Annotated in this window: 40 protein-coding genes and 5 pseudogenes; 11 read left to right on the plus strand and 34 right to left on the minus strand. The window is 61.3% G+C overall.

All coding sequences use genetic code 11. From position 1 onward, the window contains the following. Position 1: 1 nt before the first annotated feature. The 25 genes and pseudogenes from X735_RS0135255 to X735_RS137840 all read right to left on the minus strand — a co-directional run bounded on the left by X735_RS0135255 (position 2) and on the right by X735_RS137840 (position 28,236). Positions 2-370: an exopolysaccharide production repressor protein gene (locus tag X735_RS0135255; RefSeq protein WP_050592761.1), complete on the minus strand. Its 369-nt coding sequence runs from the start codon at positions 368-370 to the stop codon at positions 2-4. 29 nt (positions 371-399) lie between these two features. Beyond that, positions 400-717 (minus strand): ferredoxin III, nif-specific, encoded by a 318-nt coding sequence (fdxB, locus tag X735_RS137935; protein ID WP_023813972.1) that lies wholly within the window; start codon positions 715-717, stop codon positions 400-402. After that, a complete protein-coding gene (locus X735_RS1000000170060; protein WP_245273308.1) occupies positions 714-1,322 on the minus strand; it encodes a CCE_0567 family metalloprotein in 609 nt (202 codons plus the stop codon). The genes fdxB and X735_RS1000000170060 overlap by 4 nt, the downstream gene beginning before the upstream one ends. Positions 1,323-1,737: 415 nt before the next feature. Next, positions 1,738-2,901 carry a TlpA disulfide reductase family protein gene (locus X735_RS137930; RefSeq protein WP_031213812.1) on the minus strand — a complete coding sequence of 388 codons (1,164 nt, stop codon included), beginning with the start codon at positions 2,899-2,901 and terminating at the stop codon, positions 1,738-1,740. An 896-nt stretch (positions 2,902-3,797) separates the two neighbouring features. Further along, a pseudogene (locus X735_RS01000000166450) lies at positions 3,798-5,345 on the minus strand (IS66 family transposase). Positions 5,346-5,776: 431 nt separating this feature from the next. Beyond that, positions 5,777-6,595, minus strand: a complete 819-nt coding sequence (locus tag X735_RS137925; protein WP_245273309.1) for a universal stress protein — start codon at positions 6,593-6,595, stop codon at positions 5,777-5,779. 197 nt (positions 6,596-6,792) lie between these two features. Beyond that, positions 6,793-7,599 carry a response regulator transcription factor gene (locus tag X735_RS137920; protein WP_023813978.1) on the minus strand — a complete coding sequence of 269 codons (807 nt, stop codon included), beginning with the start codon at positions 7,597-7,599 and terminating at the stop codon, positions 6,793-6,795. Between the two features lie 27 nt (positions 7,600-7,626). After that, positions 7,627-8,106, minus strand: coding sequence for a NifX-associated nitrogen fixation protein (locus X735_RS137915; RefSeq protein WP_023813979.1), 480 nt, complete (start codon positions 8,104-8,106; stop codon positions 7,627-7,629). A gap of 17 nt (positions 8,107-8,123) precedes the next feature. Beyond that, positions 8,124-8,621, minus strand: coding sequence for a nitrogen fixation protein NifX (gene nifX, locus X735_RS137910; RefSeq protein WP_023813980.1), 498 nt, complete (start codon positions 8,619-8,621; stop codon positions 8,124-8,126). Then, a complete protein-coding gene (gene nifN / locus X735_RS137905) occupies positions 8,587-9,969 on the minus strand; it encodes a nitrogenase iron-molybdenum cofactor biosynthesis protein NifN (protein WP_023813981.1) in 1,383 nt (460 codons plus the stop codon). Before nifN ends, nifX begins: the two co-directional genes overlap by 35 nt. A gap of 9 nt (positions 9,970-9,978) precedes the next feature. Further along, positions 9,979-11,469, minus strand: coding sequence for a nitrogenase iron-molybdenum cofactor biosynthesis protein NifE (gene nifE / locus X735_RS137900; protein ID WP_023813982.1), 1,491 nt, complete (start codon positions 11,467-11,469; stop codon positions 9,979-9,981). Between the two features lie 56 nt (positions 11,470-11,525). Further along, complete coding sequence (nifK, locus tag X735_RS137895; protein WP_023813983.1) at positions 11,526-13,067, minus strand: nitrogenase molybdenum-iron protein subunit beta; 1,542 nt, start codon at positions 13,065-13,067, stop codon at positions 11,526-11,528. A 125-nt stretch (positions 13,068-13,192) separates the two neighbouring features. Then, entirely contained in the window at positions 13,193-14,695 is a 1,503-nt protein-coding gene (gene nifD, locus X735_RS137890) for a nitrogenase molybdenum-iron protein alpha chain (RefSeq protein WP_023813984.1), read from the minus strand. Between the two features lie 98 nt (positions 14,696-14,793). Next, a complete protein-coding gene (gene nifH, locus X735_RS137885; protein WP_023706403.1) occupies positions 14,794-15,687 on the minus strand; it encodes a nitrogenase iron protein in 894 nt (297 codons plus the stop codon). 475 nt (positions 15,688-16,162) lie between these two features. After that, positions 16,163-17,419, minus strand: coding sequence for a HipA domain-containing protein (locus tag X735_RS137880; RefSeq protein ID WP_031213815.1), 1,257 nt, complete (start codon positions 17,417-17,419; stop codon positions 16,163-16,165). Further along, positions 17,394-17,720, minus strand: a complete 327-nt coding sequence (locus X735_RS137875; protein WP_023813986.1) for a helix-turn-helix transcriptional regulator — start codon at positions 17,718-17,720, stop codon at positions 17,394-17,396. The genes X735_RS137880 and X735_RS137875 overlap by 26 nt, the downstream gene beginning before the upstream one ends. Positions 17,721-18,308: 588 nt before the next feature. After that, positions 18,309-19,355: a type 2 isopentenyl-diphosphate Delta-isomerase gene (gene fni, locus X735_RS137870; protein WP_031213816.1), complete on the minus strand. Its 1,047-nt coding sequence runs from the start codon at positions 19,353-19,355 to the stop codon at positions 18,309-18,311. An 85-nt stretch (positions 19,356-19,440) separates the two neighbouring features. Then, positions 19,441-20,343, minus strand: coding sequence for a hypothetical protein (locus X735_RS137865; RefSeq protein ID WP_023813988.1), 903 nt, complete (start codon positions 20,341-20,343; stop codon positions 19,441-19,443). Continuing rightward, entirely contained in the window at positions 20,340-21,890 is a 1,551-nt protein-coding gene (locus tag X735_RS137860) for a hypothetical protein (RefSeq protein ID WP_023813989.1), read from the minus strand. Before X735_RS137860 ends, X735_RS137865 begins: the two co-directional genes overlap by 4 nt. A 144-nt stretch (positions 21,891-22,034) precedes the next feature. After that, positions 22,035-23,024 carry a polyprenyl synthetase family protein gene (locus tag X735_RS137855; protein WP_023813990.1) on the minus strand — a complete coding sequence of 330 codons (990 nt, stop codon included), beginning with the start codon at positions 23,022-23,024 and terminating at the stop codon, positions 22,035-22,037. 147 nt (positions 23,025-23,171) lie between these two features. After that, positions 23,172-24,515: a cytochrome P450 gene (locus X735_RS137850; RefSeq protein ID WP_023813991.1), complete on the minus strand. Its 1,344-nt coding sequence runs from the start codon at positions 24,513-24,515 to the stop codon at positions 23,172-23,174. Then, entirely contained in the window at positions 24,515-25,357 is an 843-nt protein-coding gene (locus X735_RS0135275; protein WP_031213817.1) for an SDR family oxidoreductase, read from the minus strand. The genes X735_RS137850 and X735_RS0135275 overlap by 1 nt, the downstream gene beginning before the upstream one ends. 168 nt (positions 25,358-25,525) lie before the next feature. Continuing rightward, positions 25,526-25,669: pseudogene (locus X735_RS1000000170445) on the minus strand (ferredoxin); the annotation flags it as partial. Next, positions 25,653-26,942 carry a cytochrome P450 gene (locus X735_RS137845; protein ID WP_031213818.1) on the minus strand — a complete coding sequence of 430 codons (1,290 nt, stop codon included), beginning with the start codon at positions 26,940-26,942 and terminating at the stop codon, positions 25,653-25,655. The pseudogene X735_RS1000000170445 and the gene X735_RS137845, both read right to left, overlap by 17 nt. A gap of 91 nt (positions 26,943-27,033) precedes the next feature. Continuing rightward, positions 27,034-28,236, minus strand: coding sequence for a cytochrome P450 (locus X735_RS137840; RefSeq protein ID WP_023727159.1), 1,203 nt, complete (start codon positions 28,234-28,236; stop codon positions 27,034-27,036). A 1,636-nt stretch (positions 28,237-29,872) separates the two neighbouring features. Here X735_RS137840 and X735_RS137830 point away from each other — a divergent pair. The 3 genes from X735_RS137830 (at position 29,873) to X735_RS137825 (ending at position 33,091) form a co-directional block, all read left to right on the plus strand. Continuing rightward, positions 29,873-30,406: a peroxiredoxin gene (locus tag X735_RS137830; RefSeq protein ID WP_023766875.1), complete on the plus strand. Its 534-nt coding sequence runs from the start codon at positions 29,873-29,875 to the stop codon at positions 30,404-30,406. A 69-nt stretch (positions 30,407-30,475) separates the two neighbouring features. Next, positions 30,476-31,912, plus strand: coding sequence for an RNA polymerase factor sigma-54 (gene rpoN, locus X735_RS0135280; RefSeq protein ID WP_031213819.1), 1,437 nt, complete (start codon positions 30,476-30,478; stop codon positions 31,910-31,912). A gap of 57 nt (positions 31,913-31,969) precedes the next feature. Then, positions 31,970-33,091 carry an MFS transporter gene (locus tag X735_RS137825; protein WP_031213820.1) on the plus strand — a complete coding sequence of 374 codons (1,122 nt, stop codon included), beginning with the start codon at positions 31,970-31,972 and terminating at the stop codon, positions 33,089-33,091. 141 nt (positions 33,092-33,232) lie between these two features. Here the strand turns inward: X735_RS137825 and X735_RS1000000170065 are convergent. Continuing rightward, a pseudogene (locus X735_RS1000000170065) lies at positions 33,233-33,463 on the minus strand (ABC transporter permease); the annotation flags it as partial. 73 nt (positions 33,464-33,536) lie between these two features. Between X735_RS1000000170065 and X735_RS137820 the strand changes: the two are divergent. Together X735_RS137820 and X735_RS137815 are read left to right on the plus strand one after the other, a co-directional pair. After that, positions 33,537-33,908, plus strand: coding sequence for a type II toxin-antitoxin system RelE/ParE family toxin (locus tag X735_RS137820; RefSeq protein ID WP_023813997.1), 372 nt, complete (start codon positions 33,537-33,539; stop codon positions 33,906-33,908). Further along, entirely contained in the window at positions 33,908-34,303 is a 396-nt protein-coding gene (locus X735_RS137815; RefSeq protein WP_023801991.1) for an XRE family transcriptional regulator, read from the plus strand. The genes X735_RS137820 and X735_RS137815 overlap by 1 nt, the downstream gene beginning before the upstream one ends. Before the next feature lie 346 nt (positions 34,304-34,649). On the opposite strand, the gene X735_RS1000000170070 is transcribed toward X735_RS137815, so the two are convergent. The 3 genes and pseudogenes from X735_RS1000000170070 to X735_RS1000000168250 all read right to left on the minus strand — a co-directional run. Continuing rightward, the gene (locus X735_RS1000000170070; RefSeq protein ID WP_245273310.1) at positions 34,650-34,790 is read right to left on the minus strand and encodes a hypothetical protein; all 141 of its coding nucleotides are present in this window, start codon (positions 34,788-34,790) and stop codon (positions 34,650-34,652) included. A gap of 24 nt (positions 34,791-34,814) precedes the next feature. Next, positions 34,815-35,126, minus strand: coding sequence for a site-specific integrase (locus X735_RS1000000170075; RefSeq protein WP_023814000.1), 312 nt, complete (start codon positions 35,124-35,126; stop codon positions 34,815-34,817). A gap of 234 nt (positions 35,127-35,360) precedes the next feature. Beyond that, positions 35,361-35,570 (minus strand): annotated as a pseudogene (locus tag X735_RS1000000168250) (IS110 family transposase); the annotation flags it as partial. Positions 35,571-36,416: 846 nt separating this feature from the next. Here X735_RS1000000168250 and X735_RS137805 point away from each other — a divergent pair. From X735_RS137805 to X735_RS1000000170080, 4 genes and pseudogenes are all read left to right on the plus strand, one after another. Beyond that, entirely contained in the window at positions 36,417-36,854 is a 438-nt protein-coding gene (locus X735_RS137805; protein ID WP_196815362.1) for a toxin-antitoxin system HicB family antitoxin, read from the plus strand. After that, positions 36,851-36,985, plus strand: a complete 135-nt coding sequence (locus X735_RS1000000170355; protein ID WP_023760395.1) for a hypothetical protein — start codon at positions 36,851-36,853, stop codon at positions 36,983-36,985. Before X735_RS137805 ends, X735_RS1000000170355 begins: the two co-directional genes overlap by 4 nt. Positions 36,986-37,093: 108 nt before the next feature. Beyond that, positions 37,094-38,122 carry a hypothetical protein gene (locus X735_RS137800; RefSeq protein WP_155930620.1) on the plus strand — a complete coding sequence of 343 codons (1,029 nt, stop codon included), beginning with the start codon at positions 37,094-37,096 and terminating at the stop codon, positions 38,120-38,122. A 269-nt stretch (positions 38,123-38,391) separates the two neighbouring features. Beyond that, a pseudogene (locus X735_RS1000000170080) lies at positions 38,392-38,481 on the plus strand (oxidoreductase); the annotation flags it as partial. A gap of 33 nt (positions 38,482-38,514) precedes the next feature. Here X735_RS1000000170080 and X735_RS137795 read toward each other — a convergent pair. The 4 genes from X735_RS137795 to X735_RS1000000169070 form a co-directional block, all read right to left on the minus strand. Continuing rightward, positions 38,515-38,994, minus strand: a complete 480-nt coding sequence (locus tag X735_RS137795) for a hypothetical protein (RefSeq protein ID WP_023814005.1) — start codon at positions 38,992-38,994, stop codon at positions 38,515-38,517. 729 nt (positions 38,995-39,723) lie between these two features. After that, positions 39,724-40,224, minus strand: a complete 501-nt coding sequence (locus X735_RS1000000168265) for a thermonuclease family protein (protein ID WP_023814006.1) — start codon at positions 40,222-40,224, stop codon at positions 39,724-39,726. A 261-nt stretch (positions 40,225-40,485) separates the two neighbouring features. Beyond that, positions 40,486-40,872 carry a hypothetical protein gene (locus X735_RS1000000168270; RefSeq protein ID WP_023814007.1) on the minus strand — a complete coding sequence of 129 codons (387 nt, stop codon included), beginning with the start codon at positions 40,870-40,872 and terminating at the stop codon, positions 40,486-40,488. A gap of 1,760 nt (positions 40,873-42,632) precedes the next feature. Beyond that, positions 42,633-42,776, minus strand: a complete 144-nt coding sequence (locus tag X735_RS1000000169070; protein WP_155930622.1) for a hypothetical protein — start codon at positions 42,774-42,776, stop codon at positions 42,633-42,635. A 239-nt stretch (positions 42,777-43,015) separates the two neighbouring features. On the opposite strand from X735_RS1000000169070, the gene X735_RS137785 reads away from it, so the two are divergent. Further along, the gene (locus tag X735_RS137785; RefSeq protein WP_023814010.1) at positions 43,016-43,951 is read left to right on the plus strand and encodes an XRE family transcriptional regulator; all 936 of its coding nucleotides are present in this window, start codon (positions 43,016-43,018) and stop codon (positions 43,949-43,951) included. 584 nt (positions 43,952-44,535) lie between these two features. Here the strand turns inward: X735_RS137785 and X735_RS1000000170450 are convergent. Continuing rightward, positions 44,536-44,727, minus strand: coding sequence for an NUDIX hydrolase (locus X735_RS1000000170450; protein WP_224660785.1), 192 nt, complete (start codon positions 44,725-44,727; stop codon positions 44,536-44,538). A 56-nt stretch (positions 44,728-44,783) separates the two neighbouring features. Here X735_RS1000000170450 and X735_RS137775 point away from each other — a divergent pair, with 56 nt between their 5' ends. After that, the gene (locus X735_RS137775; RefSeq protein ID WP_031213832.1) at positions 44,784-45,278 is read left to right on the plus strand and encodes a hypothetical protein; all 495 of its coding nucleotides are present in this window, start codon (positions 44,784-44,786) and stop codon (positions 45,276-45,278) included. Positions 45,279-45,544: the final 266 nt, after the last annotated feature.

Raw genomic sequence — 45,544 nt, forward strand, 5'->3', positions numbered from 1 at the left:
ATCAGCCCGGCCCCATGCCGGAGAGCGCGGCGACCAAGCCGTCAGCTACACCACTCCCTGGGACACGATCGCCCATCGAAACGAGCCGAGGCACGTCTGAAGATTCGTTCCTGACCTCATCATCGTCTGACGGCTGGTATCCAACTTCCTTGCAACGGCCGGAATGCGCAGCCCTTTGGCCAGCTCTGCTGGCGCAGCTAGACCGCCAGATCAGAAAGAGCACGCTTGCGAAATAGGCCAACTGAAGGAGCAACGAACAAGCCAGCGTCGTGACGACTACTGTGCGGATGGAATGAGAAGCGAAGTAGACAATCAGAGCGTTGCTGCAGAGGACCAACCCCAGGAGGCGACAAAAGATTTTTAAGGGCAACGCCGTTCTCCTGGTTTTGTCTCCTCAGATCACGCTGCGACCTGATCGGCCGCAACATGGGTCTGGCAGTTCTTCGGGCAGACGCGGGCGCAGGCCCCGCAGCCAATGCAGCGGCCATCATGATCGACGACCATGATCATGCGATTGAGCTCGCCATCGAAATCGTCGTCTTCGCCGTCGCAGGCGCCGAGGATTTCACCCGCGTCATCGACGCCGTAAAGATGCATGACCTCGCGAGAGCAGACTTTGAAACAGCGGCCGCAGCCGATGCAGGTCGTGACGTCTATAGCGGTGAGATATTCCGGCACCCATCCGGAGCCGTCGCGGGTGATAAATGTGTTCGTCATCGTAACTTCTTCATTGCAGCGAGCGCTCTCTTGGCACCATCCAACTCGGCAAAAACCGCCGACGTTTCCTGAGCAACTTCCTCTATCTCAGTCCATTTCCCGGGAGATCCTCTGCAAGGTCGCAATTGCATCTTGGCAACTGCCGCGCGCAGCTGAAGCCTTCGGACTTTCTTCCCCATCACGTCTAGCTTTGACATAAATCCTTCCTCGAACTCGGTTTCTTCACGCCCGTGCCACGTCGAACTAGGCTTCGATGGCTGAAGTCGGATCGTGACCAGTTTCGTACCGGCCTCCGCGATCTTCCTGAACGTCTCGAAGCCGAACCCATGGACGTCTGGACAGAAAGACGAGTTGCCCGACCATGAAAAGCACGGGCCCGAAGTCCTTACGGTTTTCATCTCCATGATTGGCGATGTCACCGGGCGGAAACGCTCCGCGATCGCAAGCCCGACGGCGGTGTAAAACATATCGAGCCTCCACAGCACGTCCGGATCGGGATCGCCGATGATGGGGATCGCACGCCGCTGGTTTCTGGTGATGATGAAGTCGCCCAGCAGTTCGGCGTCCGATTTGCCTTTCCCACGAGCCATAGGAGTCTTGAGCACGGATTAGCCGCACGAGGCATCTGACAAAAGGCATGGCAAGGGCCGCCTCGTCCGCGTTGATAGCCCGGCTGACCAGCATCAGACATTTCGCCTTCTCCTCATTTCAGTCCTCTTCCTCGAAGCACGATGTCTGTTTTCTGGGACGCCCACTTCGGGCACACTTGCGCAGCCGACGCATGGCTCGGCGCCGCTGATTCCACGCAATTGATGTCCCTCGGGCCGGCCTTGAACACGTCCTCGACTGCGAAGTCTTCCACGCGAATTCGCGTCGAACATTGCTTCCGCCGCAATGCGGGAGGCGATGAAGATTCGAGCCTCGATCCTGCTGCAACCGATCGACCAAGTGCTGCATGGACCTCCTTGCTGCGGTTACGCCAGGGAAATGGACGAATTGGCCGTAAGCCATTTCGACCAATTACCCTTTTTTATCTTTCTTCCTCGGCCGACCGCGCTTTGGCACCTTCGGGAAACTGTGAGCCGCAAAGAGAGCGCCGCAACAAGCCTTCGCACCCCTGTACTTGGCGAGGGCCTGCAGCAAATCCGGCAGATGCTGCTCTTTCAATTCGGCCGGGATAGGCTCTGGACCGTCCAGCGACGTCAGCGCCAGTTCGACCAACTCGATGGCGCGATCATTGTTGCCGTTCTCGTGATAGTATCGGGCGACCGCGGGATAGGACCGGAACTTACGACTGTCGCCTTGCGGCGGATTCAGCGCCAGGATGTGTTCGGACAGCTCCTTGCCCATCGCGAAGCGCTCAGCAGGGGGAAGGCGCGAATGGTCATTGGCCGGATGGAAAAGTTGGTCTAGCGTCGAAACCATCCAATCCTCGGCATTTTTGTCGATCGCGTCGCGAACCAATTGGCGCATCACGGGCAAGCCGGTCCACATGTCTTGTATTTTGTGAAGCAACAGATGTGCATGGGCCAGGCGGAAATTGAGGTCGTCCGGCATCGAGGCAATGCCCTCTTCGATCGCCCAGAGCGCCGTCTTCCAATCTTCCAGCTTCACCGCCGCCCAGAACCTGTCATCGATCGGCTTCTTCAGCGTTTGTTCGAGCGCCAGGGGTTCGCTTGTGGCGATCCGCTCCTGATCGGCCGCTTTCGCTTTGTTGCTGGTACGCCAGCTGCCGTTGAACACTTTCGGCAAAACCTCACCGAGTTGGCTCGGATGACCGATAAAGGCGATGCAGCCGTCTCGGTCGACTACGAACGAGGTCGGAATCCCGACGCAAAAGCCGGGTTCCCTCCAAAGCTTCTTCATTTCGCCTGTGTAGTCGAACGCAATCCGATGATTCAGATCCGGGCACTTTTCGGCCAACCACGTGTCCAACTTGGTCCGGGCCTCGACGGCCGTTGGAGCGTCTTCATCAGCCGCGATCCCGACAACATCAAGTCCGCTGTCCTTGTATTTCTCCTCTAGCCGCATCAACTCGAGCATCTCCGCCGCACACAGTTCGCACCAAGTTGCCCAAAATTCGACGATATAGACTTTGCCGGGCTGGAAGTCCGCAAGGGGCTCGCCACGCAACCAGTCCTCCACTTTGATCGAAGGAGCCGGTGACCCCATCCGCAACATCATCTTGCCCTCCAAAGCTGTTGCCAAAGGTTGCGCGACCTCATGCGCAGGCTTGTTCCCCCTTTCAGACGGGGCACGAGGGTTCAACGAAGGGAGAGCATCGCTCGTCTTGCGCATCTGCGTGCAGTCAGCCTTCACTCAGTGTTGCTGAATCTCAATTCGCAAAGGCCGTGCCAACGCGTTCAGCGTGCGGTAAATGCTTGATTCTCGGAAAAACTTCTGGGGTGCCCAAGATACCCGGTTGTATTGGACGCGACATGTTTTCTGCCACTGTCAGGTCTTGGACACGCATCACCCGCTTCGCGTCGGCACAGAAGCGTGGCCACGGGCGTCTCGACATTTAGGGACGAACAGATGGGCATCATGACCGCGTTGGCTACGGCCAGCCACGTCATCATCGTCCGCCTCAAGTCTTGCTTGAGCTTCTTGCAGTCCCGGTCGCGGAATGCCATTGCGATTGCAGGGGCCGCTCCACCCGAGCATCGGCTCTGCCCTACCTCTTCCGCTTTGCGCTTGAATTCCTGGCTCGCAACGCCGGAGTTTCACGACGAAACCGGTCATGTCCGGCTGCGGGTTGTCGCGAATACCGGCATCAGATTGATGATGATGATCGTGGCGAAGAGGGCCGGGATGTGTGCCGGCCTGTGCCGGCCGGTGAACTCTCCCGGATCCTACTTTTGTTGTTCTGTGTCCCTGTGCGCACCCCCTACAGGCACCACCTGGTGCGAATGTGAGCGTTGTCGGAATTGACTTTCCCTCAAGGCCGCTCGGTCGCCACGCGGTGGGCCGGGCAGACTGAAAACGCCGAAGATGCGGCCGCCCTCGCCGCTGACTCGGCTACCATCCCAGGCGATGACACGTGATTGAAGCCACCGTTCGGTAAGCGCCTTGCCGACCGCCTATGGATTTGGGCTTGACGTTTTCCGGAATCGCCAGGGCATGAGTTCCTCGATCTGGCTCTGCGGATGGCCGTTGATGATGGCGTCGAGAGTTTCGGCGAGGTAGGCAACGGGATTGACGTCGTTGAGCCTGCAGGTGGCCACGACGGATGAGAGCAGCGCCCAGTTTTCGGCCCCGACCTCATGGCCAGCAAACAGGGCATTTTTTCTGGTCAAGCATAGTGGTCGGATGGCGTTTTCGACTGGGTTGGTGTCGAGCTCAAGCCGGCCGTCGCCGAGAAAGCGCGTAAGCCCTTGCCAATGGGCAAGACCATAGCGGATGTCTTCGGCCAGCTTTGAGCCCGAGGAGATCATCGACAATTGCTTTTCAAACCACGGCTTCAAGGCGGCGATGATCGGGGTGGAGTACTGCTGTCGCGCGGCGAGCCGAGCTTGTGGCGTCATGCCGCGCACCGTCGCCTCGATAGCGTAGAGCGTAGCGATCTGGCGCACGGCGGCTTCGGCGATCGGGGACTTGGTGTTGCGCGCCAGCTTCACAAAACGTCGGCGCAGGTGGCTCCAGCAATGGACGAGCATCCATGGTCCTTGTGGCCGCTCCAAGCGTGTCAGCCGGTCATACCCCTAATAGGCGTCAACCTGCAGGAACTGTCCGGCGAAGCCTTGAAGGAAGCGTTCGGCATGCTCGCCGCCGCGTCCCGGCGCATAGTGGAACAGCACGATGGGCGGGCCTTGGCCACCATGCCCGCGGTCATCGGAAGCGATTGCCCAGAAGAAGCCCTTCTTGACCTTGCCGCGTCCGGGATCAAGCACCGGCGCCGTTGTCTCGTCCATGAACAGGCGCTCGGCCGCAGCCAGATGCCCGCGCATGTGGTCGGCTATGGGCTTGAGATGGAAGCAGGCCCGGCCTGCCCAGTTGCCGAGTGTCGCCCGATCCAGCTGGATGCCTTGGCGGGCGTAGATCTCGGCCTGCCGGTAGAACGGCAAATGATCACCGAACTTGGCGACGATGACCTGGGCGATCAGCGCCTCGGTCGGCAGGCCGCCGGGCACGATATGCTCGGGCGCATGCGCCTGCACGACGGCGCCCGAGCAGCGCCGGCAAGCGTATTCGGGCGGCGCGTGACCAGCACGCGCAGTTGCGCCGGGATTGCGTCGAGCCGCTCGCTGACATCCTCGCCGATCCTGGCCATCTCGCCGCAGCTCCACTCGCGGCAGATGGGCAGGCAAGTGGCCACGATTGCGCTGGCGCGAACCGGACGAGCCGTGCGAACGCCCCTGGATGACCCGCTGCGCCTTTTCCTGCGCGGCATCGAGCACGCCCTGCGCAATCTCCACGTCTTCGAGTGGCAGGTGGTATTGATCGGGATGCAGCTTCTCGGACTTGGCGCCGAACTTCTCGTGATTGAGCTGGCTGACGACGCTCTCCAGCCGGCGGCGCGCCTCCTCGGATGCAGCTAAGGCAGCCTGGTGCTCGGCCAGGGCCGCTTGCGTCTGGGCCAGGAGCGCCTTCAAACGCTCGTTCTCTTCCTGGAGAACCGTCAGATTCATGCACCAAATCAAGCACATGAGTGCCGATAACGCCATTGGAGACAAGGCACCTGAGTCACTGTGCCACACTCATCCGGCAAGCTGCGGACGCCGTGCCCGCTCGGGGCGAACCAGTCTCCAATCCAGCCCTTCGAACAAGGCCGCGAACATCGCCGGCCTGCCGCGCTGAAACGACTCTCTTTCTCGACCTGACGCCTGCTCGAGTATTGGTGTTTTGAGCGCATTGAGGACGCCTGGGCTTCTGCCCGGCCGTTTGTCTGCGCGTTACGGGTTGTCTCGGCGAGCAGAGCGCGTTCTTCGCGACGGCGCTTGCAAGTTGCTCATGAGCTTCGCGAAACCTGCTCGTTTGCGGCGACCTTTCTCCGACTTCGCATCAGGGTAGGTGACCAGGGAGTAGAGCTTGGAACAGCATCGGTGCTATTCAGAACCCGTCAGCGAGCCAAAAACAGCGGCAATGGCGGCTTGCCAACTATCCATCTTGTCACGCCACCGAAGAGCCGCTCGCGCAGCCGGCGACTGCCATAGGCACCCATGACAATCATGTTGGCAGACGTGTCGATTGCGTGCTGCGCCAGTATCGTGGCCACCGGTTTGCCGGCGCTCGGCGGCAGGTCAACCGACACCCGAGCACCGTGCCGAGTGAGATAGGCAGCGATGTCGGCTCCCGGCTCGGCGCCGCTTCCGGTCCAGGTCGCCTCAGGATCGACGAGGGCAACACGAACTTCCTCAGCACCGGATAGCAGATCCAGCGCTTCCCGAACCGAACGGGACGCCTCGACTCGCGAATCCCAGCCGACCAGGACGCGCCGTGGAGACAGAGTCGCCTCAGCGCCCTTCGGCACGACAAGCACCGGCTTTCCGGTATCGAATAGGCTGCCGTTGATAACTAGGGGCCCGAGGTTAATGTCGTTGAGAAGTGCGGGCCCGACGATTGTCAGGTCGTTGCAGAGCGCCCGCTGTCGCACCGCGTCACCGACGCTGGCCTGATCGCAGTTGGCAATATCGACATCATAGCACCGCCACGTGGCTCTCAGCAGTTTGTGAATTTCCCTGGATCTTTTTTCCAGACTGGCCGTGTCCTGTGAAAATCTCTTTGCGTGTACCGTTGTTCCAGTGCGGCAATGGCGTGTGCGCGTTGTCCAGGCCACCTCGGGGATGCCACCGCCTAGACTAGCGGCTGAGGCGACCATCACGAGCGGCGGAGGCGACATCACCAGTACGGAAAGATACGCGCCGACTTCGGCACACAAGCTGGCAGCTGTCCTGACATCCTGATCGGAGTGGTCAACTCCCGTCACACTGAGTTTCTGCTTCTTTCTAAGTATGTCGTATCTGTAGGCGCGTTTCGAAGCCGCAAGACTTGCCCTCAGCACGACGGAGATGGGGTGGCACTACATCTTCGCTGTTCAGCCGTCCGGCCCCTCGAGCGAGTGGCACCGCACCTGCCTCATTCGCCGTCAGCCTCAGGCTCAACGTCCGCCTCCTCCAGCGAGTAGCCGTCGGACCTGATGGTTCGAATGACGCTGCCGGCCGACGTCCTCTCCAGCTCCTTTCTGATCCGGCTGACATGGACATCGACGGTGCGTTCACCGACATGGATCTTTTCCCCCCAAGCTGCGTTCTTTAACTCGACTCGGCTGAACACCATGCCGGGAGTCTCGAGCAAATGCCGCAGCAGCTTGAACTGGATCGGTCCAAGGTGGATGTCGTGGCCGTTACCATGGACTCGGCGGGCATCGACGTTCATCTCTAGCCTGCCACAGCGGAGCCAGCTGCCGTTTTTTATCCCGTTTGAACCCGGCTGTGGCAGCGCCAGCTTCGTGCGTAGACAGTCAAGCAGCTTGGCCGGCGCGAAGGGCCGCACAAAGCTCTCGTCAATTCCTGCCTTCAAGAGATCGAGGTGCTGGTTCTCGGCGCCGGGCGCGATCAGCGCAATAACCAGCAGGCCTCTGTTCCGGAACTCCGCCTTGAGCTGGGCACAGATGGTGGACCCTGTCGAGCTTGCCGGCTGGCAGTCCAGCACCACGGCCTGCGGCTCCCGTTTACTGGCTAATGCCAGCGCTTCCTCCACGCTTCTGGCCAGTTCAATCCTGAAGCCATCCGCCCCCAGAATGTGGCTGTAGTATAGATACAACTCCGCACCTTGCGAACAGATCAGGACCAGTGGCTTCATCAGCGCTACCCCAAGAACCACATCGGCCTCCACCGCCTCGATTGAGAGGGCTGGCCATCGCATGTCCTCAAGACCTGACATGATCCCCTCGATCGAAAGTCGGTTGCATCACGCCCGCGCCACCTCGGGATGAGCCTCAATGGCTGCGGTGGCATCGCCGGCCAGTTTGGTACCGGCCGCCGCGAGCTTCCAGAACGTCTCGAAACCGAACCGGTGGACGTCGCGCAGGGTCTTTGACAGAAGGACCAACCGCCCGGCTGTGAAGAGCACGCGCCCGAAGCCCTCATGGCTCATCTCCATCATCGGCGATGCCATCAGGCCCGTGCGCTCCTCAATCGCAAGCCCGACGGCGGTGTAGAACTTATCGAGCCTCCACAGCACGTCCGGATCGGGATCGCCGATGATTGGAATTGCACGGCGCTGTTGCCTGGTGATGATGAAGTCGCCCAGCAGCTCGGCGTCCGATTTGCCTTCCCATGACCCGTGGGAATCATTGGCACGGATCAGCCGCACGAGGCATTTGACGAACGGGGTGGCAAGGGCCGCCTCGTCCTCGGTGGCGGCAGGGCTAACCTCGGCATCAGACATTTCGCTCACTCCTCATTTCAGCTTTCGTCCTCGAAGGAGGGTTTCTGTTCAGCGACACCTGCCTGCGCCAGCACCTTGCGCAGCCAAGGGGGAGGACACGTCCTGAGCATCATCTGCGTGCGCAACAGCACCTCTTGGATGGTCTGGGGCTGCGGCACTTTGATCGGATGGATCTTTGCGGAAACAAGTTTGGCTGCCGAAGGTCCGCCGATCGCCAGACAAAACAGGAGATGACAGCCCTTCAGCGCCTCCACCTTCGGGGTGATGCGGTCATCGCCCTCGGTTCGGTGCTTCCCGCTCTCGTCGGAAACGTCGTCAAAGGCCACGGCTTCGACGAGCTTCCACTCCTCGCGCATCACGTCGTAGACAGCAAAGCGCCTGGCCGAGCCGAAATGGGCGTTGATGTTCTTCATGTCCTGCGTGGCGATTGCCACGCGCAATGCGCCGGCTTGGCGTTCCGGCGTCGGTGCGTGAACCTCGTCAGTGACGAGCGAGAGGCGACGGACGGAGCTCATCTGGCATTTCTCGCTTACGGAGTGGATCAAGCGCCTCAGGCGTCGACGCGTGCCGGTTGGCTTCAAAAATGTTGGCAACCTCGAAGATCAGGTCGCGGGTCCCCTGGTAGAGGATTGTGAGCTTGTGCTGGCTGCCGAGCCGGTCGAAGATCGGGAAGCCGACCCGCATGAGCGGAATGCCGAGGCGCTGCGTCGCCTGGCGGCCGTGGGAATGAGTAACGAAAAGATCAGCGCCGGCGCCAAGAGCTTCCAAATCGCCGAGATCCCCGATCTGAACCGACTGCGCCGGTACTTCCTCCAGAATTTTCGACATAGCGGCCGTTGTGACCGCCGCCGCGATTTCGGAGCCCATGTCGATGAAGAAGCTCGCGAGTTGGTAGAGTTGGTCTGGTTCAGCAGCGATCGCAATTTTCTTGCCTCCAAAGTGGAAATGTGCGTCGAGCAACGCGTCCTGCAACTGCGCCCGGCGACGGCGCACGCCAGCCGGCGCCGCCGCGCCCGAAACCGCGGACAGCAGCGAGACGAACCGGTCGGCGTCCTTCAATCCAGTCAGCGACCGGAACAGCACGTAAGGCACGCCGGTCAACCTCTGCAGCAGCTCGGCCGGGCGGCGCATATGCTCCCCGATCGCGACGCATTGCACAGCCATGCCAAGCTCGCGGATATCCTCGACGCTGGTGCCGCCATAGGTGGTCGTGACCCACCGGTCGGGCACCGTACCGTCGAGCGAGCCGGAGACGTCCGGCAGAATCACCGGCTTCAGTCCAAAGCTTTCAACCATCTCACGCAAATGCTCGATATCAGCCACAGTGAGGTTCCAGCCAGGCAGGATCACGATCTTCTTCGACTGCCGCGCCTGCTCGCCGGGCCGCGTAATCCTTTCGATCATCGCGGTGACAGCCTTGGCCCAGCCCTCTTCGATCGCGCCATCGAAATCCGGTGTGTTGGCTAGCACCACCTCCGTACCCGCGAGTTCCTCCCTGCGCTTCAGCCTGATATTGGCGATATCGCCTGCGCAGTCTTCGCCCCGGGTTTCCACCAGCGCCGTCGTGCAGACCCCGATCAGTGTTGGCTTTGTGCGGGCCTTCAGGTTGAGGATCGCCTCTTCCAGATGGTCTGCCCCGCCCAGGATCGTCGCCACCTCGTCCATCGCCGTTGTCTGCAGGGGGATGGCTTCCTTGAAATGCCGCACGAAGAGCACGAGCGCGAAACTGGTGCAGCCCTGGCTGCCGTGGAACAACGGCATCGCGCCGTCGACGCCAAGAAAGGCCAAGGCGGCACCCAAGGGCTGCGATGACTTCAGCGGATTGACCGCCGCCGCTTTGGTCTGGGGAAGGATGCGGACCATCGGCTCTCCTCAACACTCGCCGAAATCACCGGCCGTCGTGCCGGCGAATTCCTGGACAACATGCAAGGTCGCGGTCTCGTTTTTCACGCGCGGCAGTTCCTCCCTCACCGCAGGCTGGCAATCCCATGGTGCCGGCTCCCGCACCTGGCACCAGATGGGGTTATGAATGGCCAGGTCGATCTGGCGTACGAGTTCCACCATGCCGTCATAACCGGCGTAAGGGTGTTGGCGCTCCTGGTTGATATCGAGCCAAGGTGTCTTGGCCTTCAGCGCGACGAATTGCGTGCGTCCGCCTGAGAGCAGAATATCGGCCTTGTGTTCGGAGAGCATGGCGTAAAGCTCGCGCGCTGCCATCTGCTCGAACATGTAGTTGTCGTCCTTGAGGATCTGCTTGATGCGCTCCTTGTCTTCGACGGTCGACTTCTTGATAGAGGTGCCGACGATCTCGATCCCGATCTCCATCAGCGCATGGACGACCGACCAGGACTTCACGCCGCCGGTGTTGAGCAGCACGCGCTTGCCTTCGAGCCTCGGCCGGTAGGCCGCGAGCTTCTTCCAAGCGATCGCCTCCTCCTCTGCAATCAATGCCTCGGTGCGGCCGAGGATCTCCGGATCGGCACCCTTCTTCACGAGCAGCTGAGAGATCTGTCGGAGCGCTTCCGAGGTGTCGGTGATGCCGTAGAAGGAGCCCTCGAAAAACGGGATCCCCCAGCGCTGCTCCATCTTGCGGGCGAGATTGATGAGCGCGGTCGAGCACACGATCATAGCCGCCCGGGCGCGGTGGGCGCAGGCAATGTCGAAGTAACGCGCGTCACCCGGAATGCAGGCGCGCACCCGGATGCCGAGCCGATCCAGCAGCGGCTTCACCAGCCAGAATTCGCCCGAGAGGTTGAATTCGCCAAGAATGTTGATGTCGTAAGGGCCGGCATCGTCGGGCTCGACCGTGCCGATGACATGCTCGAGCAACGCCTCGCCGGCAAGCTTATTGCCGAGATTTTTGGAGCCGACGAAGCCCGGCGCATTGACCGGTACAACGGCCAAGCCGAACTTTTCCGCCGCGCGCTTGCAGACGGCCTCGATGTCGTCGCCGATCAGCGCCGTCACGCAGGTCGGATAGACGAAGATCGCCGGCGGCCCATACGCTTCCTTGATTTCGCGGATCGCTTTGAAAAGCTTGCGCTCGCCCTGCCCCATCACCACGTCGAGTTCGGTGAGGTCGGTCGTGAAGCTTGTGCGCCACAGGGTTGGCCCGGACGAAGCCGCACCGCGGTTGTCCCAGGAATTGCCCTCGCAGGCGAGCGGCGCATGGATCAAATGCGCAACGTCGGTGATCGGCTGCAGCACGATCTTGGCGCCATCGAAGGCACAGCCGCCGGCCGCCGCCCCGGGGGTCAGTGGCTTCGAACAGCCCTCCTTGCGCGCCTTGGCATCTTTGCCGCGGTTCTTTTCGCAGCCAGGCTCGTTGAAGGCATCCTGGATTTTGGCTCTGAGCAAGGACATTGCGTCGGTCTCCAAAGTCCCTCGGGAAGACGATCGGCCAAAGCCGACCGTCAAGCTTAGCGGGTGAGGTCATACGAATAGTCCGTCACGCCCGTCTCGCTTGTCTCGCGATCGAGCTTGTCGAAGATCTTGTCCAGGATCGTCGTCAGTACGCGCAGCCCGCCTTGGTAGCCCATCAGCGCAAACCGATGGTGATGGTGGCGATCGAAGATCGGAAACGTCAGCCGGATCAGCGGCGTGCCCGTGTCGCGCTCCAGATACTTGCCATAGGAGTTGCCGATCAGCAGGTCCACCGGCTCGGTGAAGAGCAGCGAGCGCAACGCCCAGAGGTCCTTGCCCGCCCAGACTTGAGCACCCTTGCCGAAGGGCGATGATGCAAGCAGCTCCTTCAACTCCGCTTCCCACGCCGAGGTGCCGTTGGTGGCGAGGCAATGGGTCGGCTCGCCGCCCGTCTCCATGATGAAGCGGGCCATGCCGTAGACAAAGTCTGGATCGCCGTAGATGGCGTATTTCTTACCGTGCAGCCAGGATTGGCTGTCCGCCATGGCGTCAACAAGTCGACCGCGCTCCAGGCGAAGTGCTTCGGGGATTTGCTTGCCGGAAATCGCGGAGACCTCCATCAGGAAGTCGTCGGTTGCCTGGACACCGAGAGGGTAATGGAACGAGGCAGTCGCCTGCCCTACCCCCTCGCAATACTCCAGTGTTTTTCGGGTGTTGTAACGCTGCAGCGACAGCGTCGCCTCGGCGTTGAGTGCCTTCCTCACCTCTTCGATCTTCGTGCCGCCGTCATACATGCGGTATTCGCCGTCCGACGGCGTGTCGAACTGGTCAGAGGCGTCTTGGATGAAGGTATAGGACACGCCTATCAGATCGAGCAGGCGCTTGAGTTCCCGATTGTTGCCAACACAGAAGCCGTCGAAGCCCGGAATGATGTTGATGGTTCCCTCGGCTTCCGTTCGCTCCTCGCCCTTCCAGAAATGCTCCAAAATGCCCTTGACCGCAACGTCATAGCCGTCGACATGGCTGCCGACAAAGGCCGGCGTATGGGCGAATGGGACGTCGAAGTCGCGCGGGACCGAGCCTTCGTCCTTGGCGTTCTCGATGAAGCTGTGCAGGTCGTCGCCAATGACCTCCGCCATACAAGTGGTCGAGACGGCGATCATCTTCGGGTCGTAAAGTTGGTACGTGTTGGCGAGCCCGTCGACCATGTTCTTCAGGCCGCCGAACACTGCCGCGTCCTCGGTCATCGAGGAGGAAACTGCCGAAGCAGGCTCCTTGAAATGGCGCGACAGGTGCGAGCGGTAATAGGCGACGCAGCCCTGGCTGCCGTGGACGAAGGACATGGTTCGCTCGAAGCCTGCGGCCGCGAACACCGCGCCGAGCGGCTGGCAGGCCTTGGCGGGGTTCACGACAAGCGCTTCGCGAGCAAGGTTCTTTTCGCGGTATTCCCACGTCTTGGTGAATTCGCCTTGGTCGGTAACGATCTGGTCCGGGTGAGGACATTCGAAATTCAGCCTCTTCTCGGCGAGCATCTGCCTGTATTCCGGCTCGCGGAACAGGGGCGCGTGGTCGAGAACTTTTTCAGCCGACTGCGGCATGGGTGGTTACCTCTTTCCATCTGGCCCGCCATAGGGCAGCACAGGGACGTCGAAACGTTTCAGGTCTCCCGCGGACAAGCGGCCACAGGCGTTCACTGCCTCCCGGCTTCCGGGAGGCCAGGGTTTCATTCGGCTGCGATCGCCGCCGACGGCTCGGCTTTTTTCTTCCAGGGAGCGTCGTAGAGGTTCCAGACCGGGTTGTTGATGGCCAGGTCCATGTCTCGGGCGAAGATGGCGAAGCCGTCGTAGCCGTGATACGGGCCGGAATAATCCCAGGAATGCATTTGACGGAACGGTATGCCCATCTTCTGGACCGGGTACTTTTCTTTGATGCCGGAGCCCACGAGATCAGGACGGATCCCTTCGATGAACTTCTCCAGCTCGTAACCAGTCACGTCGTCATAGATCAGGGTGCCCTTCTTCACGTAGTGGCCGGTGCGCTGATAGTCGTCGTTATGGCCAAATTCGTAGCCAGTGCCGACGATCACCATGCCCAGGTCCTCATATGCGGTGACGACGTGACGGGGGCGCAGCCCGCCGACATAGAGCATCACCGTCCTGCCTTCGAGGCGCGGCCGGTACTTGGCGATTACGGCATCGACCAACGGCCGGTATTTGGCGATGACCACCTCGGCCTTGGCCTCGATTTCCGGCCCGAAGTGCTTGGCTATCTTGCGCAGAGAGGCTTCAGTCTGGGAGGGGCCGAAGAAATTGTACTCCATCCAGGCGATGCCATACTTTTCCTCCATGTGCCGGCAGATGTAGTTCATCGACCTGTAGCAATGGATGAGATTTAGCTTCGCCTTTGGCGCCCGCTCTATTTCGGCCAGCGTAGCGTCGCCCGACCAGTTGCCGACCACGCGCAGGCCCATCTCCTCAAGCAGGATGCGCGAAGCCCAGGCGTCGCCGCCGATATTGTAGTCGCCGACCACATTGACATCGTACGGGCTGGCCTCGAACTCCACTTCCTTCTTCTCGAACACCCAGTCGCGGATCGCGTCATTGGCGATGTGGTGACCGAGGGATTGCGAGACGCCGCGGAAGCCCTCGCAGCGCACCGGCACGATTGTCTTTTCGTGCTCCTTGGCCTTGTTGCGGGACACAGCTTCGGTGTCGTCGCCAATCAGGCCGATCGGGCATTCGGATTGCACAGTCATGCCCTTGTTCAGCGGAAACAGTTCCTCGATCTCGTCGATGATCCGTTCGAGCTTCTTGTCGCCGCCGAAAACAATGTCCTTCTCCTGGAAATCGGAGGTGAACTGCATGGTGACGAACGTGTCGATGCCGGTCGTGCCGACGTAGTAGTTGCGGCGTTGAGACCAGGAATATTGCCCGCAGCCGACCGGCCCGTGCGAGATATGGACCATATCCTTGACTGGACCCCACACCACGCCTTTCGAGCCGGCATAGGCGCAGCCGCGAATCGTCATCACGCCGGGGATGGACTTGATGTTCGATTTGACCTCGCATTCGGAAAGGACCTCGCTTTCCTCGCCAGCCTCGTCGCCGCTCTTTGCGACGCTGAGGTGCTTTTTGCGGCGCTTCGCCGACTTGTCAGGATATTGCGACAGCACTTCCTCGATAAGCCTCGCATGGAGGCCACCGTCATTCTCGTATTCCAGGCTCATGGGACCCCTTTCAAGGTTCAGGGTGACGCCTCACCGACGAGGCGCCGTTCTTTGAAAGACGCAGCAGGTCAGGCGGCGCCTCATGTCGGCAGCGGTCGCTACTGTGCGGCCGCCTTAGCCGCTTCCTTGACCTGAAGCTCGGCAAGCATCTGCTCGTCCGTCTTCATGATGCCGAAGTCGAGCAGCATGTCCTCGAGCTCCTCCATGGTGATCGGGGTCGGGATGGTGCCCTGGCCCGAATTCCCATGGATCTTCTCGGCCAGCGCCCTGTATTCCCCGGCCTGCTTCGAGTCCGGCGCATACTGGATCACAGACATCTTCCTGAGCTCGGCGTGCTGGACGATGTTGTCGCGCGGCACGAAGTGGATAAGCTTGGAATTGAGCCTGGAAGCCAGCGCTTCGGCGAGGTCGAGCTCGCGGTCGGTTTGGCGCTCGTTGCAGATCAGGCCACCGAGCCGCACGCCGCCCGAATGGGCGTATTTCAGGATGCCCTTGGCGATGTTATTGGCGGCATAGAGCGCCATCATCTCGCCGGACATGACGATATAGATTTCCTGGGCCTTGTTCTCGCGGATCGGCATCGCGAAACCGCCACACACCACATCCCCGAGCACGTCGTAGGAGACATAGTCGACGTCGTCGTAGGCGCCGTTCTCCTCGAGGAAGTTGATCGAGGTGATCACGCCGCGGCCGGCGCAGCCGACACCCGGCTCGGGTCCGCCCGACTCCACGCATTTGATGCCTTTGTAGCCGACCTTGAGTACGTCCGCGAGTTCCAGGTCTTCCACCGAACCTTCCTCTGCCGCGAGATGCAGGACGGTATCCTGCGCCTTCGCGTTCAGGATCAGGCGGGTGGAGTCGGCTTTGGGGTCGCAGCCGACGATGAGGATTCTCTGCCCGAGGTCGACCAGGGCGGCGAGCGTATTTTGGGAGGTGGTGGACTTGCCGATGCCGCCCTTGCCGTAAAAGGCGATCTGACGCAAACCTGACATGTAGCTTTCCTTCCTTCGTTCCCATTCATCGCGGCTGCCGCGACATGAATGCCGGTCGGGCAGCTGTAGCCGCCTCGCACCTAAGGTTCTCAAGACTCGTGCCAATTTGGCTGATCGAACCGAAGAATAATTTCACGGTTACTTTTCAGGGGTTTAGCTTGAGTTCCAAGAAAGGATCGTCGGAACAGCCCGTGTAGCGGACGCGACATTGGCGACACAAAGCGTCGGATCGCGATCCTCAGTCACCGCATTCGGTTGAACAGCATCGTTGTATTGAGGTGGACGAACAGCATCTCGACCCTCTGCGGGATGCTGCGAACTCTTCTGTGCCCGCGAGCTGACGTGCTTGCTCAACGCGTGTCCAAGTGGACACTCCGCCGACTTTGCGCGCGATCCTAGCATACCACCGATCCAACGGCCACTAATCCGGGGCACGGGCGAATAGTTCCGCTATATCAGACCCGAGGGACTCGTTTTACTTCTCGGCGCAGGAGTTCAGTATCGGCGTCATCGCCTTCACATGTCCGTCGATCCGCTCGAGCACTTTCGCTGCGACAACGTCGCGCTCAGGCAGATGCCACCAGTACTCGTTGACGAGTTTGACCGTCTCGACCACTGCCTTCAGGACTGCCGGCTCCGGAAGCCTTGCGCGGTTCGCAAATGCTTTCCATCGCGGTGCTGCTAGCGCCTTAAACGAGCGCTCTCCTCCAAGCGACAGCGCCATGGCGTCGGCGGGAATATATGGCACGGTGGACAGGAGGTCGTAGATCGGTGCAAGCGCCGGCTTGTCGCCGTTACCGGGATAGATCAAAGACCAGTTCTTCAGGTGCATGTCGCCATTGCCGGTGATGACGGTCAGTGCCAGGCGGCGGACGAACTCGAGAGCCGCCGTAGGCGAGACGGCCACGCCAAGAGCCAAGGCTATGTCGTGATAAGCAGCCCCCTCATATTTGCGCGAGGGATAGACACCGAAGACCTGAGCGAAATCCTCGATGTGTATCCTCTCGCCACCGGCGCCGCGATCGAAGCGTTTGACGAGAAGGACCTTGCCGTCAGACAGCGTGTTGAATTCTTCGGGAACGCCCTCAAAATCGGACTTCTCGACCAGTTCGCATTCAGGAACGTCCATGCCGATTGCTGCTGCCAGCGCCAGGTTGGCGAATTCGTTCTCGGAAACGCCCGGAAAGGCCGTCGGAGGGAACTTGGCAATGTACCGGCCCTGCTCGTCGTCCATCGGCAAGGTAAGGCCGCCGCCTTTTCCAATGTTCTTCATGACCGACAGCTTCATCTGCACGCCGGCAAGCGAGAACCGTGCCTTGGGCTGATCCTTTGAAGCATCCTGCGAAACCGCTATCGCGCCGTCACTGGGCAACGCCCGTACGGCTCCCGGCAGATCGGCGCCTAGTGCCGCTAAAAGATCGAAGTCATTGCCTGGCCGCACATTGCCTTCGTGGTGCCTTTCCATCGCCTCGCGCAAATTCTCCTCCGGCAGGAGGTTCGCGAAGAAAGCGGGCAAGGCGCTTGCCAGAGGCTTCGGATCTTTCCGCAATCCTCCCGTCGCTGCCCGGAACGACAGGCTGAGAACCGGAAAGCCGCCCGTCGCGCGGTAGGCCTCATCGAAGTTGAATGCATTGAAATCGCCTGGCGTCCTGACGATCGTGCCGATCTTCACTGCATTCAAGAGCACGTCCAGCGACGGGATCGCCTTAGGTGCGCGAAAGACTGGAGCCATGATCGTCATCGTCAGGTTGAGTAACAAAGGCGGGTCGATCGTCATCATCATGCGGACGCAATAGAGCCTGGACAGCCGGCACCATGACTTGCGGAACCAGCATCATTTCCAGGCCGAGCGCGCGAGCGATATTCATGAGCGTCGTTGCACGCGCGGCTGCGGCTCCCTTTTCGATGTCGCGATATCGGGGACGGGATATACCCGACAAATCAGCGACCTGCTCCTGCGTCATCGCAGCGGCCAGCCTCGCCTGCCTGAACAGCCCACCGATTTCGCGCAGAATTTCCGATTGAGAGTCCATATGATACGTCAACGATCCATTTCAATGCTAGATGATATGGGAGGGTATCTTATCCAGCGATCGAGTCAACGACCTATGATCTGTTAGCGTATCTTCCATAGGTAGAGTGATACGCAAAGAGATCAATCTTCCTGCCTTGGCGTCCCCGACGGTGAACGCGGTCCGAAACTAACCCCCGATCAGCGCTCCGAACCCATCGGCATGTTAAATCAAGGCAGTCCGGCAGATGAAGGCGCTCGTCTCTTCGCGTCCATACGACCGACCGGCGCATGACTCGGGATCAATGTGGATCGGTACTCGTTCATTGCAATGGCTTTGTACCATGTACTCCCTGCCGGTCTCCCGCCGCACCTGGTGTTCCGACCCTTTCAGGGGCTCAGCGCGGTTCGCATGACCGATCATACTGGATCAAGCATCGACATAGCCGTCGAATACCCTTTGCTCTCGGCTGTCCGTTCGAGCATGGCGGGGCGCCTCCCTGATCACGAAGCAGCACCCGAACAATCCGCGACCAGCGCAAATCCCCCCACATCCGCATCTGGCTGAGTAAGACTAGGCGCCCGCCGCTACGCACGGGCGACGCCGGCATCAACCGGCGGGCAGATGCGCCAAGGGCAACAAGCGCGCCTGACGCAACGCCGCCAGATCAGCCGAGCCGGTGCAGAAGCAGGCGACGGCCAACTGGCGAATGAGGATCTCGAAATGCGCGACAACCGCCTCGGTGGATACCGTAGCCGCGCGCAGCACGCCGGCCGCCTGCCCGGCGATGTCCGCGCCCAGGCGGATGGCCTTGGCCACGTCGACGCCGTCGCGGATCCCGCCCGACGCGATCAGCTTCACCGCTGGCAGCGCCTGACGTACCGCCTGCACACTGGCCGGGGTCGGGATCCCCCAATCGGCGAACGCCATCGCAACTGTACGGTCGGCGGCATCGGGGGCCCGCTCGCCCTCCACCGCGGCCCAACTGGTGCCGCCGGCGCCGGCGACATCGATCACCGCCACGCCCGCCTCGACGAGCGCACAGGCCACCGAGGCGGACAGGCCCGACCCGACTTCCTTGGCCACGATCGGCACGCCCACGCTGCGTGCGGCGCGAGCGATCTGCGCCAGGACGCCGCGCCAGTCGCGGTCGCCTTCCGGCTGTACCGCTTCCTGCAGCGGATTGAGATGGACGATGAGTCCATCGGCCTCCAGTGCATCCACCGCCCGGCGCGCGAGGTCCAGACCGTCGGCGTCGCGCAGTTGCGCGGCGCCGATATTGGCAAGCAATGGAACGTCTGGGGCCAGGCGGCGCAGCGCGCGCGTCAGCCCATGGGAGTTGCGGGATTGCAGGCTCACGCGCTGCGAACCGACGCACATGGCGATCCCCAAGGCTTGCGCTGCCTCGCTCAGATGCCGGTTGATGGACTCCGCGCGTGGCATGCCGCCGGTCATGGAGCTGATCAGCAGCGGCGCGCGCATGGTCTTGCCAAGCAGCGAGGCGCTGAGGTCGATCTGCGTCAGGTCCAACTCGGGCAATGCGCAGTGTTCGAAACGAATGCACTCCCAGCCGGCGGCCTTGGCCCACGCCGTTCGCCGATCCAGCACGATGTCCAGGTGGTCGTCCTTGCGCCGGCTCAGCTTGGTGTCGCTGATGCTCGCCCCATCCGCCGCATCGGGCGACGGCGTTGCGTCGGATCGGACCGACGGCAGCGCGCGCACGCCGCCGTTTCCCGCGCGTTCAGGCCGGCGCACGCTCGCCTCCCCCCGCAGCGTCGCTGCGGTAGCGGCTGGTTGAGGTCTGGTAGTACTGCGCGCGGATGGCCGCCATGGCTTCGATCAACGGTCCCCACGGCGGTGGAAAGGGTTCTTGCGCCATCACCCGGTGCAGCATGCGTGTGTGGCCGGCCAACTCGTCCGTGAGGAATTCCACCACAGGCATGGCCGGATAGCGCTGCAGCAGCAGGATCGCCGCGTTATCGGCTTCGCCGGCCGACCTATCCTTTTCGCGTCCATGCAGATCGTTCTGCAAGCGCCCTATCGCGGAGATGAGCCGCAGGACCTGGCGAAACGCCGGATGCGCGCGCAAGGTCGCCATGTCCAGCCCCCACAGCAAGGACAGGCAACAGAACACGTTCGTGTAGGCGATCGAATCCACGCCGTTCTGCAAGTACTCGGCGTAGGACCAGCGCTCCTCCCCTGCCGCCTGCGCGTGTCCGGCGCGCAGCGCCGCGCAGTAGCACCGGGTATGGTAGAGAAGCTGAGCATAGTCGCGACGATCGTAGGCGAGCGCGGCGAGCGAAGCGCGCAGCACAGCACAGCCCTCGAATCCGGGGAGCGCGCACGGCACGCCTTGCCCGAGCGCCTGCTCCACCGCGGCGAGCTGCTCCGGCGCGATCAGGTCAAGGTCGTTGCAATCGTCGAGCCAGAACAGCAGCGCCAGTTCTCGATAGAACGCCACGATCAGCGTCTCGTCCAGCGGATCGCGGCCCGTGCGGGCGCTGGCGTCGCGCAGGCTCGGATGGATGCGCTGCAGGATGTACTGGCCGCCCCGGACAGCTTCCACAGCATGCTCGTCGGCGAACCCAGTCAGGGAACGCCCCCACTCCAGCACCTGCTGCAGGGCGCGATCTGTCGGGATCATGGCCCCGCTCCTGCTCCCTCGGCCGAGACGCGCCGCCCCCAACGAAGCGCCAGCCACAACCCGGCGAGTTCGGCCACGCGCACCACCCGAGTGGGGCAATACAGTTCCTTGCCGATCCACAGCGGCGTCTGGGGCAATTCATGCGCCGCGTGGCGGGCGAGCATCCACTTCAGCGCACGCGCCACCGCCTGCGCGATGCGCCGGCGCCCTGCCGGCGCTTCGCTCCCGTCCATCACGTGCAACGCGAACAGCGCATAGGCGGTTTCCTCGAATGTGGACGCGCGACCGGCGCCCCAGCCGCCGTCGTCGCGCTGCGTCCGCAGCAGCCCGGCCAGCGCGCGCTCGTCGCGCCAGTGGGGGTTGCCTTGCGCGAGCGCAGCGACCGCATGCGCGGTTGGATACAGCCACGAAACGTGCCATTTTTCGTTGTCCCATACACCGTGGGCGTTGCGATTGGCCTGGACGTAGGCGCTGGTGCCGGCCGCGGGTTTTCCCAAGATTCGCAACGCATGCAGGGCATGGATGTTGGTCGACACCGAGGCATTGCGCTCGCCCGGGAAGGTGACGAACAGCTCGCCGGTTTCGAACTGGCGCAACGCGTCGGCCGCCGGGTCGCGGCCTGCAAGGCGAAGGACGCACAACGCAACGGCGGTGTCGTCCGCATCGGCCGCGAAGTGCAAGGCAGGGCCCAGACCGCGGACTCCGAGGCGGGCGTCGAGTTGCGCGATGATCACTTGCACCGCCTCGGCGAGCGCGGGATGCGCGAACAGACCGGCCAGATGCAGGGTGTACAGCGACCAGCATGGCTCGAACACATTGATCGGCCAGACATTGGGAACGACACCTTCAATGCCGGTGCGCGTTGCCCGCGATGCCGCCTGCAGATACCCGTCGGTGCGCCCGACCTGCGGCGTTCTTCCCTGTGTCACGGCGTGCGCACGCCACGCGGCGGTGGCCGCCGGACTGATGCCGATGCTGCCGTCGTCGTCCGGGCATGCGGTGGCCGGCGACGTCCCCCAGGCTTCCCAGGAGTGCAGCAACGGATGGCCGCTCGGCAACGTCGCCACAGCCCCCAGCTTGGCCAGGCGTGCTTGCCGCAACGGCAACAGCGCCGGGTGGCGCGCAAACGCCACGCCGCCCAGCAAGGATGCGGCCTCGTCGCACAACTGCGGCAGGATCAGCTCCGCGCCGATGGGCGCGTCTTCCGGCACCGCATGCGCGTAGGCATCGGGCTGGCGCTCGAGGAACCGGATTGCAGCCTGGACTGCGTCGGCGGCGCCGGGAAGAGGATCGGCACGCTGCAAGGCCAGCAACGCCGCCCACGTGGGCGCATGGCGAAACAGCGGGAAGTCCGCACTTCCCCATCCGCCATCGGCCTGTTGCTGCGCGATGAGCCACGCGTATGCGTCCTGCCGACCGGTGACGTTGCCGTGGAACTGCAGAGCTCGCGCCGTGTCGTAGACGGACGGACCGATGCTGCCGCCGTCGCTCATCTCGCTCAGCAGGTGGCGCAATTCGGAAAGGATCTGTTCGGACAGCGCGTTCACGCGGGATGTTCCTTCTGCAGAGGGCTAACGAGAACAGAAACGGGGACGCCGCGCACGTCGCCGCCGACACGGACACAGTGCAGCATGCAGCGCCCGCCGGCCGATCGCAGCAGCACAGGGGCGAGTCCTTACGGATGCGCACGCTCATGCGTATGGCGCGGACAGATAGAGGTTGGCCCGCTGCAGCATCTGCGCCAACCCTTCCGCACGCGGCCCCAGAGGGGCGATGGCCTCCCCGGCGTCGTGCAACAAGTACAGGGCGAACTGGCGCGCAGCCTGCAGCCCCATGATCGACGCGCAGGTCGGCTTCTGCGCCGCCGCGTCCTTGCCGGGGGTCTTGCCAAGAGTCGCGGTATCCGCCGTCGCGTCGAGAATGTCGTCGGCCACCTGCAACGCCAGGCCGAAACAGGCGGTGTAGCGATCGAGCGCAGCATACAGCGCAGCGTGCGCGGCATCCTCCGCGATGGAGTATAGCGCGCCCATGCGAACCGACGCGCGCACTAGCGCTCCGGTTTTCATCCCATGCATCGCCAGGATCCTGTCCAGCCCGGCGTGCTTTCCGACCAACGACAGATCGATGGCCTGCCCGCCTGCGGCACCCTCGGCGGACACCGCCTGCGCCAGTTCGCGCACGAGCGCGATACGGTTGTCGCCCGGCGCATCCAGGCTCGCCAGGGTGAGGAAGGCGTGGGCCTGCAGCGCATCGCCGACCAGGATCGCAGTGGCTTCGCCGAACTTTACGTGCACGGTCGGAAGGCCGCGGCGAAGCACGTCGTCGTCCATCGCGGGCAGGTCGTCGTGGACCAGGGTACAGGCGTGCATCATCTCGATGGCGGCGCCGACGTCGTCGAGCATGTGCGCCGGCGTGCCCGCCAGTGCGCCGGCAGCTAGACAGAGCAAGGCGCGGGTGCGCTTCCCGCCATGCAAGGTGGCGTAGCGCATGGCCGCCATCAGCTCTGTCTTGTCGTCGTCTTCGGCGCAGAGCAGACGCCCCAGAGCCTGTTCGACCCGCTTTGCGCCGTCCTGCATCCAGATCTCCGGGAGCAGCCCGCCATATGCGCCGCGCGCCTGCGCGCCCAATCCGCCGAATGCGGAAACGCCAATTCGGTCGCGTGGGGTGGAACCGGTCTGCATGTTGTTGATGTCCTTGTAGCTGAGACGGCCACGGCGAGCGCAAGTCGTCACGGTGTTGCCGGCGTCACACGAGTGCGTGCGCTGAGTGCAGCAATGCCGCGCCCCGCCGGCGCCGCTGCCTTGCCACACAGGGCATGCCGTGCCAGCTCATGAAAAGCCTATTCGAATTTTCATTGACGGATGTGCGGTAGGGTAATAGCGCCGGCCTTTTTCGACGTCGCTCAGCAACTGCGGCCGCACCCCGGCCTTGTGCATGGTCAGCGCCAAGGCGATGCAGAACTGCACCATTTCCAGCCATACCAGGTGGTAGCCGATGCAGACGTGTGGGCCAGTACCGAACTGCAGCATGTCCACGGGCCGGATCGGCTCCGTGCGTTGCAGCCACCGCGCCAGGCGGAACTGATCAGGCGCCTCGTGCAGCAGCGCCGAGGTCGAGAAATGCAGCAGCGGGATGCATAGATGGGTGCCTGCGGGAATGCGCCGTTGGCCGAGTTGCAATTCCTGCAGCGCGCGACGCGGCAGGAGCGTGGTCGCCGGATGCAGGCGCAGTGTCTCGCGGAACAGCGCCTCGGCGACCGGACACTGCGCCAGGTCCGCGTGCCGGGTCGGCACCGCGCCCACGCGTTGCGCCTCCTCAACCAGGGCGTCCCACAGCACAGGCTGCCGCGCCAGCTCGATTACAATCCAGGCCATCGTCGAGGCAGTGGTGTCGTGACCGGCAAGCAGCAGCAAGCGAATATTCGCGACCAGGACGTCATCGGAGAGCGGACCGTCGCTGCGGTCGAAGGCGCTCACCATGTCGTTGATCAACCCGGTGCGCGCGGCATGCGCGCGTGCGTCGCGGACGAACCGGCGCAACTGCGCGTCGATCCAGTCGCGGGCGGCACGGCCGCGCCGCAAAGGCAGTCCGGGCAGGTCGACCGGTGGCGCGACGATCAACTGCAGCAATTGCCGGTACTTGCGATGCCATCCCGGCAGGTCCTGCGCGGGGATTCCCATGAGGCTGAAGATAAGCTTCAGCATCAGGTCGCCGGTTTCGCGCAGGATGAGTACCTCGGCGCGGGCGCGCCATGCCTGCACCCGCGCCTGGATGACGGGCGCGAACAGGTCGCCGATCCCGGCCTGGGTCAGCCCCCTGGGCGAGAACGCTGCCTTGATGGCATCGCGCGCCTGCCGGTGCGCGCCGCCGTCCAGCGCAACCAACGTTCCGCCAAGCAATTCGGGCGCGATCTCTTCGATCAGCGCCGAGGACACGTCGTTGTGCCTGAGCAGTGAGAATGCGTCCGGATCCACACAGGTCATGAGATGTCCGGCAGGGCCGAAATCCAGCCAGAAGTGGCTGCCCAGCGTGCGTTGCGCGCGCCGCAGCAGGCGCGGCAGGTCGCAGACAATGGCGGGAAGATGCCCGACCAGGGGGAAAGCGCCAGGCATGACCGGGATGTCGCATCGCAGCCGGTGCCGACGGTTGAGTGGATTGAGCAGCATGTCCATCAGCAGCGCGCCGCCGCCGCCGATTCGGTGTCGCCTGCAGGGTGCGCGGCGCAGCTGTTGCCACCGTCGGCATATGTCGGCACATGCGCCAGCATGCCGCCGTCGATGCACACGAGCTGGCCGGTGATGAACGCAGCATCGTCGGAGAGCAGGAACGCCACCAGCGCGGCCACATCCTCGGGGCGGCCGACGCGCTGCAGGAGCTGGTGCCGGCGCAGATGCCGTTGCATGCACTCGTCCAGCTTGGCGAGGAGACGCTCGGTCATGATAAGACCCGGCGCAACCGCGTTGCAGCGTATCTGAGAGTGACCGTACTGGGTGGCGAGCGAAGCCGAGAGCATGTTCATCGCCGCCTTCGACGCGGCGTAGGACGTCTGCGCCGTGTCACCGCTGAGCCCTTGGCACGACGACATGTTGACGATCGCGCCACCGCCGCGGGCGATCATCCGTGGGATGGCCTGCCGGCAGCAGAGCAGCGTGCCGCGCAGATTGGTCGCCATTGTCTGGTCCCAGACTGCCAGGTCCAGGTCGAGGATGGCGCGGTCGCGCGGGGTCAGATGCATGGCGCTCGCATTGTTCACCAGCAGGTCGACCCCCCCGAAGTGCCGCTCCGCCGTCTCGAACAGCGCTGCCACCGCCTGCTCATCAGCGATATCCATGGCTATGGGCAGCGCGTGGCCTGCTTCGGCCGCGATCTGCGCGGTGCAGGCGATGGCCGCCGAGCCATCAATGTCGGCCACCACCACTCTGCCGCCCCCGCGCGCGATGGCGAGAGCGCATGCCTTGCCGATGCCGGCGCCAGCGCCGGTCACCACGGCCACCTTGCCTTCAAACCTTCCCATCGTGTCTCCTGAATTGCATTGGTCTTTCGCAGCATGCCGCTCGGCCTCCACCGGAGAAGGCGCAGGGTCGGCGCTGGCGCGCTCGTCATGGCCAGCGTCGCTCTCGATGACACGAATGGCGGCGACCGGGCACTGGTTGGACGCAAGCCGCACGGCGGCGTGCAGCGCCTGCGGGACCGTCGCCACGCACACTTCGGCCACGCCGTCCGGTTCGCGCTGGCGAAAGGTGCCCGGCAGCGTCAGCACGCACTGCCCGGTCGTTCCGCACAGATCCTGATCGACTACGACGCGCATCTCAGCCCTCCTGCCCATGCAGCCGTACCGGCAGCGCGCGGAATGTCCTAAGGAACGCGGAGGGCTCCCGGGTCGGCTGCTCGGCCAATGCCAGCGTGGGGAAGCGCGCCTGGATCCGCGGCAGGCTCTCGGCCAACTGCACCCGGGCCAGTTGCGCACCAAGGCAGAAGTGGATGCCGTGGCCGAAGGTCAGCATGATCTTCCCGTCGATCGACATGCCAGGACTGGTGCCGTAGAACCGCACGGCATCGAAGCGATCGGGATCGGCGAAGGCGTCCGGGTCGCGATTGCCGGCCGCGATCAGCACGCGCACGTCCGCGTTCTTCGGGATCACCACGCCGCCCAGTTCGATGTCGCGCTGGGCGATACGCGGAATGGAGCTGAACATGGCGGGCGCGTCATAGCGCAGGGCTTCTTCGACGAAAGCCTTCACCCCCACGGCATCTCCCTTCAGCCAGTGCCGCTGTTCGGGATACGCCAGCATCGCCAGGACCGCATGGCCGATGGCCGCGGCAGTGGTGGCGAAGCCGCCCAGCAGCATGCCCCAAAGCATGCTGATCAATTCCGCATCCGACAGCGTCTCGGCATCGTCGTCGTGTGCGCCGACCAGCATTGACACGATGTCGTGGCGGGAATCGGTGCGCTTGCGCTGTATGAGGTCGCCGAAGTAGGCCTGCACCCTGGCGCTGGCCGCGTCCCCCGCGGCGAGCTGGGGATCGCTGGCGTGCGGGCTCAGGCCTTCCAGAATGGCGCTGATGCCGGTGATGAGCCCGAGAACGTCATCCGGGGGCATGCCGAACAGTTCGCCGAAAACCAGCATGGGCAAGGCCAGCGCGAATTCCTGATGCAGGTCCACCGCCTCCCCGCGCTCCAGCGCGGGCGCCATGCCGTCCAGGCGCGCTGCGACGATGCGAGCGATGGTCGGCCTCAGCTTGTCGATCTGGCCGATGGTGAAATCGCGCGAGATCAGCCGGCGCAGACGCGTATGCGTTGGAGGTTCCTTCATCGCTAAAGTGGACGCCAGCAGACTTAGCGACAGGCTGGTCGCCGCACGCGGGAAATAGCGCGCCAGTTCGCCTGGCGCCGGCCCCCGAAAAGCATCGCCCGTGGCCTTGAGCGCCCAGTAGATGTCGGCGTGGCGGCTCAACAGAAAGAGGCCCGACGCCGCGCGATGTACCGGATCGTGCTCGCGCAACCACCGCATGAATGGGTACGGGTCCTGAATGCACGCTGGCGACGCCAGTTCGGCGAAGGCGTCCCGGCATGCTGCCGTGGTTTCTTGCACGTCCATCTTGGTCACCTGTTGGCTGGCTGATCTGATCGGTGCGCGGCAGGCGCGCCGGCAATTCGAGAACATCGCGATTCCTGGTGGCATCCGAGCATCACCAGAGCACCGGGAACTCCTCGAACCCACCAGTGATGATCTCCTTGCGCAACTTCAGTTCTTCGGGCGCCACGGCCAGGCGCAGCGCGGGAAAGCGCTGGAAGATCGAACCGAACACCGCCTTGAGTTCCAGCCTGGCCAGCGCCAAGCCGACGCAGTTGTGCGGCCCGTAGGAGAACGCCAGGTGCGGGTTTTCGTCACGTCCTATGTCGAAGATTTCCGGGTCGTCGAAATGGCGCGGATCGAACGACGTCGCCGGCAGGCCGACCAGCACCTTGCTCTCCGCGGGAACATGCACGCCCGCGATGGTCACGTCGGTCCTCGGATAGCGCATGATGCCGTCCCAGCCGGCGCCCGGCGGGTACATGCGCAGGATTTCCTCTACCGCCTTGTCCACCAGGGATGGATCGCCGATCAGGCGTTCGCGCTGTTGCGGATGGCGGAACATGGCCAGCAGGCCGAATTCGATCTGCGCGACGGTGCTCTCGTGCCCCGCCACCAGCATGCCCGCCGCCAGGCCGATCGCCTCTTCCTCGGTCGCCTTGCCCTGGTCGACCGCCGCGAGCAGATCCGTCAGCACGTTGTCGCCCGGATCCTGGCGCTTGTCCCGCATCTTGCCGCGAATGTAGGCGCGGAGTTCTTCCCAGGCCAAGCGCGACGCGCTTCGCGGGCCGCTTTCATGCTGGTGCGTCATCACCTCGTCGGACAGCCCGGCGAAAAAGGCGTGGTCCTCGTAGAGCACGCCCATCAGCGCGCCAATGACCATGGCTGGAAGCGGAAAGGAGAGGTGGCGCCGCAGATCGGCGGGCTGGGGCTGGGCCGCCAGCGTCTCGAACAACTGCGCGGCGATCGCCTCGACCTGCTGCGCGAGCTGCTTCACCCTGCCGTTGCTGAAGGCCGGCGCCACGATCGTACGTAACCGCGTATGCTCGCCCCCCTCGTGCGAGACCAGCCATCCTGGCGAACCGAGAATCACCGAATCCGGGGTGAATGCGGCCGGCGGCATTCCCGCGGGCCGGAACGCCGCGTCGGACAACACCGCCTTGGCCTCGTCATAGCCTGTGACCCACCAGCCTTCGTGCCCGGACGGGAAGCGCACGCGGTGGATCGGACCGTTGGCCCGCAGCGCCAACATCTCGGTCGAGGGCTCAATGTGATCGACGCGCCACATCGGCAGCGTCGGCAAAGGTTGTTCGGGCATGATGGCACTTCACTCGGTAGCGATGGAAGGGCGGAAGGTGACCGGCGGACGCTGCGGCAGCGAAGACCTAAGACGGCATGTAGACGACGTCGTCCGGAGGCAGACCGATTATCAAGATCGGCTAACGCGTAACTGTCTAGGCACATCGCGCGGCGAGATGCAGAACATTATCCTGTACCTTCGAGGTCAGGATAAAGTCCGTGTGGTGGGCCTTTGACTCGCCGCCGGCCAAGATTTCCTGCGCAAGCGTCGACAAGGGCGGCGAGCTGTTGGGTAAGGGCTTTCGCCGAGGCCCCCCTGCCCATAGACGCTATCCGACGCAGATTTGACATTTTGCTTTTCTTTCTTCGTTCCATTCGTGTCATCCACGAATGAAAGTCGGTCGGCGGCTCCCGGCCCGCAACGAAGGTGCTTCAAATCTCGTGCCAATTTGGCCGCAGCAGAAAAAAATCGTGGCAGCTTCTCAGCGGCTTAGCCTGAGGCCAGAGAAGAACTAGGCGAAATAAGCCGGTGTCGCGGGCCAACAAAGGCGACGGAACAGTGTCGGACAGAACGCCTCGGGCGACCTTTAGGTCGGGCCTGCGACATTCTGGTCCAGTTTCGAACATAAGAGGGCGGCAAACAGACACGATTGGGGAATTCGATCCTCACGGCGCCAAGGCGCTTGCCCAAGAGCGCGCGCTCATGTTGCTGCGAGAGGCGCGTGTTCGCGATAGCCGTGCTGCGCACCCATGAACGCTAGCGGCACACGCTACGACTGGAGTGCCCGCCAGCCTCAGGTGGTGCATCGGCTCGGCTTCCGGTTCTTCTTTGCCCAGCCGGGGCTGAAGCGCCGAATATCCGCACCATACAGCATCGTTGTTGCCTGTGTGACGAGGCGGCATAGCGCGCTCCCGGTCTTCTAAGACACGGCCTCCGAGAAGAAGGGGGCGGTCCAACAGCACCTCTATTTGAAATGGCACGCCGCTTGCTGCTCCTGGTTAGAGCACCATCAAATTACGATGAAAGCGACTTGCACCATGCCCGACGCGCGAAGCTCTAGACAGTGGCCTGAGGAGACGGTGCCCGTTCCCGCTGAACATCGGGACATCGTCTCCTCCGGAAGGCCGTTCTCGGTGGCCGCTTTGCGCATGGCTGGTCCGATGCCGGCACGCCAACACGGGCCGCTCGCGCAAATGCCGTTTACCGGTTCTGTTCAGCATGGGAGTGCCCAAGGGCCCCGTCAAAGGGTCACCCAAGCCAAGGCCGGCGGGTCACTGCCACATATCGACAACACGCTGAACCAGTCCAGTGACCCGAGTCTGCGTGAAGTGACATTTCAGGTCGCCACATGCTTGCGATATTGGCTACTTCCGGCCGCTATCCCTTTTCCCCGGGCACGATCGCGGGTGACCGATCCCGCTTCCGGCGCCATAGCCGTGGAAAGCAAGCGGCTCGACGGTCTCCAGCTCGCTCAGATCGATTGCGTTCGCGTGGCCAAGACCAGCCGCCAAGACGTTCCCATACGTCGGGATGGAAAAGAAAGTTGCGAGCCGCCGAGGCCCTCATTCCGTGCCCGAGCATACGAGCCTTTGCTCGGAATTGCGCCAGCCTATGCCAGAACTCAACGGCAGTTTTCTTCTTTAGGAGCAACTTGATGACAGTTCAAAAGAAAGTTCCCTTCGTCACCTTTCTCACGCGCGTTCACGATAAGTCAGTCCAGGGGCCAAATCCATATCGCTGGGAAGAAAAGACATCTGACGACTACTTTGCCGGCAAGCGGGTCATCCTGTTCTCGCTGCCTGGCGCCTTCACACCAACCTGCTCGACCTACCAATTGCCCCAGTTCGAAGAGCTCTATGATGAGTTTGAGAAGGAGGGAATTGACGCGATTTACTGCCTCTCAGTCAACGACGCCTTCGTCATGAATGCGTGGGGGAAGTCCTTGGGCCTGAAGCAGGTCGAGCTCATCCCCGATGGCTCAGGCGAGTTCACACGCAAAATGGGCATGCTGGTCGCCAAGGACAATCTCGGCTTCGGGATGCGCTCTTGGCGCTACGCCGCCCTGATCAACAATGGCGTGGTGGAGCACTGGTTCGAGGAGGAAGGTTTCTCCGACAACTGCGAGGCCGACCCCTATGGCGTCTCATCCCCGCAAAACGTTCTCGAAACGCTGAAAGCCGCCGCTTGACCTAGAAAACGTCTCACTGGTGCCAGTGCCGGCCCCAAGAGGCTCCTCGACAGGATTATCGCGCTCACCATGCAATCCTCAGCAAGCCTGCTTCAACGCCAGAAGCAATCCATGGTGGCATCGCCTCAACTCATTGAGTCGATTCGCTTGCTGCAACTGGCGCATACTGAACTGCATCAGTTCGTGGAGCGGGAAATTGAGAAGAACCCGCTCTTGGAATCTGCATCAAGCGATGGCGGGCCTTTTGACGACGTTTCGATTTCGGGAGCGGATCAGCCTGTCGGCCCTAGGGCAAACGCCGTTGAAGGACCGACCGGGGGAGGTTCGCCTGAACGGCTCGGGCAATGGAAATCACTTCGCAACACGACCAACAACCCGCCCGGCAATGGCCCTTCCCTCGACGAGTATGCCACCCTCGCCGAAACATTGCACGACCATGTCGCTCGTCAGATCGCCCTCACTGCGTTCACACCACAGGAGCGGCTGATCGCTGGCCAGCTTGCCGCCGATCTGGAAGACACTGGCTATCTTCGGGCAAACCTTTTGGAGCTGGCCGAGAGCCTGAATGTCCATGAGGCTGTTGTGGAACGGGTTCTCGGAACCTTGCAGCAATTTGATCCACCGGGAGTTTTTGCGCGAAGTCTCAGAGAATGCCTCGAGATTCAGTTGCGCCAGCGAAATCGGCTCGACCCGGCAATGGCAGCTTTGGTTGCCCATCTTGAAAAGCTTGCGCGACGGGATTTTGAGGCACTGAAGCAGCATTGCGGCGTCGATGAAGAAGACCTTCTCGACATGATGCATGAGATTCGGGCGCTCGATCCCAAGCCTGGGAACAGATTCGAATCCGGTGCGTCTGAATCAATCATACCCGACGTCTGGGTCACGCCCTCGCCTCAAGGCGGGTGGCAGATCGAACTTGATCCCGCCACGCTGCCAAAGCTGCTGATCAACCAAAGCTACTATGCCGAAGTCTCGCGTCAAACTGCCCAAAATTCGAAAGATCAAGCATTTCTCGACGAATGCTTGCAAAACGCGAACTGGCTAATCCGCAGCCTCGATCAGCGCGCCAAGACCATTGTCAAGGTTGCGGCTGAAATCGTGCGTCAGCAGGATGCCTTTTTGGAACATGGCGTCGCCCACCTGCGGCCTCTCAATCTTAGAACCGTCGCTGACGCGATCGGCGTGCACGAGTCGACGGTAAGCCGGGTGACCTCGAACAAGTACATGCTTACCCCGCGCGGAGTCTTTGAACTGAAGTATTTTTTCACCATCGCGATCGCGTCCTGCCAAGGCGGCGATGCGCACTCCGCCGAAGCTGTCCGGCACCGGATCAAAGCGATCATTGCCGCAGAATCTCCCGGCGACGTGCTTTCCGATGAGGGCATCGCTGTCCGGCTGAAGGAAACCGGCATCGATGTTGCGCGCCGCACCGTCACAAAATATCGCGAAGCAATGAACATACCCTCCTCCGTGCAACGCCGCCGGGAAATGCGCTTGTGTTTTTAGATTTGGGTCAAGGCAGCCAACATCACGTTGCATTGCATCAAAGTGGAGACTTCGTTCATGACCCAATCCGCAGCAGGTGTCATGGACGCTGTTCTGCACCCAGAAAAGCCCGTCCCACCGTCTGGTCCCGCATGGGGTGCGGTCATTTCGCTTTCCTTGGGCACCTTCGGGCTGGTCACGGCAGAGTTTCTGCCTGTCAGCCTGCTCACGCCCCTCGCGCATGATCTCGGTATCAGCGAGGGNGTCATGTGGACCATGACGCTGCTGCTGATCCTGTCGGACGTTCTGGCGGCCGGCGCGTGGTCGCTGGCGGTTCTCCTGACTGCACGCGTCGTGCTCGGCATAGCGCTCGGAGGCTTCTGGTCGATGTCGGCAGCACTGGCGATGCGGCTCGTTCCAAGCCACCTCCTGCCGCGCGCCATGTCGATCATCCTCACCGGCGTTTCCGTAGCTACCGTCTGCGCAGCTCCAATCGGCGCCTATGTCGGCGATATCTGGGGATGGCGAAGCGCCTTCATGCTCGCCGCAGCCGGCGGCGCGGCTACACTGCTGGTGCAACTCATAACCATTCCGAGACTGCCTCCGATTGGAGTGGCTAGCTTCCGCAGCCTGCTGGATGTGGCTAAGATTCCGATGGTCAAGGTTGCGCTTTTGGTCGTCCTGCTGGTCGCTTCCGGCCACTTCGCCGGAATCACCTATATCCGCGCCTTCCTCGAGAAGATTCCCGCGCTGGATGCAGAAACGATCTCGCTTGTGTTGCTTGCTTTTGGCATCGGCGGATTTTTCGGCAATCTGGCCGGCGGGCTTCTGGCCGAGTACAGTCTCAAGGCAGTCGCGGCCCTTGCACCGCTGCTCATAGCGATAGCCGCTGTTTCGCTGCTGACGGCGGGAGCATCGGCCTTGGCCTCGGCGATTGCTGTTGCCGCGTGGGGGTTTGCCTTCGGCGCGGTGCCAGTGGGATTGCAGACGTGGATGGTACGGAGGGCCGTTCCCGAGCAGGCCCAAAGCGCCGGTGTGCTGCTGGTCACAGTATTCCAAGTGGCAATCGCCGCCGGCGCGATTTTCGGCGGACTGTTGGTGGAGAATGCGGGGATTACCAGCGCCATTGCCTACAGTGCTGTTGCCACGTTCTTCGCTGCCCTCATAGTGTTCGTGCTCGGCCCGAAGCGCGAAACCTAGACCGCCTGACAGAAGAGGCCTCAGCAGCGCAGCAGGACGAGAGATGCGATGCACAGCGCGGCGCGGTCCTCCGCACGATTACGCATGGACCAGCGCAAGCGCCTCGCCGGCTTCACCTCCGGGCCACGCGACCTTCGCCGCCAGACACGCGAACCTCGCCGGCACCGGTTTCCATTTGGCGTCGGTGAGCGCTGCCGGCGCGATGGAACCCTTGCTGGCGGTCATATCCTTTACGACAAGCAGGCATTATGGGCAAGCGACAGCTACGCGCCGGCCATGCCCGTCAGAACGCCGGTGACGATGCCGCTCGATAGCGCAGACAGGTCGCGAATTGCCAGTCGTGTCAACGGCGGCCGGATTATCGTCGACGGCGCCTACCTTGTTTCGGCCGCAGACTATCGTTCGGCAGCTTGATGATGTTGACCACATAGCCTAGGAGCTATATATGACTTGGGAAGTCGTTTTTGGCGATGAGTTCGATGGGGAGTTCGAGGCGTTGCCCCAGACAGTCCAAGATGAGCTATTGGCCTCCGCTAAGCTGCTCGGTGTGTTTGGGCCCCAGCTGGGGCGACCGCATGCGGATACCTTGAATGACTCGTCGTTCGCGAACATGAAAGAACTTCGCTTCGATGCTGATGATGGTGTCTGGCGGGTTGCGTTCGCATTCGACCGGAAGCGGAAGGCGATCCTGCTCGTCGCCGGCGATAAGTCGGGCGTGAGTGAGAAGCGCTTCTATAAACGTCTGATCGCCAAGGCGGACAAGCGCTATCAAGGGCATCTCGACCGTTTGGCGGCGGCGAAGAAGGAGAAGAAGTGATGGGACGCAAGCTTGATGACCTAATCGCTGCGCTCCCCGAGGATCGTCGGGAGCGGGTCGACGCGCGTTTCGAAGAGTTAAGGGGAGAAGTCGAGAGTCTCGGCGATTTGCGGCGTGCCGCTGGAAAGGCCCAGGCCGAAATCGCTTCGGTCCTCAAGATCAAGCAGCCTTCGGTCTCGAAGATCGAGAAACAAGCCGACATGTACTTGTCTACTCTTAAAAGTTACGTCGAGGCGATCGGGGGGCAACTCGAACTCGTCGTTCGCCTTCCCTCGCGCGCGCCCCTCCGTATAGAGCGGCTCGGCGACGTCGTGGCTCCCAAAGCCGTCTCCGTGCGTAGCGTTAAAAGAGCGGCAGGTGGACGTAATCGCACAAAGGCCGCACGCGCCGGCTGACCTCACTCTGTTCGGCGAAAGACTACCGATGGGGGCGAGATGCTCTCGTCCATGCGAGGAGTAGGTATGAGCAACGTCCTAGTTAAGCCAGCTCGCGGCAAGTTAACGGAGGCCGACATAGGTGTGAGCTGCGGATGCCGGCGACTTTGGCTGCCTCCTGGACCGCGCGGTGCAATTGCCTCGATGAGATCGGCGCGGTGAAGCTGCGCCCCGGGGAACAGTCAGCCATGGGGGAGCATCACCCCGCGCCACCTGCCTTCGCGCCACCACAGCCGAAGCAGTTCCAGAAATTGCAGCGAGAGCATAGCGTTGCGGTCCCTGCGTCCCTTGCCCTGTTCGACGCGGATCAGCATGCGTGTCGAGTCGATGTCGTCGATCTTGAGGTGCGCAACTTGAACACGCGCAGGCCCGCGCCATAGGCGACGCCGAGCGCGGCCTTGTACTTGATGCCGGGTGCGGCTTCGAGCAGCCGCGCCGCTTCCTCCACGCTCAGCACCTCGGGCAGCTTGCGCTAATACCTCATGATCACCAGCGCACGCGCCAGATCCCGACGCTTCAGCGTCACGATGAACAGGAACCGCAGTGCCGAGACCGCGCCATTGATCGTCGCAGGGCCGACGCCGCTCTCATGCTGATGCAGCTGGAATCGACGGATGTCCTCAGCCGTCGCCGTGTCGGGCGAGCGGCCAAGGAACACAGCGAAGCGCCGGACGTGACGAACGTAGTCCTGCTGGGTATGGGAGCCCAGGCCACGCATGAGCATGTCGTGCTGCATGCGCTGGCGAAGCGGAGAGATTGGTGCATCGGTCGACAGGGTAGCCATGGCGAGTTCCTCTCGTTGAACGGAACTCCATGGTCAGATCGACGCCTCTTCCCGCCAAGTCAAATGGCAGTCGCGCCATCTCAGGCCGAGGCGCAATCTGCTTACCGAGGCAGTTGCTTCCCGCTTCGCGGAATGATCTCAGCCACGTCCCGGCAGGGACAGCTCGGTGCGTCCTGGAAGAACGCTATCGGTTGAATGACGTGAGGAAATCGTCGCCGGCAAGCGTATGCAGGATCAGGCTGCGGCAGGCGTTCCTCCGTGCGGATCGAACAGCTCGCCCGTCCGGAGCATCGCATGCATGATCACCGCCAGCTTGCGCGCCAGAGCCACGGCCGCTCGCTTGAAGCCAAGCCGTTCTTTCAGCTCCAAAGCCCAGGTTCGCAGTGTGCTAGTATCCGTCGACCCGTTCAGGATGACTGCGGCCGCCTCGTATAGCAGCCCGCGCTATATGCAAGCGCAGCACGATCATCGGTAAGCGCTGAATTGAGGCGTCGACCTAAACGCGTCAACTGAGGAGCTGTGCACCCGTAGTCTCAATGTCAGACGGCTCAACATCGTTGTAATCTGATCGACGTGGTCGGGGTCTGATGGGTCAACTAGAAGGTGGATGTTGACGAAGTTGCCCCTAGTCGTGCCAATCCCAAGTCGCATTTCGATGTTGGGGAATATAAGGTCGCAATCGGGCAAGCGGTTCTGCTGTTTGTCGGCCAGCACACGCTGATACGTACTGATCCCGTAATAGTCCGCAATTCCGATCGCCTTTAGAGCCGGAGTTACGGCCTCTAGTGCTGAGAGATAAGCCTCCCGAGAGTCTGCACCAAACTGATCGTTGAAGATCGTTCCGGGCGCATGAATATGTGGCTCCCAACGAAACCACTGCGACCCTCGTTCAAGCATGACTTTGATCCCGCCTGACCATTCTATCAGGGGTTTCTCGTTGCCTGGCAAGCAACTTAGTCGCAATCGAGAGTTCTGTATGAGTAGCGCTTTGACTTCATCGAGCGTCGCCTCATCCGGTCGACGGTCGCCCGAAGGTATGGTTTCCGGTATTGGTGTCGGTGGCTCCGCCCCAGCCCGCCTTTGCAGCATGGCTTAGAAGCGCAGCAATGCTGTGAGAACGAGAGATGGCGCGGACCATTAAGACGATAGAGCGGCGTTGAACTTTACGCGCACAATCACTGATAAAGGACATTGTCACATTGAGTCATGCTAAATCAGGTGACGGCAAGTGTTGACAGGTGACGGCAAGTCACCTACCTTGTCAGTTGACGGCAACTGATGGAGCGCTTCATGCGTCCGACAAAATGTAAGCGGATTATCGATGGCAAAACCTACAACACCGAAACGGCAACCCAGATCGGCGGTTGGACCTCCAATGAGGAGTGGTGGAGCTATGGCGATTACCTTTACCAGACCCGCCATGGTGCATTCTTCCGCTACAATTTCACGGATGGTCAGAACGAAGATGATCACGACACGATCACACCGCTGACTCCGGACGAGGCCCGTCAGTGGCTCGAAAAGAATATGAGCTGGGACCCCGAGCTCATAGAGAAACTGTTCGGTGAAATGCCTGAAGCTGGCTCGGGTGAGGTGAAATTCACTTTGCGAATGCCGGAGAGTTTGAGGACGCGGTTAGCGGCAAAAGCTGAGGCAAACAAACAGTCCCTCAATGCCTGGATGGTTCGCTGCCTCGAAGGCTGCGCCAGCGATGGAGACAAGCCGTGAGCAAGATTGAGATTTCTGCCTCGCGTGCCAGCCTCAAGGTCAGGCTGACGGCCGAAGGTGCGGTCGCCATAATCATTGCCATCGCGGCAGTCGCGATAGGCGCGTATTGCGCTTATCGGCTTATCTCATAAGCTTCATCACACATCCGAGGGTCGCTCCCAATGAGCCACACCGCTTTTTCACAACACTTCGATCGTGAGCTTGACTCCAGGCAGTTGCTCCAACTCCGCGGAGTAACCATGATCCTTGATCAGGAAGATTTCGGCTTGAGCCAGTCGGAACGCGAATGGATGCGCGGTGACTTGTTGTGCCCATCCTGTCGTTGCGGCGGTGCAAGCCTAGTGCGTTCGGACGTCAAGAAGGGGACGCAAAACACACGCCAGGCACACTTTCGGTTCATAGATCAGTACGGCCACTCTGCACACAAGATCGGGTGCGACTTCTTCCCCATTGATGAGACCCCGGGTGTCGTGCGCGACGTTGAAGTGCGTTTTGATGCGAACGACAAGGATACGAAAATTATCCGGGAGTTAGTGTGCAAGGCGATCGCGACCGGTGAGTGTAATAGAGAGGACATATTCCGGCTGAGATCTTGGTTCCTGATGTTTCGGGAAGCAAATTCGTTTGTCGTCAAGGGAATCCCACTGATGGCTGACTGGGCGTATTCGATCCGGCGATTGCCATTTTACGAAGCTATCTCTTTTGACCCCTTGCACGCGCGTATGCCTGGCTTTGATCGGAAACGCGCGGCGCAGCGTGACCTGGCCTTTCACTATCGCGATTTCGTGGAGACGATGCCTAGGGTGCTGATTGATGCGGATGTAAGAGATCGCACCAAACGCATTCTGAGCGGCTTTCATGGAAGCACTCTGATTGCGATGGCACCTCTACGAGATCGGTTTGGACGGGCGGCACGCCTAGCGGCGCTAATGGCCGACTACGGCAAATTGGCGCTCAGACGTAAAGTCGGTCCTGGCATCTTCGGAAACGCGCCCCCGGCGCTCCTAGCCTTCAGCTCACTGCTGTTGTTCGTATCGGATTGGAGCATAGACGAGGCATTGCGTCGCTTTTCTAGACTGCTCCCTTCTCCTGTTCCCGAGGACCTGACTATGAGCAACGTTATCGGTCTCAATCCTTTTCACGACTTCGGCGCGCTGGAGCTTGCGCACTTCATTTCCAGATTGCCCCCGTCAACGGAACGACCGTACGATTTTGATTCTGAGATCGCAGCCGTTTTGTCAAAGATCGATGCAGGGTTAAGCGGTTAAGCCAGGGACATATCCCGAAGTGGCTCATCGCCCTTTTCATCCCACAGCGTCTTCAACTTGGGTGGCCGACACGTAGGATATGCCATCGTCGACCATGTGCAATCCTTTGCGCTCGACCACGGTCGCGGCTGCGCAGACACTAAACAGCCTGCGTAGTGGCGATCCGGCATATTCGGCAGCGATCGACCATTTTCGGCGAATGGGTCAGATGCGGGTTGATGGCGACCGTTCCTGGATGGGCAGTTGGCTGGCGGTAAGCTCGGCGTGGTTTGGTCGTCTATGTCTGCTCGGAGCAGGCTTCGGCGACAAGTGGCGCTGCTTTGCGCGTCGACGGCGGCGTCCATAGGTCAATCTTCTAAGGGGCGCTGTCGTCATTCGCTGACAGGTCTTCCCTAGCGGTCCAACTCCCGGTTTATGCAGGCTCTCGTTCGTCTCACGGCGTCGAGGAGGCTTGGCGGATTTGGGGGCAACCGGGAACTGCCGTTGGCTCTATGGCGAAAGGCGTTAGCGGTCTGTTTGACCTCCTTCATTCCGCTATCGAGTTTGACGCCTCCGGCCAGGAGACATTCGCACGCTTTGTAGAGATCAAACCAGTCAGGGGCTCCGGCTGAATAGGCCAACGCTTCAGCAAGAATGGGTTGGGAGGCAGCGGCTTTGTATCTCTCTTGCGCGATCGATGGTGCCGCTTCCTCGACGATCGGCTCACCATGCTGGTCAAGGATCTGAAACCTGGCCGCCCCGGCGCCAAATCTAAAATGCGCGGTCTCGGTCTCCATGATGAAATCTACCAATAATCGGTCCCCGAATGAGCGAACCGTTCCGGTCAACGTCACATTTGATTTGCCAACGATTCCGGCCACGATGGCATTCATTTCCCTGACGGCCAACTTACCAGCGCATAGGCTTCTCGGGGCGTGGAACTAGCGCCCAACCGCGCCACATTCAAAACAAGATGCTCTTGCCCGTCCTGACTAAGCACCTCAACGGAAGGGTCGAACGGAGCCGAGAATAAATCCAGCCAGTTGCGCCGCTCGGCTCCATCAGCCCTTAGAAGTAGCCGCACCGGTTATCCTCGCGGTTGTAGGGAGCTAATGCAGTCTCCGTAGTATGTGATGACGTCATCCCCAGGCGCGGCTATTGAAACAGAGGTGGGCATTCGAAGGGAAAACGTCAGCTCCTGTGCCCCTATTTCGGCAACCATCAAACTTGATCCGACGCTTAACGAAACGGGCGGGGTTTGTCCGACTTGCAGAGTATTGTCGTTAGCTCCCATCCCGCCACGGAACGTTAGCAGCATCGGAGGCAGGTGCTCAAACTTGCAGGAGACCACAGTCGGTTCTCCCGCCGCAAGCGCAACCATCTGAAAGGGCAGGCACAAAGCCACAGCCAGTCCAATTAGTCTCGCTGTCATCGTCGCCATTCCTAGCATAAGGTTTCGCACGCCTGCCCGTCGCCATCCCGGTCGAGCTTGCCGCCCCACGGACAATTACTGAGATACCATTGAGCCTCGTCGCACGAGCTGATTTGCGAGCATTTCCGCCGCGGCTGGCATGAGTAGCTTTGCGCTACCTGTTGACGGCTGATGGTGCCGAGCGGTTGGCTCACCGCCGGTTGGGCATTGTCTCCATGCCCGGCGCGCCATTCCCACGGCGCTTGGAACTTTCCGACCCACAGCCCGACCTTCGCCNGGCATTGTCTCCATGCCCGGCGCGCCATTCCCACGGCGCTTGGAACTTTCCGACCCACAGCCCGACCTTCGCCGCTTCCGCCTTCCCCTGCTGCGCTGCATAGGCACCATGGCTGTAGCGGGGCCAGTCGATCGCCTGGCCGTGCTCGACCATCCAGGCGGCCACGCTGGCGCCATCGGCACGCTGGCAGTCGCCGACAAAGCGGTGATAGCGATCCCAGGTCACGAATGTGCATTGCACTGGCCTCGACGCGGCCAAGAAGGTGTCAAGCGCCTGTGCCGATCGCCGGCCGCAGGGATAGTCGGCCCCGCTCGCATTTTTACAAAGCTGCTGGCTCTCCGGCGCGTCGATGCCGTTGAAGCGGATGCGCTGTCCGTGGATTTCGATCGTGTCGCCGTCGATGACGGATGCCACGCCGGCAATCGTCGCCANTGAAGCGGATGCGCTGTCCGTGGATTTCGATCGTGTCGCCGTCGATGACGGATGCCACGCCGGCAATCGTCGCCAAGCCCGCGCTGGTCCAGTTCGGCAGATGGAACTCAGGTATGCGGTCGCTGTGTTGCATGGCCGTTTGCGCAGCCAGAGCGCCAGCCGCGGCCACCGTCACCAAGATCAGGCGCCTTTGCACCACGCCAAGTGGCCTCCGGCGAGGCGATCGCATTCTACGCAGCATTGCTAGTTCGCCTCATGTCCGGTGCGGCCGCCCGGTTTCGCTTCGGCGGCACGTTCACCGCAAGCCCGGCCTAGGCTGTCAACCCCATTGCGCAGATCGCATGGATGATTGCCAGAGTCCCCGCCGCCACCTTGGCGCGCACCTTGGCCTGGCGGTGTCAGCGGGATTCCGCGAAAGGCCTGGATGACTCCAGCTGTTCGCTGGCCGTCGCCCTCGATATGCGTGTTCTGACTGTTCGGGTTGAACGGGTCGACTGTCTGGGCGAGGCTATTGGCGCGATTGGCGTCGCCGGAAGAGAGCGTCACGCTGTCGTAGTGATTGAGATAATCCGCTGCGCAGCCGCTCAATGCTAGAACGATGCCAAGGCAGATCGCCAGGTTCCACTGCATGGCCCCTAGACCGGCGCCGGGTTTATCCCGGCGGCTCTCAGTTGCGCACCAAGCTTCGCTCGAGTCCCACACGCGGCCTTGTCGCCGGCGACGCACTTGTTATTCGCGTCTGACCAGTCCAGCAGNCCAGCAGCGCCGTATTGATCCAGCTGCCAGGTGCGCGCTGGATCCCATAGGGTGTCGGTGGCGCGCCACCAGCAACGGCTGGAGCTGCCGTGGCACCCTGGCCATGCGGGGCACGCTTCCATCCGCTTAGGATGAGGCAGTTCTTCATATACTGGTCTTCGGCAGCCAAGTTGCCGAGGGCATTGCCGATTCCGGCCCCCGCAACAAAGCCCGGGGACCCGATAGCAATATAGCCTTGGTCAACCGACCCCTTATGCATTTCGCATTGAGCGTGGGCGACGTCGAAACTAGGCCCGTAGCCTATTTGCATGTAGTCAGCTTGATTGCTTGTTTGGCAGCCGCCCAGCGCTGCCGTGGCACCAAGTGCCACAAATGCTTTTATTCTCATCCCCCAGCCCTCCCAAGGCCGAGTTAGCATCTCCTAAAGTTGAATTTGGTGCAAGAGCGANAAGTGCCACAAATGCTTTTATTCTCATCCCCCAGCCCTCCCAAGGCCGAGTTAGCATCTCCTAAAGTTGAATTTGGTGCAAGAGTGATGAACAAATCTGGTAAATTCTGCCAAATTCCACCTGCTGGCAGTTCGTAGACTTCCCTATTCCGACGGATATACCCCGTTATTTTATCCATCATTCCGTCGGAATGAAGATGCGAAACAGCGAATTGGCGCAACGGCTATGCAAGGGCTGGACCCCATGGGCAAAGGGTCCAGGCGACCACGATATTGAGAAAATATGATGGGCGGCCCGCGTGCTGCATTTTCCGAAGCTGAACTTTTCGACTTGGTTCGAGGGCTCGGAAGTCGTCGGCACCTGGCATTGGGGATTCGTCAGGAGCGGCATGCTTCCCCCTCTGACCCGATCGTGCATCTCTTACGGGATGTAGAGCTACGGATTCCGGCTGACGTCCGCGACATGCGCCCGCAGAGCAGAGTGAACCTCTAACATGGAAGGTGGAGGTTTTTGTCCTCCTTGGGCGATCAACGCTGGAATTTCGGCGGGGGGCGCTCGACCAAGGATGCCGAGACCGAGATTACGCCTTTTGAAGGCGTGCAGAATTGACAGAAAGGGCAGTTTCAGGTCATGCGGCCGGCAGCATTCGCCATAGCGCCGATTTGATCCGCAGCTGCAAAGCTCGGCCTCCTTAAACTNTCAGGTCATGCGGCCGGCAGCATTCGCCATAGCGCCGATTTGATCCGCAGCTGCAAAGCTCGGCCTCCTTAAACTGAGTTAGCCGATAATAGGGATCAGATTGGCCCAGTTCATCAGGCATCGCATACTGGCGTCCCGGCCACCGATCAAACACCACCAAATGAAGGTGACGAAGCGCCCATACGCTATAAAGGTCGAGCAACGTGCACAAATCACCACCTGGCGACCAAGCTTTGTCGAGCATGGGGTGATAAGCGCAGACCGAGCCGTCAGGGAAATTGGTATGTCGCGGGCCGATCCATTCGACCTGCCCATCTTGCTCCCAGAACGCCCATCCACGCGGCTCGACCGCTGGTGTTTCTGGTAAGGCAATAAGGAATATGGCTTCTCGCGCTAAACCATCTATGACTTGGCTGCGAGCGAGAAGCCATACTCCATGGTCATCGGGGAGGAGAGTTGCTCCGGGGTATGCCCGTTGCACATTCTCTAGCTGCCCGGCGTAGTTGCCGGCGAGGCCGACGATCCGTGATCCGGCACGGGGCGCCCGTGATCGATCGGACGACCTTTGCCGTCTGGTGGACCCTTGCCGTGATCGGGCTGCGGGTCCTCCCGCTCCTTGCTGTTGCTCATTACTTTTCTCCTGGACAGTCGGTGATGTGGGCTGTGGGCCGAGAATTACGATTCCCCGGTCCCTTACCCCCACGGGCTGGCGCGCGTCCAAACCGTCGCCAATCCGCTGCAACTCAGCCCGCGCATCGTTGGTCAACAACACTTCCATTTTGCTTGCCGATGTGCGAGTCTGTGTCACCAGCACAGGATGCATTCTGGAGCGGAGTGTGTCAAGGTGTGCTGATCGCACAATGGTGAACATGAACGAATTCGAAGAAAAGCTCGTCGGGGCGGTCCGCGAGAAGCGGGAACGCGAATGTCTTAGTATAAGGGCATTATCGGGGATTGTGGGGATCAGCTTCTCCACGCTGGCCCGCATCGAGCGGGGCGACGGATCGCCCGACAACAATTCCAAAATTAGGCTGCTCGAGTGGCTCGGCCCTGATGCCGATGAACACGAGCTTGGCTTTGATCGGGTGGCATTCGTCCACTTCCGCGCTGGCAAAAACGCGTCCTCCGGGACTGTGCAAACCCTACTGCACGCAGCCGTGTGTCTTCGTCAGCACTACACTAAGGGTGATATATCAGAACCGAGCAGCGCGCCGATAGATGCTGAAGTTATCGCCATGTCTAAGGAGGAGCTAGAGCAGACGGCCGAAGATTTCCGAAAAGAGTTAGGGTTGAAGAAAAGCGATCCGCTGGATCCATTTTATTTGGTTGTTGATTCTGTTACGGTAGAACGATTGCGGGAATCCACCTGTATTTCCGGAAAGGCAAAAAACACGCTTGCTGGACCGTCGCGCGGCGAGTGGTCCGCTATGAGCGTTCCCTTGAATTCCGATCAGGATAGCTGGGTTGTCTTTTTAAACGACTACCATACCGTTGAGAGACAAAGAGTGACGCTACTTGAGGAGTATTGGCATATTCTTGCCGGGCACAAGCTAACCAAGATAGCTAAGATTGCTGGCTGCTTCGGTCGAACATATGATAGCGCTGAAGAGCACGACGCTTATTTCTTGGCATCGGCAACTTTGCTTCCACGAGACGCGATCAAGCGTATGGTCTCGGATGGCAAAAGTGCCCCCGAGATCGCATCCTTCTTCGGGACCTCACCGGAACTTGTTGAATATCGAATAAAGCGGCTCGGCTTATGGCGCGATCATATTGGAAAGAAAGTGAGTCTCGCCAAACCCTAACGATGCCACCCGTCGACCGCCAGCGGCGCGTGGTTCAACAAGGTTCCGATTCGCAGTTACGCTTAGGCAGTGCAAAGCCGGTCGGGAAATGTCGACCCTACTACAAACTTCAAAATAGCGCCTTCTAGCTCCCCTGACCTTTCGATGCCGTCAAAGAAGGAGACCGGCGAGCGCGTCATCCCCCTCGGCAACGAGCCATTTCTGCCGGAATGGCTGCTTGTCCGCCTCCAAAGCGAATCTCACCGCCTCCTCCACCCTCTCATGTGCATCATCTGCAATCGCCCAGAGTGTCGGGTTGAGAGCGTGTCTTTGCCTAGCATCCTCCAACAAGAGATCGACCATGCGCGGCAAGTCGGCAATAGTGGCGGCTCTGATAATAGCAGGCATTCCCACGTCGCAATGCGGATTACGCCAATCCTGTTGGCGGCGCCACGGCACCGAGCACCAAGAGACTCAAAGCTGCCTTAGCTGCTCTCGCAAATGAACTCCCGCTCGGCTGTGGAACTATCGGCCCGTATCAGGAAGAATCGCTCCTCGGCGATGACATGTTCGCCGTCGGGCAAATGAAGCACAAATTCTCGCTCTCACACCTGGGGCGCGACGCGATCCACAAGGATTCCGGTTTCCTCGCGCAGTTCGCGGATTGCGGCCTGTTCGAACGTCTCCCCCATGCTGCAAGCCTCCACCGGGCGTCGCCCAGTAGCTCTGCCCCGCGAGCGCGCCTTTAGATTGTGCTTACTCGAGAGAGACTTGCCCTCCGCGACCGAAGGCGGCATCTTCGCTGACCATGGGAGACGGTGCAGCCAAAAAGCCGAAGGTATATGGATCGGGAATGACGCCGTTCGGCGTCTTTCTTTTCGCCCAAACGTATCGGGCGAACGCTGATGCTCTTGCCTTGGTCTCCCCCCAAATTCGGCCGAGCATTTCCGATCATCCTCGCAGATTCCTCTACTTTCAAGCGTTAGAGCACTACCTGCGAAGCTTCCTCCTTCTCCAAGGAAAAACACCGGCTGACATCCGGGGCTATCAGCATCATTTCTTGGACATGCTGGACGAAGGAAGACACCTCGGGTTGGAGATGCCGAGCGAGGTAGAAGACTTCATCCGCTCGCGCACGGTCGCGAACGAATACACGCAGATCCGATACGACTACAAGCTTGACAAGGACGGGCCGCGTAGGACTGCGCGAACCATGGAGCGATTGCGGCTGGTGGTTTGGGAGATAGAGAAAGCCGTCGGTCTGGCTATCCGGAAGACGGGCATCGAGGCTGTGTATGGTGAACGACCATCGGCAAGTCCACTAAACGGATCGTTTGCCAAAGCATGAGGAGACCATTTCGGCTTCGGCACTGGCAACTCCCGCAGACCCACGGCGGCGCCAGGTTTTGTACGGCTGCCCGACCAGGTCGAACAGGGAACGAGGCGTCGGCCTCGGCAAAAGTGTCCGATCAGCAGATTATCGATTGGCTTCACGGCTTGCCTCTAGCATGCCGGGTCATTATTTCGGTGCTTGGCACAAAGTGACCTGCCACTGAACTGTCATCCAGTGGCGATTAGAGCCGCGACCATTTCTGTTACGCCGTTTGGCGCGGG

The organism is Mesorhizobium sp. L2C084A000 (assembly GCF_000502875.1).
Lineage (GTDB): Bacteria > Pseudomonadota > Alphaproteobacteria > Rhizobiales > Rhizobiaceae > Mesorhizobium.

Coding starts and splice junctions, on each gene's coding strand:
- X735_RS1000000169070 (WP_155930622.1), bottom strand. CDS start 42,776: ATGAGCAACAGCAAGGAGCGGGAGGACCCGCAGCCCGATCACGGCAAG.
- X735_RS137800 (WP_155930620.1), top strand. CDS start 37,094: ATGATCCTTGATCAGGAAGATTTCGGCTTGAGCCAGTCGGAACGCGAA.
- X735_RS1000000170075 (WP_023814000.1), bottom strand. CDS start 35,126: ATGGCTACCCTGTCGACCGATGCACCAATCTCTCCGCTTCGCCAGCGC.
- nifN (WP_023813981.1), bottom strand. CDS start 9,969: ATGGTCCGCATCCTTCCCCAGACCAAAGCGGCGGCGGTCAATCCGCTG.
- X735_RS137830 (WP_023766875.1), top strand. CDS start 29,873: ATGACAGTTCAAAAGAAAGTTCCCTTCGTCACCTTTCTCACGCGCGTT.
- nifE (WP_023813982.1), bottom strand. CDS start 11,469: ATGTCCTTGCTCAGAGCCAAAATCCAGGATGCCTTCAACGAGCCTGGC.
- X735_RS137930 (WP_031213812.1), bottom strand. CDS start 2,901: ATGATGTTGCGGATGGGGTCACCGGCTCCTTCGATCAAAGTGGAGGAC.
- X735_RS137815 (WP_023801991.1), top strand. CDS start 33,908: ATGGGACGCAAGCTTGATGACCTAATCGCTGCGCTCCCCGAGGATCGT.
- X735_RS137775 (WP_031213832.1), top strand. CDS start 44,784: ATGACGCCGTTCGGCGTCTTTCTTTTCGCCCAAACGTATCGGGCGAAC.
- X735_RS137785 (WP_023814010.1), top strand. CDS start 43,016: ATGAACGAATTCGAAGAAAAGCTCGTCGGGGCGGTCCGCGAGAAGCGG.
- nifK (WP_023813983.1), bottom strand. CDS start 13,067: ATGCCGCAGTCGGCTGAAAAAGTTCTCGACCACGCGCCCCTGTTCCGC.
- rpoN (WP_031213819.1), top strand. CDS start 30,476: ATGCAATCCTCAGCAAGCCTGCTTCAACGCCAGAAGCAATCCATGGTG.
- X735_RS137865 (WP_023813988.1), bottom strand. CDS start 20,343: ATGATCCCGACAGATCGCGCCCTGCAGCAGGTGCTGGAGTGGGGGCGT.
- fdxB (WP_023813972.1), bottom strand. CDS start 717: ATGACGAACACATTTATCACCCGCGACGGCTCCGGATGGGTGCCGGAA.
- X735_RS137875 (WP_023813986.1), bottom strand. CDS start 17,720: ATGGACTCTCAATCGGAAATTCTGCGCGAAATCGGTGGGCTGTTCAGG.
- X735_RS137845 (WP_031213818.1), bottom strand. CDS start 26,942: ATGGACGTGCAAGAAACCACGGCAGCATGCCGGGACGCCTTCGCCGAA.
- X735_RS137805 (WP_196815362.1), top strand. CDS start 36,417: ATGCGTCCGACAAAATGTAAGCGGATTATCGATGGCAAAACCTACAAC.
- X735_RS137915 (WP_023813979.1), bottom strand. CDS start 8,106: ATGTCTGATGCCGAGGTTAGCCCTGCCGCCACCGAGGACGAGGCGGCC.
- nifH (WP_023706403.1), bottom strand. CDS start 15,687: ATGTCAGGTTTGCGTCAGATCGCCTTTTACGGCAAGGGCGGCATCGGC.
- nifD (WP_023813984.1), bottom strand. CDS start 14,695: ATGAGCCTGGAATACGAGAATGACGGTGGCCTCCATGCGAGGCTTATC.
- X735_RS137850 (WP_023813991.1), bottom strand. CDS start 24,515: ATGGACATGCTGCTCAATCCACTCAACCGTCGGCACCGGCTGCGATGC.
- X735_RS137795 (WP_023814005.1), bottom strand. CDS start 38,994: ATGAATGCCATCGTGGCCGGAATCGTTGGCAAATCAAATGTGACGTTG.
- X735_RS137855 (WP_023813990.1), bottom strand. CDS start 23,024: ATGCAGACCGGTTCCACCCCACGCGACCGAATTGGCGTTTCCGCATTC.
- X735_RS137920 (WP_023813978.1), bottom strand. CDS start 7,599: ATGTCAGGTCTTGAGGACATGCGATGGCCAGCCCTCTCAATCGAGGCG.
- X735_RS137840 (WP_023727159.1), bottom strand. CDS start 28,236: ATGCCCGAACAACCTTTGCCGACGCTGCCGATGTGGCGCGTCGATCAC.
- X735_RS0135275 (WP_031213817.1), bottom strand. CDS start 25,357: ATGGGAAGGTTTGAAGGCAAGGTGGCCGTGGTGACCGGCGCTGGCGCC.
- X735_RS1000000170450 (WP_224660785.1), bottom strand. CDS start 44,727: ATGCCGCCTTCGGTCGCGGAGGGCAAGTCTCTCTCGAGTAAGCACAAT.
- nifX (WP_023813980.1), bottom strand. CDS start 8,621: ATGAGCTCCGTCCGTCGCCTCTCGCTCGTCACTGACGAGGTTCACGCA.
- X735_RS137820 (WP_023813997.1), top strand. CDS start 33,537: ATGACTTGGGAAGTCGTTTTTGGCGATGAGTTCGATGGGGAGTTCGAG.
- X735_RS137880 (WP_031213815.1), bottom strand. CDS start 17,419: ATGGCTCCAGTCTTTCGCGCACCTAAGGCGATCCCGTCGCTGGACGTG.
- X735_RS1000000168270 (WP_023814007.1), bottom strand. CDS start 40,872: ATGCAGTGGAACCTGGCGATCTGCCTTGGCATCGTTCTAGCATTGAGC.